This window comes from Ectopseudomonas oleovorans, from assembly GCF_029845265.1.
Lineage (GTDB): Bacteria > Pseudomonadota > Gammaproteobacteria > Pseudomonadales > Pseudomonadaceae > Aquipseudomonas > Aquipseudomonas oleovorans.
In genome coordinates this window covers 55,355-108,451 of the sequence record NZ_JAOCLK010000009.1, presented here as the reverse complement: position 1 = coordinate 108,451, position 53,097 = coordinate 55,355, and the positions used below count along the sequence as shown (strand labels likewise).

69 protein-coding genes and 1 riboswitch (2 of these 70 only partly in view) are annotated in these 53,097 nt (G+C 61.7%); of the genes, 59 read left to right on the top strand and 10 right to left on the bottom strand.

Translation table 11 applies throughout. From position 1 onward, the window contains the following. From rpoC to bfr, 35 genes are all read left to right on the top strand, one after another. A protein-coding gene (gene rpoC, locus N5J71_RS07065) for a DNA-directed RNA polymerase subunit beta' (protein WP_279916587.1) crosses the window boundary here: on the top strand, window positions 1-2,490 show its 3' portion. The gene continues 1,710 nt to the left of window position 1, outside the view; 2,490 of the gene's 4,200 nt are visible here — the last part of the coding sequence; its start codon lies beyond the left edge, outside the window; its stop codon occupies window positions 2,488-2,490. A 146-nt stretch (window positions 2,491-2,636) separates the two neighbouring features. Continuing rightward, on the top strand, window positions 2,637-3,008 hold the full coding sequence (rpsL, locus tag N5J71_RS07060) for a 30S ribosomal protein S12 (protein WP_004373429.1): 372 nt from the start codon (window positions 2,637-2,639) through the stop codon (window positions 3,006-3,008). A 104-nt stretch (window positions 3,009-3,112) separates the two neighbouring features. Then, window positions 3,113-3,583, top strand: coding sequence for a 30S ribosomal protein S7 (gene rpsG, locus N5J71_RS07055; RefSeq protein ID WP_003246741.1), 471 nt, complete (start codon window positions 3,113-3,115; stop codon window positions 3,581-3,583). Between the two features lie 30 nt (window positions 3,584-3,613). After that, window positions 3,614-5,761 (top strand): elongation factor G, encoded by a 2,148-nt coding sequence (fusA, locus tag N5J71_RS07050; RefSeq protein ID WP_279916586.1) that lies wholly within the window; start codon window positions 3,614-3,616, stop codon window positions 5,759-5,761. A 30-nt stretch (window positions 5,762-5,791) separates the two neighbouring features. Beyond that, on the top strand, window positions 5,792-6,985 hold the full coding sequence (gene tuf, locus N5J71_RS07045; protein ID WP_024309657.1) for an elongation factor Tu: 1,194 nt from the start codon (window positions 5,792-5,794) through the stop codon (window positions 6,983-6,985). 155 nt (window positions 6,986-7,140) lie between these two features. Beyond that, window positions 7,141-7,452: a 30S ribosomal protein S10 gene (gene rpsJ / locus N5J71_RS07040; RefSeq protein WP_003243886.1), complete on the top strand. Its 312-nt coding sequence runs from the start codon at window positions 7,141-7,143 to the stop codon at window positions 7,450-7,452. Window positions 7,453-7,535: 83 nt separating this feature from the next. Then, window positions 7,536-8,165, top strand: a complete 630-nt coding sequence (rplC, locus tag N5J71_RS07035) for a 50S ribosomal protein L3 (RefSeq protein WP_013717347.1) — start codon at window positions 7,536-7,538, stop codon at window positions 8,163-8,165. A 14-nt stretch (window positions 8,166-8,179) separates the two neighbouring features. Beyond that, a complete protein-coding gene (gene rplD, locus N5J71_RS07030; protein WP_003243889.1) occupies window positions 8,180-8,782 on the top strand; it encodes a 50S ribosomal protein L4 in 603 nt (200 codons plus the stop codon). Further along, window positions 8,779-9,078 carry a 50S ribosomal protein L23 gene (gene rplW, locus N5J71_RS07025; protein ID WP_003243891.1) on the top strand — a complete coding sequence of 100 codons (300 nt, stop codon included), beginning with the start codon at window positions 8,779-8,781 and terminating at the stop codon, window positions 9,076-9,078. The genes rplD and rplW overlap by 4 nt, the downstream gene beginning before the upstream one ends. A 14-nt stretch (window positions 9,079-9,092) precedes the next feature. Beyond that, window positions 9,093-9,917, top strand: a complete 825-nt coding sequence (rplB, locus tag N5J71_RS07020; protein ID WP_104730405.1) for a 50S ribosomal protein L2 — start codon at window positions 9,093-9,095, stop codon at window positions 9,915-9,917. Window positions 9,918-9,933: 16 nt separating this feature from the next. Continuing rightward, complete coding sequence (rpsS, locus tag N5J71_RS07015; RefSeq protein WP_003243896.1) at window positions 9,934-10,209, top strand: 30S ribosomal protein S19; 276 nt, start codon at window positions 9,934-9,936, stop codon at window positions 10,207-10,209. An 11-nt stretch (window positions 10,210-10,220) separates the two neighbouring features. After that, complete coding sequence (rplV, locus tag N5J71_RS07010) at window positions 10,221-10,553, top strand: 50S ribosomal protein L22 (RefSeq protein WP_003103908.1); 333 nt, start codon at window positions 10,221-10,223, stop codon at window positions 10,551-10,553. A 13-nt stretch (window positions 10,554-10,566) separates the two neighbouring features. Continuing rightward, entirely contained in the window at window positions 10,567-11,253 is a 687-nt protein-coding gene (rpsC, locus tag N5J71_RS07005) for a 30S ribosomal protein S3 (RefSeq protein ID WP_003243898.1), read from the top strand. Between the two features lie 12 nt (window positions 11,254-11,265). Further along, complete coding sequence (gene rplP, locus N5J71_RS07000) at window positions 11,266-11,679, top strand: 50S ribosomal protein L16 (protein WP_003243901.1); 414 nt, start codon at window positions 11,266-11,268, stop codon at window positions 11,677-11,679. Next, entirely contained in the window at window positions 11,679-11,870 is a 192-nt protein-coding gene (rpmC, locus tag N5J71_RS06995) for a 50S ribosomal protein L29 (protein ID WP_003243902.1), read from the top strand. The genes rplP and rpmC overlap by 1 nt, the downstream gene beginning before the upstream one ends. A gap of 2 nt (window positions 11,871-11,872) precedes the next feature. Beyond that, window positions 11,873-12,139, top strand: coding sequence for a 30S ribosomal protein S17 (gene rpsQ / locus N5J71_RS06990; protein ID WP_013717345.1), 267 nt, complete (start codon window positions 11,873-11,875; stop codon window positions 12,137-12,139). A gap of 23 nt (window positions 12,140-12,162) precedes the next feature. Then, entirely contained in the window at window positions 12,163-12,531 is a 369-nt protein-coding gene (gene rplN, locus N5J71_RS06985) for a 50S ribosomal protein L14 (protein ID WP_003243907.1), read from the top strand. A gap of 11 nt (window positions 12,532-12,542) precedes the next feature. Next, window positions 12,543-12,857, top strand: coding sequence for a 50S ribosomal protein L24 (gene rplX, locus N5J71_RS06980; protein WP_003243909.1), 315 nt, complete (start codon window positions 12,543-12,545; stop codon window positions 12,855-12,857). A gap of 19 nt (window positions 12,858-12,876) precedes the next feature. Then, the gene (gene rplE / locus N5J71_RS06975; RefSeq protein WP_003243911.1) at window positions 12,877-13,416 is read left to right on the top strand and encodes a 50S ribosomal protein L5; all 540 of its coding nucleotides are present in this window, start codon (window positions 12,877-12,879) and stop codon (window positions 13,414-13,416) included. Window positions 13,417-13,431: 15 nt separating this feature from the next. Further along, a complete protein-coding gene (rpsN, locus tag N5J71_RS06970) occupies window positions 13,432-13,737 on the top strand; it encodes a 30S ribosomal protein S14 (protein ID WP_003243912.1) in 306 nt (101 codons plus the stop codon). Between the two features lie 194 nt (window positions 13,738-13,931). Further along, window positions 13,932-14,324, top strand: a complete 393-nt coding sequence (gene rpsH, locus N5J71_RS06965) for a 30S ribosomal protein S8 (protein ID WP_003243915.1) — start codon at window positions 13,932-13,934, stop codon at window positions 14,322-14,324. Window positions 14,325-14,336: 12 nt separating this feature from the next. Beyond that, window positions 14,337-14,870 carry a 50S ribosomal protein L6 gene (rplF, locus tag N5J71_RS06960; RefSeq protein ID WP_003463285.1) on the top strand — a complete coding sequence of 178 codons (534 nt, stop codon included), beginning with the start codon at window positions 14,337-14,339 and terminating at the stop codon, window positions 14,868-14,870. Between the two features lie 11 nt (window positions 14,871-14,881). Next, window positions 14,882-15,232 (top strand): 50S ribosomal protein L18, encoded by a 351-nt coding sequence (gene rplR, locus N5J71_RS06955; RefSeq protein ID WP_013717343.1) that lies wholly within the window; start codon window positions 14,882-14,884, stop codon window positions 15,230-15,232. A gap of 3 nt (window positions 15,233-15,235) precedes the next feature. Continuing rightward, window positions 15,236-15,736 carry a 30S ribosomal protein S5 gene (rpsE, locus tag N5J71_RS06950; RefSeq protein WP_084342128.1) on the top strand — a complete coding sequence of 167 codons (501 nt, stop codon included), beginning with the start codon at window positions 15,236-15,238 and terminating at the stop codon, window positions 15,734-15,736. Window positions 15,737-15,738: 2 nt separating this feature from the next. After that, entirely contained in the window at window positions 15,739-15,918 is a 180-nt protein-coding gene (gene rpmD, locus N5J71_RS06945) for a 50S ribosomal protein L30 (RefSeq protein WP_003243922.1), read from the top strand. A 2-nt stretch (window positions 15,919-15,920) separates the two neighbouring features. Beyond that, the gene (rplO, locus tag N5J71_RS06940; RefSeq protein WP_084342129.1) at window positions 15,921-16,352 is read left to right on the top strand and encodes a 50S ribosomal protein L15; all 432 of its coding nucleotides are present in this window, start codon (window positions 15,921-15,923) and stop codon (window positions 16,350-16,352) included. Then, complete coding sequence (gene secY, locus N5J71_RS06935; RefSeq protein WP_017675609.1) at window positions 16,353-17,681, top strand: preprotein translocase subunit SecY; 1,329 nt, start codon at window positions 16,353-16,355, stop codon at window positions 17,679-17,681. It begins immediately after the preceding gene. Between the two features lie 28 nt (window positions 17,682-17,709). After that, entirely contained in the window at window positions 17,710-17,826 is a 117-nt protein-coding gene (rpmJ, locus tag N5J71_RS06930) for a 50S ribosomal protein L36 (RefSeq protein ID WP_104730401.1), read from the top strand. A 133-nt stretch (window positions 17,827-17,959) separates the two neighbouring features. Further along, window positions 17,960-18,316 carry a 30S ribosomal protein S13 gene (gene rpsM, locus N5J71_RS06925; protein WP_012019780.1) on the top strand — a complete coding sequence of 119 codons (357 nt, stop codon included), beginning with the start codon at window positions 17,960-17,962 and terminating at the stop codon, window positions 18,314-18,316. Window positions 18,317-18,346: 30 nt separating this feature from the next. After that, window positions 18,347-18,736, top strand: a complete 390-nt coding sequence (rpsK, locus tag N5J71_RS06920; protein WP_003243933.1) for a 30S ribosomal protein S11 — start codon at window positions 18,347-18,349, stop codon at window positions 18,734-18,736. A gap of 17 nt (window positions 18,737-18,753) precedes the next feature. Then, window positions 18,754-19,374, top strand: coding sequence for a 30S ribosomal protein S4 (gene rpsD, locus N5J71_RS06915; RefSeq protein ID WP_024309654.1), 621 nt, complete (start codon window positions 18,754-18,756; stop codon window positions 19,372-19,374). 22 nt (window positions 19,375-19,396) lie between these two features. Further along, window positions 19,397-20,398, top strand: a complete 1,002-nt coding sequence (locus N5J71_RS06910; protein WP_003463273.1) for a DNA-directed RNA polymerase subunit alpha — start codon at window positions 19,397-19,399, stop codon at window positions 20,396-20,398. Window positions 20,399-20,442: 44 nt separating this feature from the next. Further along, on the top strand, window positions 20,443-20,829 hold the full coding sequence (gene rplQ, locus N5J71_RS06905; RefSeq protein ID WP_003243945.1) for a 50S ribosomal protein L17: 387 nt from the start codon (window positions 20,443-20,445) through the stop codon (window positions 20,827-20,829). 289 nt (window positions 20,830-21,118) lie between these two features. Then, entirely contained in the window at window positions 21,119-23,242 is a 2,124-nt protein-coding gene (gene katG, locus N5J71_RS06900) for a catalase/peroxidase HPI (RefSeq protein ID WP_279916584.1), read from the top strand. 120 nt (window positions 23,243-23,362) lie between these two features. After that, complete coding sequence (gene bfr / locus N5J71_RS06895) at window positions 23,363-23,827, top strand: bacterioferritin (RefSeq protein WP_074858054.1); 465 nt, start codon at window positions 23,363-23,365, stop codon at window positions 23,825-23,827. 238 nt (window positions 23,828-24,065) lie between these two features. Here the strand turns inward: bfr and uvrA are convergent, their stop codons facing one another. Continuing rightward, on the bottom strand, window positions 24,066-26,900 hold the full coding sequence (uvrA, locus tag N5J71_RS06890; protein WP_279916583.1) for an excinuclease ABC subunit UvrA: 2,835 nt from the start codon (window positions 26,898-26,900) through the stop codon (window positions 24,066-24,068). A 134-nt stretch (window positions 26,901-27,034) separates the two neighbouring features. Here uvrA and N5J71_RS06885 point away from each other — a divergent pair, with 134 nt between their 5' ends. The 4 genes from N5J71_RS06885 to N5J71_RS06870 are packed head-to-tail and all read left to right on the top strand — an operon-like array spanning window position 27,035 to window position 30,747. Further along, the gene (locus N5J71_RS06885; RefSeq protein WP_084342414.1) at window positions 27,035-28,429 is read left to right on the top strand and encodes an MFS transporter; all 1,395 of its coding nucleotides are present in this window, start codon (window positions 27,035-27,037) and stop codon (window positions 28,427-28,429) included. A gap of 9 nt (window positions 28,430-28,438) precedes the next feature. Next, window positions 28,439-28,930: a single-stranded DNA-binding protein gene (locus tag N5J71_RS06880; protein ID WP_003463262.1), complete on the top strand. Its 492-nt coding sequence runs from the start codon at window positions 28,439-28,441 to the stop codon at window positions 28,928-28,930. Between the two features lie 19 nt (window positions 28,931-28,949). Beyond that, window positions 28,950-29,834, top strand: a complete 885-nt coding sequence (locus N5J71_RS06875; RefSeq protein ID WP_003463260.1) for a sugar nucleotide-binding protein — start codon at window positions 28,950-28,952, stop codon at window positions 29,832-29,834. Continuing rightward, window positions 29,827-30,747, top strand: a complete 921-nt coding sequence (locus N5J71_RS06870; RefSeq protein ID WP_039965173.1) for an NAD-dependent epimerase/dehydratase family protein — start codon at window positions 29,827-29,829, stop codon at window positions 30,745-30,747. Before N5J71_RS06875 ends, N5J71_RS06870 begins: the two co-directional genes overlap by 8 nt. A 240-nt stretch (window positions 30,748-30,987) precedes the next feature. On the opposite strand, the gene N5J71_RS06865 is transcribed toward N5J71_RS06870, so the two are convergent. After that, the gene (locus tag N5J71_RS06865; RefSeq protein WP_279870901.1) at window positions 30,988-31,686 is read right to left on the bottom strand and encodes an OmpW/AlkL family protein; all 699 of its coding nucleotides are present in this window, start codon (window positions 31,684-31,686) and stop codon (window positions 30,988-30,990) included. Window positions 31,687-31,878: 192 nt separating this feature from the next. Between N5J71_RS06865 and N5J71_RS06860 the strand changes: the two genes are divergently transcribed. The 6 genes from N5J71_RS06860 to N5J71_RS06835 are packed head-to-tail and all read left to right on the top strand — an operon-like array spanning window position 31,879 to window position 36,744. After that, window positions 31,879-32,652, top strand: coding sequence for a DUF3450 domain-containing protein (locus tag N5J71_RS06860; protein WP_003463253.1), 774 nt, complete (start codon window positions 31,879-31,881; stop codon window positions 32,650-32,652). Next, window positions 32,649-33,998 carry a MotA/TolQ/ExbB proton channel family protein gene (locus tag N5J71_RS06855; protein WP_257597797.1) on the top strand — a complete coding sequence of 450 codons (1,350 nt, stop codon included), beginning with the start codon at window positions 32,649-32,651 and terminating at the stop codon, window positions 33,996-33,998. The genes N5J71_RS06860 and N5J71_RS06855 overlap by 4 nt, the downstream gene beginning before the upstream one ends. Then, entirely contained in the window at window positions 33,991-34,539 is a 549-nt protein-coding gene (locus N5J71_RS06850; RefSeq protein WP_279916581.1) for a MotA/TolQ/ExbB proton channel family protein, read from the top strand. The genes N5J71_RS06855 and N5J71_RS06850 overlap by 8 nt, the downstream gene beginning before the upstream one ends. An 11-nt stretch (window positions 34,540-34,550) precedes the next feature. Further along, window positions 34,551-34,961 (top strand): ExbD/TolR family protein, encoded by a 411-nt coding sequence (locus N5J71_RS06845; protein WP_003463247.1) that lies wholly within the window; start codon window positions 34,551-34,553, stop codon window positions 34,959-34,961. Next, window positions 34,961-35,644, top strand: a complete 684-nt coding sequence (locus N5J71_RS06840; protein WP_017675596.1) for an energy transducer TonB — start codon at window positions 34,961-34,963, stop codon at window positions 35,642-35,644. Before N5J71_RS06845 ends, N5J71_RS06840 begins: the two co-directional genes overlap by 1 nt. A gap of 2 nt (window positions 35,645-35,646) precedes the next feature. Continuing rightward, the gene (locus tag N5J71_RS06835; protein ID WP_279916580.1) at window positions 35,647-36,744 is read left to right on the top strand and encodes a tetratricopeptide repeat protein; all 1,098 of its coding nucleotides are present in this window, start codon (window positions 35,647-35,649) and stop codon (window positions 36,742-36,744) included. Between the two features lie 182 nt (window positions 36,745-36,926). Here the strand turns inward: N5J71_RS06835 and N5J71_RS06830 are convergent, their stop codons facing one another. The 4 genes from N5J71_RS06830 to N5J71_RS06815 all read right to left on the bottom strand — a co-directional run bounded on the left by N5J71_RS06830 (window position 36,927) and on the right by N5J71_RS06815 (window position 40,144). Beyond that, a complete protein-coding gene (locus N5J71_RS06830) occupies window positions 36,927-37,448 on the bottom strand; it encodes a DUF3299 domain-containing protein (RefSeq protein ID WP_279916579.1) in 522 nt (173 codons plus the stop codon). A gap of 58 nt (window positions 37,449-37,506) precedes the next feature. Continuing rightward, window positions 37,507-38,772 carry an ABC transporter permease gene (locus N5J71_RS06825; protein WP_279916578.1) on the bottom strand — a complete coding sequence of 422 codons (1,266 nt, stop codon included), beginning with the start codon at window positions 38,770-38,772 and terminating at the stop codon, window positions 37,507-37,509. Window position 38,773: 1 nt separating this feature from the next. Further along, complete coding sequence (locus N5J71_RS06820) at window positions 38,774-39,481, bottom strand: ABC transporter ATP-binding protein (RefSeq protein WP_279916577.1); 708 nt, start codon at window positions 39,479-39,481, stop codon at window positions 38,774-38,776. Window positions 39,482-39,556: 75 nt separating this feature from the next. After that, entirely contained in the window at window positions 39,557-40,144 is a 588-nt protein-coding gene (locus tag N5J71_RS06815; protein ID WP_279916576.1) for a DUF2796 domain-containing protein, read from the bottom strand. Between the two features lie 113 nt (window positions 40,145-40,257). Here N5J71_RS06815 and N5J71_RS06810 point away from each other — a divergent pair, with 113 nt between their 5' ends. After that, window positions 40,258-40,599 (top strand): hypothetical protein, encoded by a 342-nt coding sequence (locus tag N5J71_RS06810; protein ID WP_279916574.1) that lies wholly within the window; start codon window positions 40,258-40,260, stop codon window positions 40,597-40,599. Window positions 40,600-40,841: 242 nt separating this feature from the next. Here N5J71_RS06810 and trxA read toward each other — a convergent pair whose 3' ends face one another. From trxA to N5J71_RS06795, 3 genes are read right to left on the bottom strand one after another with little or no spacing between them, the layout of a single operon-like run. Continuing rightward, entirely contained in the window at window positions 40,842-41,714 is an 873-nt protein-coding gene (gene trxA / locus N5J71_RS06805; RefSeq protein ID WP_279916573.1) for a thioredoxin, read from the bottom strand. A gap of 54 nt (window positions 41,715-41,768) precedes the next feature. Continuing rightward, complete coding sequence (locus N5J71_RS06800; RefSeq protein WP_279916572.1) at window positions 41,769-42,428, bottom strand: class I SAM-dependent methyltransferase; 660 nt, start codon at window positions 42,426-42,428, stop codon at window positions 41,769-41,771. Then, window positions 42,425-42,865: a hypothetical protein gene (locus N5J71_RS06795; protein WP_099526290.1), complete on the bottom strand. Its 441-nt coding sequence runs from the start codon at window positions 42,863-42,865 to the stop codon at window positions 42,425-42,427. The genes N5J71_RS06800 and N5J71_RS06795 overlap by 4 nt, the downstream gene beginning before the upstream one ends. Before the next feature lie 143 nt (window positions 42,866-43,008). Between N5J71_RS06795 and nrdR the strand changes: the two genes are divergently transcribed. The 13 genes from nrdR (at window position 43,009) to N5J71_RS06730 (ending at window position 52,884) form a co-directional block, all read left to right on the top strand. Next, entirely contained in the window at window positions 43,009-43,476 is a 468-nt protein-coding gene (gene nrdR / locus N5J71_RS06790; RefSeq protein ID WP_003243991.1) for a transcriptional regulator NrdR, read from the top strand. Next, window positions 43,473-44,588, top strand: coding sequence for a bifunctional diaminohydroxyphosphoribosylaminopyrimidine deaminase/5-amino-6-(5-phosphoribosylamino)uracil reductase RibD (gene ribD / locus N5J71_RS06785; protein ID WP_279916571.1), 1,116 nt, complete (start codon window positions 43,473-43,475; stop codon window positions 44,586-44,588). Before nrdR ends, ribD begins: the two co-directional genes overlap by 4 nt. Before the next feature lie 63 nt (window positions 44,589-44,651). Then, a riboswitch (FMN riboswitch) is annotated at window positions 44,652-44,806 on the top strand. A gap of 126 nt (window positions 44,807-44,932) precedes the next feature. Next, a complete protein-coding gene (locus N5J71_RS06780; RefSeq protein WP_116619991.1) occupies window positions 44,933-45,595 on the top strand; it encodes a riboflavin synthase in 663 nt (220 codons plus the stop codon). 12 nt (window positions 45,596-45,607) lie between these two features. Beyond that, on the top strand, window positions 45,608-46,687 hold the full coding sequence (gene ribBA, locus N5J71_RS06775; protein WP_279916569.1) for a bifunctional 3,4-dihydroxy-2-butanone-4-phosphate synthase/GTP cyclohydrolase II: 1,080 nt from the start codon (window positions 45,608-45,610) through the stop codon (window positions 46,685-46,687). A 315-nt stretch (window positions 46,688-47,002) separates the two neighbouring features. Continuing rightward, the gene (gene ribH, locus N5J71_RS06770) at window positions 47,003-47,479 is read left to right on the top strand and encodes a 6,7-dimethyl-8-ribityllumazine synthase (RefSeq protein WP_012019761.1); all 477 of its coding nucleotides are present in this window, start codon (window positions 47,003-47,005) and stop codon (window positions 47,477-47,479) included. Next, window positions 47,476-47,955 (top strand): transcription antitermination factor NusB, encoded by a 480-nt coding sequence (nusB, locus tag N5J71_RS06765; protein WP_108233720.1) that lies wholly within the window; start codon window positions 47,476-47,478, stop codon window positions 47,953-47,955. Before ribH ends, nusB begins: the two co-directional genes overlap by 4 nt. A 90-nt stretch (window positions 47,956-48,045) precedes the next feature. Further along, a complete protein-coding gene (thiL, locus tag N5J71_RS06760) occupies window positions 48,046-48,999 on the top strand; it encodes a thiamine-phosphate kinase (protein WP_279916568.1) in 954 nt (317 codons plus the stop codon). 15 nt (window positions 49,000-49,014) lie between these two features. Next, window positions 49,015-49,542, top strand: a complete 528-nt coding sequence (locus tag N5J71_RS06755) for a phosphatidylglycerophosphatase A family protein (protein ID WP_003463204.1) — start codon at window positions 49,015-49,017, stop codon at window positions 49,540-49,542. 14 nt (window positions 49,543-49,556) lie between these two features. Beyond that, a complete protein-coding gene (locus tag N5J71_RS06750) occupies window positions 49,557-50,285 on the top strand; it encodes a substrate-binding periplasmic protein (protein WP_279916567.1) in 729 nt (242 codons plus the stop codon). 18 nt (window positions 50,286-50,303) lie between these two features. Next, the gene (locus N5J71_RS06745) at window positions 50,304-50,948 is read left to right on the top strand and encodes a TIGR02281 family clan AA aspartic protease (RefSeq protein ID WP_003463199.1); all 645 of its coding nucleotides are present in this window, start codon (window positions 50,304-50,306) and stop codon (window positions 50,946-50,948) included. Window positions 50,949-51,059: 111 nt separating this feature from the next. Continuing rightward, entirely contained in the window at window positions 51,060-51,680 is a 621-nt protein-coding gene (ribA, locus tag N5J71_RS06740; RefSeq protein ID WP_090337661.1) for a GTP cyclohydrolase II, read from the top strand. After that, window positions 51,677-52,090, top strand: coding sequence for an MFS transporter (locus tag N5J71_RS06735; protein WP_090337664.1), 414 nt, complete (start codon window positions 51,677-51,679; stop codon window positions 52,088-52,090). The genes ribA and N5J71_RS06735 overlap by 4 nt, the downstream gene beginning before the upstream one ends. Then, a complete protein-coding gene (locus N5J71_RS06730; RefSeq protein ID WP_279916566.1) occupies window positions 52,090-52,884 on the top strand; it encodes a cobalamin-binding protein in 795 nt (264 codons plus the stop codon). The genes N5J71_RS06735 and N5J71_RS06730 overlap by 1 nt, the downstream gene beginning before the upstream one ends. 32 nt (window positions 52,885-52,916) lie before the next feature. Here N5J71_RS06730 and N5J71_RS06725 read toward each other — a convergent pair whose 3' ends face one another. After that, window positions 52,917-53,097 carry the final stretch of a TonB-dependent receptor domain-containing protein gene (locus tag N5J71_RS06725; RefSeq protein ID WP_279916565.1) on the bottom strand. Its footprint extends 1,667 nt past the window's final position, so only the last 181 of its 1,848 coding nucleotides appear in the window; its start codon lies beyond the right edge, outside the window — the gene reads right to left on this strand; it ends in the stop codon at window positions 52,917-52,919.

Below are 53,097 nucleotides of genomic sequence, written 5' to 3'. Positions count from 1 at the left end.
GACACCACCGTCGGCCGTGCGCTGCTGTTCCAGATCGTGCCGGCCGGCCTGTCCTACGACGTGGTCAACCAGCCGATGAAGAAGAAGGCGATCTCCAAGCTGATCAACCAGTGCTACCGCACCGTGGGTCTGAAGGACACCGTCATCTTCGCTGACCAGCTGATGTACACCGGTTTCGCCTACTCGACCATCTCCGGTGTGTCGATCGGCGTGAACGACTTCGTCATCCCGGAAGAAAAGGCGCGCATCATCGACGCCGCCACCGAGGAAGTGAAGGAAATCGAGTCGCAGTACGCCTCCGGCCTGGTGACCCAGGGCGAGAAGTACAACAAGGTGATCGACCTCTGGTCGAAGGCCAACGACGAAGTTTCCAAGGCGATGATGGCCAACCTCTCGAAAGAGCCGGTGGTCGATCGCGAAGGCAAGACCGTCGAGCAGGAGTCCTTCAACTCCATGTACATGATGGCGGACTCCGGTGCGCGTGGTAGCGCCGCCCAGATCCGTCAGCTGGCCGGTATGCGTGGTCTGATGGCCAAGCCGGACGGCTCGATCATCGAGACGCCGATCACCGCGAACTTCCGCGAAGGTCTGTCGGTTCTGCAGTACTTCATTTCCACCCACGGTGCTCGTAAGGGTTTGGCGGATACCGCACTGAAGACCGCGAACTCCGGTTACCTGACCCGTCGTCTGGTCGACGTGGCGCAGGATCTGGTGGTGACCGAGATCGATTGCGGCACCGAGCAGGGCCTGCTGATGACCCCGCACATCGAAGGCGGCGACGTGGTCGAGCCGCTGGGTGAGCGCGTACTGGGCCGTGTGATTGCCAAGGACGTGTTCAAGCCGGGCACCGAGGACGTCATCGTTCCGGCCGGCACCCTGATCGACGAGAAGTGGGTCGAGTTCATCGAGCTCAACAGCGTCGACGAAGTGGTCGTGCGTTCGCCGATCACCTGCGAAACCCGCTACGGCATCTGCGCCAAGTGCTACGGTCGCGACCTGGCTCGCGGTCACCAGGTCAACATCGGTGAAGCGGTCGGCGTTATCGCCGCGCAGTCCATCGGTGAGCCGGGTACCCAGCTGACCATGCGTACCTTCCACATCGGTGGTGCTGCAAGCCGTACCTCGGCTGCCGACAGCGTCCAGGTGAAGAACGGTGGTGCGATCCGTCTGCACAACCTGAAGTACGTCGAGCGTGTCGATGGCAACCTGGTAGCGGTTTCCCGTTCCGGTGAGCTGGCCGTGGCCGACGAATTCGGTCGCGAGCGCGAGCGCTACAAGCTGCCTTACGGTGCCGTGATTTCCGTGAAGGAAGGTGACAAGGTCGACGCTGGCGCCATCGTCGCCAAGTGGGACCCGCACACCCACCCGATCGTGACCGAAATGAAGGGTATCGTGACCTTCGTCGGCATGGAGGAGGGCATCACCATCAAGCGTCAGACCGACGAACTGACCGGTTTGACCAACATCGAGGTTCTTGATCCGAAGGATCGTCCGGCTGCTGGTAAGGACATTCGTCCGGCCATCAAGATGGTCGACGCCAACGGCAAGGAACTGCTGCTGCCGGGTACCGACGTTCCCGCCCAGTACTTCCTGCCTGCCAACGCCCTGGTCGGCGTGGCGGACGGTGCGCAGATCGCGGTCGGTGACGTTATCGCCCGTATCCCGCAGGAAACCTCGAAGACTCGCGACATCACCGGTGGTCTGCCGCGCGTTGCCGACCTGTTCGAAGCTCGTCGTCCGAAGGAAGCTTCGATCCTGGCGGAAATCAGCGGCACCATTTCGTTCGGTAGAGAGACCAAGGGCAAGCGCCGTCTGGTCATCACTCCGACCGATGGCAGCGATCCGTACGAGGAGCTGATTCCGAAGTGGCGTCACCTGAACGTCTTCGAAGGCGAACAAGTGAACCGCGGCGAAGTCATCTCCGACGGCCCGAGCGATCCGCACGACATCCTGCGTCTGCTGGGTGTCAGCGCGCTGGCCAAGTACATCGTCAACGAGATCCAGGACGTTTACCGTCTGCAGGGCGTGAAGATCAACGACAAGCACATCGAGACCATCCTGCGTCAGATGCTGCGTAAGGTTGAAGTTACCGAGTCCGGCGATTCGTCCTTCATCAAGGGCGACCAGATGGAACTCACCCAGGTTCTGGGCGAGAACGAGCGTCTGGCCGAGGAGGACAAGTTCGTCGCCAAGTACACCCGCGTACTGCTGGGTATCACCAAGGCGTCGCTGTCCACCGAGTCCTTCATCTCGGCAGCGTCGTTCCAGGAAACCACCCGCGTCCTCACCGAGGCGGCGGTCACTGGCAAGCGCGACTACCTGCGTGGTCTGAAAGAGAACGTGGTCGTGGGTCGTCTGATCCCGGCCGGTACCGGTCTGGCCTATCACAGCGAGCGCAAGCGCAAGCGTGATGCCGACAAGCCGGTACGTGTCAGCGCCAGTGAGGTGGAAGCCGCACTGACCGAAGCGCTGAACTCCAGCGGAAATTGAGTCGAAGCCTCGCTAGTTCGCTAGCGGGGCTTTGCCTTGACTGGGGGGCTGAGTCTCTTTAGACTCATGCACCCCTAAATTTGGCAGGGCGTTTGGCTCTGCCATCTTTATTTGTGAGCGTCGAAAGACAACAGTGGAGCTAGTAGATGGCAACTATCAACCAGCTGGTACGTCAGCCGCGTAAGCGTATCGTCGAGAAATCCGACGTGCCTGCGCTGCAGAACTGCCCGCAGCGCCGTGGCGTGTGCACCCGCGTGTACACCACCACGCCGAAGAAACCTAACTCGGCACTGCGTAAAGTGTGCCGTGTGCGTCTGACCAACGGCTACGAAGTGTCTTCGTACATCGGCGGTGAAGGCCACAACCTGCAAGAGCACAGCGTCGTGCTGATCCGTGGCGGTCGTGTAAAGGACCTTCCGGGTGTGCGCTACCACACCGTGCGTGGTTCGCTGGATACCTCCGGCGTTAAAGACCGTAAGCAGGGTCGTTCCAAGTACGGTACCAAGCGTCCGAAATAAGGCCGCTTGATCCTTTTTATTTAGTTGAGTCGATAAGAGTAAGGTCGGGCGCGGCGTTCGCCGTTGGTCCCGAGCTAACCTGAAGACCGTTTGAGGGCTTATCAATGCCAAGACGTCGTGTAGCAGCCAAGCGTGAGATCCTGGACGATCCGAAATACGGAAGCCAGATCCTCGCCAAATTCATGAACCACGTGATGGAAAGCGGCAAGAAGGCCGTGGCCGAGCGCATCGTTTACGGTGCTCTGGACACTGTCAAAGCACGCAAGAACAGCGATCCCCTGGAGATCTTCGAGAAAGCTCTCGACGCCATCGCTCCGCTGGTCGAAGTCAAGTCCCGCCGTGTAGGCGGTGCTACCTACCAGGTTCCGGTCGAAGTTCGTCCGTCCCGTCGTAACGCCCTGGCTATGCGCTGGCTGGTGGACTACGCGCGCAAGCGCGGCGAGAAGTCCATGGCTCTGCGTCTGGCTGGTGAGCTGCTGGATGCTGCTGAAGGCAAAGGCGCTGCTGTCAAGAAGCGTGAAGACGTGCACCGTATGGCCGAGGCCAACAAGGCTTTCTCGCACTACCGCTTCTAATTCCGGCTCCACTAACCTTGCGAGGGCTTTATGGCTCGTAATACAGCAATTAACCGCTACCGTAACATCGGTATCTGTGCCCACGTTGACGCGGGCAAGACCACCACTACCGAGCGGATCCTGTTCTACACAGGCCTGAGCCACAAGATGGGCGAGGTGCATGATGGCGCCGCGACCACCGACTGGATGGTTCAGGAGCAGGAGCGTGGTATCACCATTACTTCTGCTGCGATCACCACCTTCTGGGAAGGTTCTCGTCGTCAGTACGACAAGTACCGCGTAAACGTCATCGATACCCCCGGTCACGTTGACTTCACCATCGAAGTAGAGCGCTCCCTGCGCGTACTCGACGGCGCTGTCGTTGTGTTCTGCGGTACCTCGGGCGTTGAGCCGCAGTCCGAAACCGTATGGCGTCAGGCCAACAAGTACGGTGTTCCGCGTATCGTCTACGTGAACAAGATGGACCGTCAGGGTGCCAACTTCCTGCGCGTCGTCGGTCAGATCAAGAACCGTCTGGGTCACACCCCGGTTCCGATCCAGATCGCCATCGGTGCTGAAGAGAACTTCGAAGGTCAGGTCGATCTGATCAAGATGAAGGCCATCTACTGGAACGACGACGACAAGGGTACTACCTACCGTGAGGAAGAAATTCCTGCCGACCTGGTAGGCCTGGCCAACGAGTGGCGCTCGAACATGGTTGAGGCAGCTGCCGAAGCCAACGAAGAGCTGATGAACAAGTACCTTGAAGAAGGTGACCTGTCCGTCGAGGACATCAAGGCTGGTCTGCGCGCCCGTACTCTGGCGAGCGAGATCGTTCCGGCTGTCTGCGGTTCCTCCTTCAAGAACAAGGGTGTTCCCCTGGTTCTCGATGCCGTCATCGACTTCCTGCCTGCTCCGACCGAAATTCCGGCGATCAAGGGTATTCACCCTGATCTGGCTGACAAGCCGAAAGAGCAGATGGAAGAGTCCGACTACGACGAGCGTCATGCAGACGACAACGAGCCGTTCTCGGCTCTGGCGTTCAAGATCGCTACCGACCCGTTCGTGGGTACCCTGACCTTCGTTCGCGTTTACTCGGGCGTTCTGGAGTCTGGCCAGTCGGTCATCAACTCCGTGAAAGGCAAGAAAGAGCGCGTTGGTCGTATGGTGCAGATGCACGCCAACCAGCGTGACGAGATCAAAGAAGTACGCGCTGGCGACATCGCTGCTCTGATCGGCATGAAGGACGTCACCACTGGTGAAACTCTGTGCGATCCGGACAAGCCGATCATCCTCGAGCGTATGGACTTCCCGGAGCCTGTCATCTCGGTAGCTGTAGAGCCGAAGACCAAGGCCGACCAGGAGAAGATGGGTATCGCTCTGGGCAAGCTGGCCCAGGAAGACCCGTCGTTCCGCGTCAAGACCGACGAAGAGACTGGTCAGACCATCATCTCCGGTATGGGTGAGCTGCACCTGGACATCCTCGTTGACCGCATGAAGCGCGAGTTCAACGTCGAGGCCAACATCGGTAAGCCGCAGGTTTCCTACCGTGAAACCATCACCAAGGACAGCGTCGAGATCGAAGGCAAGTTCGTTCGTCAGTCCGGTGGTCGCGGTCAGTTCGGTCACTGCTGGATCCGCTTCTCGGCTCCGGACGTGGACGACAAGGGCAACATCACCGAAGGCCTGGTGTTCACCAACGAGGTTGTGGGTGGTGTGGTTCCGAAGGAATACATCCCGGCGATCCAGAAGGGTATCGAAGAGCAGATGAAGAACGGCGTCGTTGCCGGCTATCCGCTGATCGGCCTGAAGGCTACCGTGTTCGATGGTTCCTACCACGACGTCGACTCCAACGAGATGGCGTTCAAGATCGCTGCCTCCATGGCGACCAAGCAGCTGGCCCAGAAGGGCGGCGGCAAGGTACTCGAGCCGATCATGAAGGTGGAAGTGGTAACTCCTGAGGATTACATGGGCGACGTGATGGGTGACCTGAACCGTCGTCGTGGTCTGATCCAGGGTATGGAAGATTCGGTATCCGGTAAGGTTATCCGTGCCGAAGTTCCGCTGGGCGAGATGTTTGGTTACGCTACCGACGTTCGTTCCATGTCCCAGGGTCGCGCCAGCTACTCCATGGAATTCTCCAAGTACGCAGAAGCTCCGTCGAACATCGTCGAAGCTCTGGTTAAAAAACAAGGCTAATCCCGCCCTTTAAGTAAGAGGTTTACTGTCGTGGCTAAGGAAAAATTCGAACGTAACAAACCGCACGTCAACGTCGGCACCATCGGTCACGTTGACCACGGTAAAACCACTCTGACCGCTGCTCTGACCCGCGTCTGCTCCGAAGTATTCGGTTCGGCCAAGGTCGACTTCGACAAGATCGACAGCGCTCCGGAAGAAAAAGCTCGTGGTATCACCATCAACACCGCGCACGTAGAGTACGACTCCAACATTCGTCACTACGCGCACGTTGACTGCCCGGGCCACGCCGACTACGTGAAGAACATGATCACCGGTGCTGCCCAGATGGACGGCGCGATCCTGGTCTGCTCGGCTGCCGACGGCCCCATGCCGCAAACCCGTGAGCACATCCTGCTGTCCCGTCAGGTTGGCGTTCCGTACATCGTTGTCTTCCTGAACAAGGCTGACATGGTTGACGACGCCGAGCTGCTGGAGCTGGTCGAGATGGAAGTTCGCGACCTGCTGAGCACCTACGATTTCCCGGGTGACGACACTCCGATCATCATCGGCTCCGCGCTGATGGCGCTGAACGGCGAAGACACCAACGAGCTGGGCACTACTGCCGTCAAGAAGCTGGTTGAGACTCTGGACAGCTACATTCCTGAGCCGGTTCGTGCCATCGACCGTCCGTTCCTGATGCCGATCGAAGACGTGTTCTCGATCTCCGGTCGCGGTACTGTAGTTACCGGTCGTGTAGAGCGCGGTATCGTCAAGATCCAGGAAGAAATCGAAATCGTTGGTCTGCGTCCGACCACCAAGACCACCTGCACCGGCGTTGAGATGTTCCGCAAGCTGCTGGACGAAGGTCGTGCTGGTGAGAACTGCGGCGTGCTGCTGCGCGGCACCAAGCGTGATGAAGTCGAGCGTGGTCAGGTTCTGGCCAAGCCGGGCACCATCAAGCCGCACACCAAGTTCGAAGCTGAAGTGTACGTTCTGTCCAAGGAAGAAGGTGGTCGTCACACCCCGTTCTTCAAGGGCTACCGTCCGCAGTTCTACTTCCGTACCACTGACGTGACCGGTTCGTGCGAACTGCCGGAAGGCGTTGAGATGGTAATGCCGGGCGACAACATCAAGATGGTTGTCACCCTGATCAAGCCGATCGCCATGGAAGACGGCCTGCGCTTCGCGATCCGCGAAGGTGGCCGTACCGTCGGCGCCGGCGTGGTTGCCAAGATCATCGAGTAATCGACGATCCGCTTGAGAGAAAAGGGCCCTTCGGGGCCCTTTTCTTTTGAACTGGTTAAAAGTTGACACCCCCAGGGGGCATCCGTACAATTGCGCCTCCCTCGAGCGGGCGTAGTCCGTCTGTGGGGATTAGCAGCTTGGAATCTGAGGTCAAAATGCAAAACCAACAAATCCGTATTCGGTTGAAGGCTTTTGACCATCGCCTGATCGATCAATCTACCCAGGAAATCGTGGAAACCGCGAAACGTACTGGTGCTCAGGTGCGTGGTCCGATTCCTCTGCCTACTCGTAAGGAGCGGTACACCGTTCTGATCTCTCCGCACGTCAACAAAGACGCGCGCGATCAGTACGAAATCCGCACTCATAAGCGTGTTCTGGACATCGTCCAGCCGACGGATAAAACCGTTGACGCGCTGATGAAGCTCGACCTTGCGGCAGGCGTGGAAGTGCAGATCAGCCTCGGCTAAAACCTGGCGGTTTTAGTCGTGTAACGCTCTGAAATGGGCGGCCATAGCGGGTGAAAGCCCCGTACACTCATGAGGTTTACAACATGACTATTGGTGTAGTCGGTCGTAAGTGCGGCATGACCCGCATTTTCACCGAAGAAGGTGTCTCCATTCCGGTCACGGTCATCGAGATCGAGCCGAATCGCGTCACCCAGTTCAAAAACGAGGAGTCCGATGGCTACCGCGCAGTGCAGGTCACTGTCGGTGAGCGTCGCGCCTCGCGCGTCAGCAAGGCTCAGGCCGGTCACTTCGCCAAGGCGAACGTCGCGGCAGGTCGTACCGTTCTGGAATTCCGTCTTGAAGAAGGCGACTACCAGGCCGGCGATCTGATCAACGCTGAAATTTTCCAAGCTGGTCAACTGGTGGATGTCACCGGTCAGTCCAAAGGTAAAGGCTTCGCCGGTACCATCAAGCGTTGGAACTTCCGCGGCCAGGACAACACTCACGGTAACTCCGTTTCTCACCGTGTACCGGGTTCCATTGGTCAGTGCCAGACCCCGGGTCGTGTGTTCAAGGGCAAAAAGATGTCCGGTCATATGGGCGCTGAGCGCGTGACCGTACAGTCCCTGGAAGTCGTTCGCGTAGACGCCGAGCGTAACCTGCTGCTGGTCAAGGGTGCCGTTCCGGGCGCTACTGGCGGCGACGTTATCGTTCGTCCGGCTGTCAAGGCGTAAGGGGAGAATCTGAGATGCAATTGAATGTAAATGGCGCTCAGGCGATCGAAGTGTCCGATGCGACCTTCGGTGGCGAGTTCAACGAGACCCTGGTTCACCAAGCAGTCGTAGCCTACATGGCTGGCGGCCGTCAGGGCACCAAAGGCCAGAAATCCCGTTCCGACGTTTCCGGTGGCGGCAAGCGCCCGTGGCGTCAGAAGGGCACCGGTCGTGCTCGTGCTGGTACCACTCGTGGTCCGATCTGGCGTGGCGGTGGTGTGACCTTCGCAGCGTCCACCCGTAACCACGACCAAAAGCTGAACAAGAAGATGTACCGCGCTGCTCTGCGCTCCATCCTTGCTGAGCTGGTTCGTACCGACCGTCTGGTAGTGGTTGAAGACTTCGCTGTCGAAGCTCCGAAAACCAAGGCTCTGCTGAGCAAGCTGAACGGCCTGGGTCTGAACGATGTGCTGATCGTATCCGATGCGGTCGATCAGAACCTGTACCTGGCTGCCCGCAACCTGCCGCACGTCGACGTACGTGACGTCCAGGGTTCCGATCCGGTCAGCCTGATCGCGTACGAAAAAGTGCTGGTCACTGTTTCGGCCGTGAAGAAATTCGAGGAGCTGCTGGGATGAACCAGGAACGCGTATTCAAAGTGCTGCTTGGCCCGCACATCTCCGAGAAGGCCACGGTTCTGGCTGACAAGCAAGGTCAGTTCGTTTTCAAAGTCGCTACCGATGCGACCAAGCTGGAAATCAAGAAGGCCGTCGAAAGCCTGTTCAACGTGAAGGTTGAGCGCGTTACTACCCAGAACGTTCTGGGCAAGAGCAAGCGCACCGCTCGCGGTCTGGGCAAGCGTAACGACTGGAAGAAGGCGGTTATCTCCCTTCAGCCGGGCCAAGATCTCGATTTCACCAGCAGTGCTGAGTAAGGAAGGGGTGCATCATGGCAATCGTTAAATGCAAACCGACTTCCGCTGGCCGCCGTTTTGTGGTCAAGGTGGTCAATCAGGAGCTGCACAAAGGCGCTCCGTACGCTCCGCTGCTCGAGAAGAAGTCGAAGTCCGGTGGTCGTAACAACAACGGCCGTATCACCACCCGTCATATCGGTGGTGGTCACAAGCAGCATTACCGTCTGGTCGACTTCCGTCGCAACGACAAGGATGGCATCCCTGCCACCGTCGAGCGCGTGGAATACGATCCGAACCGTACTGCTCACATCGCTCTGCTGAAGTATGCCGACGGTGAGCGTCGCTACATCATCGCCCCGAAAGGCGTTGTAGCTGGCGATCAGCTGGTAGCCGGCAACATGGCGCCGATCAAGCCGGGCAACAGCCTGCAGCTGCGCAACATTCCGGTAGGTTCGACCGTTCACGGTATCGAGCTGAAGCCGGGTAAAGGTGCTCAGATCGCTCGTTCCGCTGGCGCTTCCGCTCAGCTGGTCGCTCGTGAAGGTGCCTATGTGACTCTGCGTCTGCGCTCCGGCGAAATGCGCAAAGTCCTGGCTGAGTGCCGTGCGACCCTGGGCGAAGTCTCGAACTCCGAGCACAGCCTGCGTTCGCTGGGTAAGGCTGGTGCCAAGCGCTGGCGTGGCGTTCGTCCGACCGTTCGTGGTGTTGCCATGAACCCGGTTGATCACCCGCACGGTGGTGGTGAAGGTCGTACCTCCGGTGGTCGTCATCCGGTGTCGCCGTGGGGCTTCCCGACCAAGGGCGCGAAGACCCGTGCTAACAAGCGCACCGACAACATGATCGTCCGTCGTCGCAAGTAAATAGAGGGATACGACAGTGCCACGTTCTCTGAAAAAAGGTCCTTTTATCGATCTTCACCTACTGAAGAAGGTCGAAGCGGCGGTGGAAAAGAACGATCGCAAGCCGGTTAAAACCTGGTCGCGTCGCTCCATGATCCTGCCGCAGATGGTCGGTCTGACCATCGCTGTGCATAACGGTCGCCAGCATGTCCCGGTCCTCGTGAACGAAGACATGGTCGGCCACAAACTGGGCGAATTTGCCGGCACCCGTACCTATCGTGGTCACGTTGCCGACAAGAAAGGCAAGCGTTAAGGGGTTTGGAAATGGAAGTAGCCGCTAAGTTGTCGGGCGCTCGCATCTCCGCCCAGAAAGCTCGCCTGGTCGCCGACCAGATCCGCGGGAAGAAGGTGGGCGAAGCGCTCAACCTGCTGGCTTTCAGCAGCAAGAAAGCCGCCGAGATCATGAAGAAAGTGCTGGAGTCGGCCGTTGCCAACGCCGAGCACAACGAAGGCGCAGACGTTGATGACCTGAAGGTCAGCACCGTTTTCGTCAACGAAGGGCGTTCGCTTAAGCGCATCATGCCGCGTGCCAAAGGCCGTGCTGATCGCATCGTCAAGCGGTCTTGCCATATCACTGTCAAGGTTGCGGACAAGTAACGGAGTCGATCAGATGGGTCAGAAAGTACATCCCGTTGGCATCCGCCTGGGAATCGTCAAGGATCACACTTCGGTCTGGTACGCAGATGGTCGCAATTACGCCGACTACCTGAACGCCGACCTGAAGGTTCGTGCATACCTGCAAGACAAACTAAAAAGCGCGTCCGTTAGCCGTATCGACATCGCTCGCCCGGCTCAAACCGCACGCATCACCATCCACACCGCTCGTCCCGGCATCGTGATCGGCAAGAAAGGTGAAGATGTTGAGAAGCTGCGTCAGGACCTGACCAAGCAAATGGGTGTGCCGGTGCACATCAACATCGAAGAGATCCGCAAGCCGGAACTCGACGGTATGCTGGTTGCGCAGAGCGTAGCTCAGCAGCTGGAGCGTCGCGTTATGTTCCGTCGCGCCATGAAGCGCGCTGTACAGAACGCCATGCGCATTGGTGCCAAGGGCATCAAGATCCAGGTGAGCGGTCGTCTTGGCGGCGCTGAAATTGCCCGTACCGAGTGGTATCGCGAAGGTCGTGTGCCCCTGCACACCCTGCGTGCCGATATCGATTACGCCACCTACGAAGCGCACACCACTTACGGTGTGATCGGCGTCAAGGTTTGGATCTTCAAGGGTGAGGTCATTGGTGGCCGCACTGAAGAGCTGAAGCCGCAAGCGCCCGCTCCTCGTAAAGCTGCTAAGAAATAAGGAGTACGCATCATGTTGCAACCAAAGCGTACGAAGTTCCGCAAGCAGATGACCGGCCACAACCGTGGTCTGGCTCAGCGCGGTAGCAAGGTCAGCTTCGGCGAGTTCGCGCTGAAGTCTGTCGCCCGCGGTCGTCTCACCGCTCGTCAGATCGAGTCCGCTCGTCGTGCTCTGACCCGTCACGTTAAGCGTGGCGGCAAGATCTGGATCCGCGTCTTCCCGGACAAGCCGGTTACCAAGAAGCCTCTCGAAGTGCGTATGGGTAAAGGTAAGGGTGGCGTTGAATACTGGGTAGCCCAGATCCAGCCAGGCAAGGTCCTGTACGAGATCGAAGGCGTATCCGAAGAGCTGGCGCGCGAGGCATTCGCCCTGGCTGCTGCAAAGCTGCCGCTCGCCACCACCTTTGTTAAGCGGACGGTGATGTGATGAAAGCGACCGAACTTCGTGAAAAAAGCGCACAACAGCTGAACGAGCAACTGCTCGAGCTGCTGCGCGACCAGTTCAATCTGCGTATGCAGAAGGCGACTGGCCAGCTGGGGCAGTCTCACCTGCTCTCGCAAGTGAAGCGCGACATCGCTCGCGTCAAGACTGTCCTCAGCCAGCAGGCAGGTAAGTGATCATGGCCGAAGTTGAAAAAACAGTCCGTACGCTGACCGGCCGTGTTGTCAGCGACAAGATGGACAAGACCATCACCGTTCTGATCGAGCGTCGCGTCAAGCACCCGATCTACGGTAAATACGTCAAGCGTTCGACCAAACTGCACGCTCACGACGAAAGCAATCAGTGCAAGATCGGCGACAAGGTTTCCATTCGCGAAACCCGTCCGCAGTCCAAGACCAAGTCCTGGGCTCTGGTTGAAGTCGTCGAACGCGCAGTTGACGTCTAAGGGCTAGGGGTCGGAGAAATTTTATGATTCAGACTCAATCCATGCTCGATGTGGCTGACAACAGTGGTGCACGTCGCGTTATGTGCATCAAGGTGCTGGGCGGCTCGCATCGTCGCTACGCCGGCATCGGCGACATCATCAAGGTCACCGTCAAGGAAGCAATTCCGCGCGGCAAAGTGAAGAAAGGTCAGGTCATGACCGCAGTGGTTGTTCGTACCCGTCACGGCGTTCGCCGTGCCGACGGTTCGATCATCCGCTTCGACGGCAACGCTGCTGTTCTGCTGAACAACAAGCAAGAGCCGATCGGTACCCGTATCTTCGGGCCAGTGACCCGTGAACTGCGTTCCGAGAAGTTCATGAAGATCGTCTCGCTCGCCCCTGAAGTGCTTTAAGGAGATCCGACATGCAAAAGATTCGTCGTGACGACGAGATCATCGTGATCGCCGGTAAAGACAAAGGTAAGCGCGGTAAGGTGCTCAAGGTTCTCGCTGACGACCGTTTGGTCGTCGGTGGCATTAACCTGGTGAAGCGTCATACCAAGCCGAACCCGATGTCGGGCGTTCAAGGCGGTATCGTCGAGAAAGAAGCGCCGCTGCACGCTTCCAACGTTGCCATCTTCAACTCTGAGACCAACAAGGCTGACCGCGTTGGCTTCAAGATCGAAGACGGCAAGAAAATTCGTGTCTTCAAGTCCACCCAGAAGCCGGTTGGCGCTTGAGAATCCGTAGGTAAATACCATGGCACGACTGAAAGAGATTTACCGGAAGGAAATCGCGCCCAAGCTGAAGGAAGAACTGAAGCTGGCCAACGTGATGGAAGTTCCGCGCATCACCAAGATCACCCTGAACATGGGCCTGGGCGAAGCGATCGGTGACAAGAAAGTCATCGAGAACGCCGTTGCCGACCTCGAGAAGATCACCGGTCAGAAAGTCGTCGTGACTCATGCCCGCAAGTCGATCGCAGGTTTCAAGGTTCGTGAAGGTTGGCCGATTGGCGTCAAGGTCACTCTGCGTCGCGAGCGTATGTACGAGTTCCTGGATCGTCTGCTGTCCATCTCCCTGCCGCGCGTGCGTGACTTCCGCGGCCTGAATGCCAAGTCCTTCGATGGTCGCGGCAACTACAGCATGGGCGTGAAAGAGCAGATCATCTTCCCGGAAATCGATTACGACAAAATCGATGCGCTGCGTGGTCTGGACATCACCCTGACTACCACTGCCCGTAACGATGATGAAGGCCGCGCTCTGCTGCGTGCTTTCAACTTCCCGTTCCGCAACTGATCGGAGTCCTGGACAATGGCCAAGACAAGCATGAAGAACCGCGAGCTGAAGCGTCAGCAAACGGTTGCCAAGTACGCCAAGAAGCGTGCCGAGCTGAAAGCGATCATCGCCAACCCGAACTCCACTCCGGAAGCTCGTTGGGAAGCCCAGGTCGCTCTGCAGAAGCAGCCGCGTGACGCCAGCGCCTCGCGCCTGCGTAACCGCTGCCGCATCACCGGCCGTCCGCACGGCGTTTACCGCAAGTTCGGTCTGTCGCGTAACAAGCTGCGCGAAGCCGCCATGCGCGGTGACGTACCGGGCCTGGTGAAAGCCAGCTGGTAATCAGCGGTAGCTGAAAGCGAAGCCGGCCTTGTGCCGGCTTTGCCTTTTATTGAACAAGCCCCTTTTGGGGCTTGCTTCATTTTTGATCGGTCTCTAGAATGTCCGGCTCTCCTGAGCCTGGTATTTCCATGCCGAGCTTTTGGATGATCCCACAGCCCTCGGGCTGTTCTTTTTGTATCAGGAGCGTCTAGCCCATGAGTATGCAGGACCCGTTAGCGGACATGCTAACTCGTATCCGTAATGCCCAGATGGCTGAAAAGTCCGTCGTAAGCATGCCTTCTTCCACTCTGAAGGTGGCTGTAGCCAAGGTTCTCAAAGACGAAGGTTACATTGCGGGTTATGAAGTCAATGGCGAAGCCAAGCCACAACTGTCCATCGAGCTGAAGTACTTCGAAGGCCGTCCGGTCATCGAGGAAGTCAAGCGCGTGAGCCGTCCCGGCCTTCGTCAGTACAAATCCGTCGATGACCTGCCGAAGGTTCGTGGCGGTCTCGGTGTTTCCATCGTCTCCACCAACAAAGGTGTGATGACGGATCGCGCTGCGCGCGCTGCCGGTGTCGGCGGCGAAGTGCTTTGCACCGTGTTCTAAGGGGGGATAAGCATGTCTCGCGTTGCTAAGAACCCCGTTGTGCTGCCTGCCGGTGTCGAGATCAAACTCGCCGGTCAACAGCTTTCGGTCAAGGGCGCCAAGGGCACCCTGGAACTGAACGTTCACTCGTCCGTAGAAGTTATCCAGGAAGGCAGCGAACTGCGTTTCGCCGCTCGTAATGGCGACCAGCAGAACCGCGCCATGGCCGGTACTACTCGCGCTCTGGTTAACAACATGGTTATCGGTGTCAGCCAAGGCTTCGAGCGTAAGCTGCAGCTGGTCGGCGTAGGCTACAAGGCCCAGGCCAAGGGCCAAGTGCTGAACCTTGCGCTGGGCTTCTCTCACCCGATCGACTACGAACTGCCAGCTGGCGTCGTGGCCGAAACCCCCAACCAGACCGAGATCCTGATCAAGGGTATCGACAAGCAACTGGTGGGTCAGGTGGCTGCGGAGATCCGTGACTTCCGTCGTCCTGAGCCTTACAAGGGCAAAGGCGTTCGTTACGCGGATGAAGTTGTCCGTCGTAAAGAAGCCAAGAAGAAGTAAGGGGCTGAGAAATGACCGACAAAAAACTTACTCGTCTGCGTCGCGCTCGCAAAGCACGCCTGAAAATGCACGAGCTCGAAGCCGTGCGTCTGTGCGTGTATCGCTCTTCGCAGCACATCTACGCCCAGGTCATCTCGGCCGACGGCAGCAAGGTTCTGGCCAGCGCCTCTACCTTGGACAAAGCACTGCGTGATGGCGCCACCGGCAACGTCGACGCGGCCAAGAAAGTTGGTGCGCTGGTTGCCGAGCGTGCGAAAGCCGCTGGTGTGACCCAGGTAGCATTCGACCGTTCTGGCTTCAAGTACCACGGCCGCGTCAAGGCGCTGGCTGATGCTGCTCGTGAAGGCGGGCTGGAGTTCTAAGTTATGGCAAATAACGACCAAAAACGCGACGAAGGCTACATCGAGAAGCTGGTTCAGGTTAACCGCGTTGCCAAGACCGTAAAGGGTGGCCGTATCTTCACCTTCACCGCGCTGACCGTGGTGGGTGATGGCAAGGGCCGCGTTGGTTTCGGCCGTGGCAAGTCCCGTGAAGTTCCGGCTGCCATTCAAAAGGCGATGGAAGCTGCGCGTCGCAACATGATCCAGGTGGATCTGAACGGCACCACTCTGCAGTACCCGATCAAGTCCGCTCATGGCGCCTCCAAGGTGTACATGCAGCCGGCTTCGGAAGGTACCGGTATCATCGCCGGCGGCGCCATGCGTGCCGTACTGGAAGTGGCTGGTGTACAGAACGTTCTGGCCAAGTGCTACGGCTCGACCAACCCGGTGAACGTGGTACATGCCACCTTCAAGGGTCTGAAGACCATGCAGTCTCCGGATTCCGTTGCAGCCAAGCGTGGCAAGAGCGTCGAGGAGATTCTCTAACCATGGCTAACACCGTCAAAGTGACTCTGATCAAGAGCACCAATGGCCGCCTGGCCAATCACAAAGCTTGCGTCAAGGGCCTGGGCCTGCGTCGCATCGGTCACACCGTAGAGGTTCTGGATACTCCGGAAAACCGCGGCATGATCAACAAGGCTTACTACCTGCTCAAGGTGGAGGGTTAATCATGCAACTGAACGATCTGCGTTCCGCGCCGGGTGCCCGTCGCGAGAAGCACCGTCCGGGCCGTGGCATCGGTAGCGGTCTGGGCAAGACCGGTGGCCGTGGCCACAAAGGTCAGACCTCCCGCTCCGGTGGTTCCATTGCTCCGGGCTTCGAGGGTGGTCAGCAGCCGCTGCACCGTCGTCTGCCGAAGTTCGGCTTCGTCTCCCTGAAGGCTATGGATCGCGCTGAAGTGCGTACCTCCGAGCTGAACAAGGTAGAGGGCGTTGTAACTCTGCAGGCTCTGAAGGATGCCAATCTGGTTGGCCAACACGTACAGCGCGTCAAAGTCATGCTGTCCGGTGAGGTTACCCGTGCGGTCACCCTGAAAGGTATCGCCGCCACCAAGGGTGCGCGTGCGGCTATCATCGCGGCTGGCGGTAAGTTCGAGGACTAAATGGCTAAGCAAGGTGCTCTCTCAGCGCTGGCAGGTGGCGGGTTGTCCGAACTCTGGGCTCGTCTGCGCTTCCTGTTCCTGGCGATCATCGTCTACCGGATAGGTGCGCACATCCCGGTTCCTGGCATCAACCCAGACCGACTGGCGGATCTGTTCCGGCAGAATGAGGGGACCATTCTTAGCTTGTTCAACATGTTTTCCGGCGGCGCGCTGGAGCGGATGAGCATCTTTGCACTGGGGATCATGCCGTACATCTCGGCATCGATCATCATGCAGCTGATGACCGCCGTCAGCCCGCAGCTGGAGCAGTTGAAGAAGGAAGGTGAAGCTGGCCGTCGCAAGATCAGCCAGTACACCCGCTACGGCACTCTCGTCCTGGCGTTCGTTCAGGCCATCGGCATGTCCGTTGGTCTGGCGAGCCAGGGCGTAGCGTTCTCGGGCGATTTCGGCTTCCACTTCGTGGCGATCACCACCTTCGTGGCGGGCGCGATGTTCATGATGTGGCTGGGCGAGCAAATCACCGAGCGCGGTGTTGGCAACGGTATCTCGATGCTGATTTTTGCAGGCATCGTGGCCGGTCTGCCGTCGGCAATCGGGCAGTCCTTCGAGTCTGCTCGTCAGGGCGATATCAACATCTTCGCTCTGATCGCCATCGGCCTGCTGGCAGTAGCGATCATCGGTTTCGTGGTGTTCATTGAGCGTGGTCAGCGTCGCATTGCGGTGCACTACGCCAAGCGTCAGCAGGGCCGTAAGGTTTTTGCTGCGCAGACCAGCCACCTGCCGTTGAAGGTGAACATGGCGGGCGTAATCCCGGCCATCTTCGCCAGCAGCCTTCTGCTGTTCCCGGCCTCGCTGGGTGCCTGGTTCGGTCAGTCCGAGGGTTTGGGCTGGCTGCAGGACATTTCGCAGGCTATCGCTCCTGGTCAGCCGTTGAACATTCTGCTGTTTAGTGCAGGGATCATTTTCTTCTGCTTCTTCTATACAGCGCTGATGTTCAACCCGAAAGACGTAGCGGAAAACCTGAAGAAGTCCGGTGCCTTTATTCCGGGCATCCGTCCGGGCGAGCAGTCGGCGCGCTATATCGATGGCGTTCTGACCCGCTTGACCATGTTCGGTGCTCTGTACATGACGGCCGTGTGCCTGCTGCCCCAGTTCCTGGTGGTGGCGGCCAACGTTCCGTTCTACCTTGGCGGGACCTCGTTGCTGATCGTGGTCGTGGTTGTAATGGACTTCATGTCCCAAGTGCAATCGCACCTCGTGTCTCACCAGTACGATTCCCTGATGAAGAAAGCCAACCTGAAGGGCTATGGCAGCGGCATGCTCCGCTGATCCACCCGTAAGGTTCGAGGAGTTGGTAATGAAAGTTCGTGCATCGGTGAAAAAGCTGTGCCGTAACTGCAAAGTTATCCGTCGCGAAGGTGTCGTGCGGGTGATCTGCAGCGCAGAGCCGCGTCACAAGCAGCGCCAAGGCTGAGTGTGAACCACGCGTGATAAGCCCGGCAGCTAGTGCGCTGCCGGGTTGATTATTTGTTTTTACAGCGTTAATATCTCGCGCCCTATTTCTTGGCTTCCGGGGCGTAGGTAGCTGTCAATTGGAGTTCCACTGAATGGCCCGTATTGCAGGCGTTAACATTCCGGATAACAAGCACACTGTTATCTCGCTGACCTACATCTACGGTGTTGGTCGCACCACTGCACAGAAAATCTGTGCCGCTACCGGTGTAAATCCGGCTGCGAAAATCAAGGATCTGACTGACGAGCAGATCGAACAGCTGCGTGGCGAAGTAGCCAAGGTGAATACCGAAGGCGACCTGCGTCGTGAAGTGAATATGAAGATCAAGCGCTTGATGGATCTGGGTTGCTACCGTGGCCTGCGTCATCGTAAAGGTCTGCCGGTTCGCGGTCAGCGCACCAAGACCAACGCTCGCACCCGTAAGGGCCCGCGTAAGCCGATCCGCAAGTAATCGCATTCGCGAATCGACAGGAATTTAGTCATGGCAAAACCTGCTGCTCGTACTCGTAAAAAAGTCAAAAAGACGGTGGTTGATGGCATCGCCCACATCCACGCGTCTTTCAACAACACTATCGTGACCATTACCGACCGTCAGGGCAACGCCCTGTCCTGGGCTACCTCTGGTGGTTCGGGTTTCCGCGGCTCGCGTAAGTCCACTCCGTTCGCTGCACAGATCGCCGCCGAGCGCGCTGGTCAGGCTGCGCTGGAATATGGCCTGAAGAACCTCGACGTCAACGTCAAGGGCCCAGGTCCGGGTCGCGAATCTGCCGTGCGTGCTCTGAACGCCTGCGGCTATAAAATCGCCAGCATCACCGACGTGACGCCTATCCCGCACAACGGGTGCCGTCCGCCGAAGAAGCGTCGCGTGTAAACAGGAGACAGTGAGAAATGGCTCGTTACATTGGTCCCAAGTGCAAACTGTCTCGCCGTGAAGGCACCGATCTCTTCCTGAAGAGTGGTGTTCGCGCGCTTGAATCTAAGTGCAACATCGAAGCAGCTCCCGGTATTCACGGTCAGCGTCGCGGTCGCCAGTCTGACTACGGCACCCAGTTGCGTGAAAAGCAAAAAGTCCGTCGTATCTACGGCGTTCTGGAGCGTCAGTTCAGCGGTTACTACAAGCAAGCTGCCAGCCAGAAGGGCGCCACCGGCGAAAACCTGCTGCAACTGCTGGAGTGCCGTCTGGATAACGTGGTTTACCGTATGGGCTTTGGTGCTACCCGTGCCGAATCCCGTCAGCTGGTTTCGCACAAAGCAATCAGCGTCAACGGTCAGACCGTAAACGTACCGTCCTACCAGGTTAAAGCTGGCGACGTCGTTGCTGTTCGCGAGAAATCGAAGAACCAGCTGCGCATCGCTCAGGCTCTTGAGCTCTGCGCCCAGCGCGGCCGTGTTGAGTGGGTAGAAGTTGACGCTGAGAAGAAGTCTGGTGTGTTCAAGAACGTACCGGCTCGTAGCGATCTGTCCGCTGACATCAACGAGAGCCTGATTGTCGAGCTCTACTCCAAGTAAGGGCTAGAAAATAGGTGCATCCATGCAGATTTCGGTAAATGAGTTCCTGACCCCCCGTCACATTGATGTGCAGGAGGTCAGTCCGACCCGCGCCAAGATCACCCTCGAGCCTCTCGAGCGTGGTTTCGGCCATACCCTGGGCAACGCGCTGCGTCGCATCCTGTTGTCCTCCATGCCTGGCTGTGCAGTAGTCGAGGCCGAGATCGACGGCGTACTCCACGAGTACTCCGCGATCGAAGGTGTGCAGGAAGATGTCATCGAGATCCTGCTCAACCTGAAAGGTCTGGCTATCAAGCTGCACGGCCGTGACGAAGTGACCCTGACTCTGGCTAAGAAGGGCCCGGGCGTAGTTACCGCTGCCGATATTCAGCTGGATCACGATGTCGAAATCGTCAATGGCGACCACGTAATCGCCAACCTGGCTTCCAATGGCGCGCTGAACATGAAGCTCACAGTGGCTCGTGGTCGCGGCTATGAGCCGGCTGACGCGCGTCAGAGCGACGAAGATGAAAGCCGCAGCATTGGTCGCTTGCAGCTGGATGCTTCGTTCAGCCCTGTGCGTCGGGTTGCTTACGTGGTGGAAAACGCCCGTGTCGAGCAGCGCACCAACCTGGACAAACTGGTTATTGACCTGGAAACCAACGGTACCCTGGACCCTGAAGAGGCCATCCGTCGTGCCGCGACCATCCTGCAGCAGCAGCTGGCCGCGTTCGTCGACCTCAAAGGTGACAGTGAGCCAGTGGTGGTCGAGCAGGAAGACGAGATCGATCCGATCCTGCTGCGTCCTGTCGATGACCTGGAACTGACCGTACGTTCGGCCAACTGCCTCAAGGCAGAGAACATCTACTACATCGGTGACCTGATTCAGCGCACCGAAGTAGAGCTGCTCAAAACCCCGAACCTGGGCAAGAAATCCCTGACCGAAATCAAGGATGTTCTGGCTTCTCGCGGTCTGTCCCTCGGTATGCGCCTCGACAACTGGCCGCCGGCAAGTCTGAAGAAAGACGATAAGGCCACTGCCTGATCGTCATCATCACCGAACGAACAAGTTTGGTAAGGAATTGAACCATGCGTCATCGTAAAAGTGGCCGTCACCTCAGCCGCACCAGCGCTCACCGCAAGGCCATGTTCCAGAACATGGCGGTTTCGCTGTTCGAGCACGAGCTGATCAAAACTACCCTGCCGAAAGCCAAGGAACTGCGTCGCGTTGCCGAGCCGCTGATCACCCTGGCCAAGGAAGACAGCGTTGCCAATCGTCGTCTGGCCTTCGACCGTACCCGTTCGAAAGCCATCGTTGGCAAACTGTTCAACGATCTGGGCAAGCGCTACGCCACCCGTAACGGCGGCTACCTGCGCATCCTCAAGTGCGGCTTCCGCGCTGGCGACAACGCTCCGATGGCTTATGTTGAACTGGTCGACCGTCCGGTCGGCGGTTCGGTAGAAGCTGCCGAGTAAGTCTCTGTTCCCTACGCCGAGCCGGCCTGCGTCAAGCAGCCAGTTCAGGCCAAGGCAACGACAAACGCCCCGACAGTGTTGGGGCGTTTGTTTTTGCGGCGGAAAAATCCTGGCTTTTCTCCTGTTGCGGTGGTGCTCGGTTTGGACGCGTCCGGGCGTCTATCGAAAGAAAATGACTATCTTGTCGTTGTGTTTCATATATTGGTTCTTTCGTAAGTGCAGGACTATTCTTCTTTCATTGTCGGGCCACAGCCGTTGGAACCGACACGATGAGGAGAAGGAGAGAAGCATGTCGAACACAGGTAAATGCCCGTATCATGTCGCAGGCCAGGGGACGACCAATCTGGATTGGTGGCCGAATCAGTTGCGTGTGGATCTGCTGAACCAGCATTCCGAGCGCTCCAACCCGCTGGGCGAGACATTCAACTACGCCGAAGAATTTAAGAAGATCGACTATTCCGCCCTCAAGGGTGACATCCGCAAGGTACTCACCGATTCGCAGGAGTGGTGGCCGGCCGACTGGGGCAGCTACGTCGGTCTGTTCATCCGCATGGCCTGGCATGGCGCCGGCACGTACCGTCTGGTTGATGGCCGGGGTGGTGCGGGTCGTGGTCAGCAGCGTTTTGCGCCGCTGGGCGCCTGGCCGGACAACGCCAACCTGGACAAGGCTCGTCGCCTGCTGTGGCCGGTGAAGCAGAAGTATGGACAGAAGATCAGCTGGGCCGACCTGTTCATGCTGGCCGGCAACGTTGCCCTGGAGTCTTCGGGTTTCCGTACCTTCGGCTTCGCTGCCGGGCGCGCGGACACCTGGGAGCCGGATAACGACGTCAACTGGGGCACGGAAAAGGAATGGCTCAAGCACCGTCGTAGCGAGGCGCTGAAAGACAGCCCGCTGGCGGCCACCGAAATGGGCCTGATCTACGTCAACCCGGAAGGCCCGGAAGCTAGTGGCGATCCGCTGTCGGCGGCGCCGTTCATCCGTGCCACCTTCGGCAACATGGCGATGGACGACGAGGAAATCGTCGCCTTGATCGCCGGTGGCCACACCCTGGGCAAGACGCACGGCGCGGTGCCGGGCGACAAGATCGGCCCCGACCCGGAAGCCGCTCCCATCGAGCAGCAGGGCCTGGGCTGGTTCAGCGGCTATGGCAGTGGCAAGGGTAAGGACGCCATCACCTCGGGGATCGAAGTCACCTGGACGCAAACGCCGACCCAGTGGAGCAACTACTTCTTCGAGAACCTGTTCCAGTACGAATGGGAGCAAGTCAGGTCGCCGGCCGGCGCGATCCAGTGGGTGGCCAAGGATGCCCCGGAGATCATCCCTGATCCTTTCGATCCGGCGGTCAAGCACAAGCCGACCATGCTCACCACCGACCTGACCCTGCGTTTCGATCCGGCCTTCGAGACAATCTCGCGGCGTTTCCTCAACGACCCGCAGGCGTTCAGCGAAGCCTTCGCCCGCGCCTGGTTCAAGCTGACCCACCGCGACATGGGGCCAAAGGCTCGCTACCTCGGCCCGGAAGTGCCGAAGGAAGACCTGATCTGGCAAGACCCGCTGCCGCCAGCCGGCCCGCTGCCGTCTGCTGCTGACATTGCCGATGCCAAAGCGAAGATCGCGGCGCTGGGCCTGAGCGTATCCGAACTGGTTTCCCTGGCTTGGGCCTCGGCGGCCACCTTCCGGGGTGGCGACAAGCGCGGCGGTGCCAACGGTGCGCGCCTGGCGCTGCAACCGCAGCGCGGCTGGGCGGTGAACAAGATCGCGGTTGCCGCGCTGGCCAAGATCGAGGGCATCCAGGCTTCGACTCGCCTGTCTCTGGCCGACCTGATCGTCCTGGCCGGTAATCTCGGCGTCGAGCAGGCCGCTAGTGCTGCCGGTACGTCGATCGAGGTGCCGTTCGCCGCTGGTCGCGTCGATGCCTCGCAGGAGCAGACCGACGTGCACAGCGTTGAATACCTGCGTGGCCCGGCCGATGGCTTCCGTAACTGGAAGGCCGATGGTATCGATATCGGCGACGAGGTGCTGCTGATCGACAAGGCTCAGCAGCTGACGTTGACCGCGCCGGAGATGACCGCGCTGCTCGGTGGCCTGCGTGTGCTGGGCGCCAACTGGGATGGCAGCCTGCGGGGTGTGTTCACCGACAAGGTGGGCGTGCTGAGCAATGACTTCTTCGTCAATGTGCTGAGCATGGACCTGGAGTGGAAACCCAGTGGCGAGGGCTTCGATGTGCTGGAGCGCAAGACCGGGGCGAAGAAGTACACGGCCAGCCGTGCCGACCTGGTGTTCGGTTCCAACTCGGTGCTGCGCGCCTATGCCGAGGTGTATGCCCAGGACGGCGGCCAGCAGAAGTTCATCAAGGACTTCGTCGCGGCCTGGACCAAGGTGATGAACCTGGATCGTTTCGATCTGGCCTGACGCTTCACTGAGCGGTAACGCAACGCCTCCCTCGCGGAGGCGTTGTGCTTTTGCTTGACCGAACCCCGCGTCAGGCGGAGCATTGCCACTTGTTCATGAATGCTACAAGGAATGCCCGGCATGAAAGGCCATACCGAAGTCGTCGACTATCTCAAGCATCTGCTCAAAGGTGAGCTGGCCGCTCGTGACCAGTATTTCATCCATTCGCGGCTGTATGAGGACTGGGGTTTCAGCAAGCTCTACGAGCGCATCAACCACGAGATGGAAGAGGAAACCCAGCACGCCGACGCGCTGCTCAAGCGCATCATCTTCCTCGAGGGTGTGCCGGATATGGTGCCCAACGCCTTCTCCTTCGGGCAGACCGTGCCTGAGGCGCTGAAGCTGGATCTGGCGCTGGAGTACGAAGTGCGCGCGGCCCTGAGCAAGGGTATCGAACTGTGCGAGAAGCATCAGGATTACCAGACTCGCGACATCCTCCTGGCACAGCTCAAGGATACCGAGGAAGACCACGCCTATTGGCTGGAGATTCAGTTGCAGCTAATCGACAAGCTGGGGCTGGAGAAGTACCTGCAAAGCCAGATGTAAGCTGACTTGTCAAAGTAAGAGCCCCGCATGTGCGGTAATGCTGTTCACTTAAGAAACGGTTGAGCTCGATCAGTCCCCTCGCCCCTCTGGGGAGAGGGTTAGGGAGAGGGGGAAACTGGCAGTTTTGCGGTGTTTTCTGCCCTCTCCCCCAGCCCCTCTCCCATAAATGGGAGAGGGGAGCCAAACGTGTGCAACCTTAAGTGAACAGCATTACCCGCATGTGCGGGGCTCTTTCGTTTCAGGCGCGGTCGCGTTCCAGCAGCGGCTTGAGGAAGTGCCCGGTATGCGAGGCCGGGTTGGCGGCCACCTCTTCCGGTGTGCCGGTGGCGATGATCATCCCACCCTTGGAGCCGCCCTCGGGGCCGAGATCGACCAGCCAGTCGGCGGTCTTGATCACGTCCAGGTTGTGCTCGATCACCACCACGGTGTTGCCGTGGTCGCGCAGACGGTGCAGCACGTCGAGCAGTTGCTGGATGTCGGCGAAGTGCAGGCCGGTGGTCGGCTCGTCGAGGATGTACAGGGTCTTGCCGGTGTCGCGCTTGCTCAGCTCGCGACTCAGCTTGACCCGCTGCGCCTCGCCGCCGGACAGGGTGGTCGCCGACTGCCCCAGCTTGATGTAGGACAGGCCCACGTCCATCAGCGTCTGCAGCTTGCGCGCGATGGCCGGCACGGCGTCGAAGAAGGCGCGGGCTTCCTCGATGGTCATGTCCAGCACCTCGGTGATGCTCTTGCCCTTGTACTTCACTTCCAGGGTTTCGCGGTTGTAGCGCTTGCCCTTGCACACGTCGCAGGGCACGTAGATGTCCGGCAGGAAGTGCATCTCTACCTTGATCACGCCGTCGCCCTGGCAGGCCTCGCAGCGCCCGCCCTTGACGTTGAAGCTGAAACGGCCCGGGCCATAACCGCGCGAGCGCGATTCCGGCACACCGGCGAACAGCTCGCGGATCGGTGTGAACAGGCCGGTGTAGGTCGCCGGGTTGGAACGCGGCGTCCGGCCAATCGGGCTCTGGTCGATGTCGACCACCTTGTCCAGGTGTTGCAGGCCGTCGAAGGAATCGTGCGGCGCAGCCTCAAGAGTGGTGGCACCGTTCAGCGCGGTGGCGGTCAGCGGGAACAGGGTGTTGTTGATCAGCGTCGACTTGCCCGAGCCGGACACGCCGGTGACGCAGGTGAGCAGGCCCACCGGAATTTCCAGGTCGACATTGCGCAGGTTGTTGCCGTGTGCGCCTTTGAGCTTGAGCAGTTTCTTCTTGTCGCGCGGCGTGCGCTGCGCCGGATAGCGGATCTTCTCGCGGCCGGACAGGTACTTGCCGGTCAGCGAGTCGGGGTGATTCATCACCTCGTCCGGCGTGCCTTCGGCGACAATGCGGCCGCCATGCACACCAGCACCCGGGCCGATATCGACGACGTAATCGGCCATGCGGATGGCGTCTTCGTCGTGCTCGACCACGATCACCGTATTGCCCAGGTTGCGCAGATGGTTGAGGGTACCGAGCAGGCGCTCGTTGTCGCGCTGGTGCAGGCCGATGGACGGCTCGTCGAGAATGTACATCACGCCCACCAGGCCGGCGCCGATCTGGCTGGCCAGGCGGATGCGCTGCGCTTCGCCGCCGGAGAGGGTGTCGGCGCTGCGATCCAGGGTCAGATAATCGAGGCCGACGTTGACCAGGAACTGCAGGCGCTCGCGGATTTCCTTGAGAATTTTCTCGGCGATCTCGCCGCGCCGTCCGGTCAGGTGCAGGTTGGCGACGTAATCGCAGGCGTCACCGACCGGCAGGCCGGTGACCGCCGGCAGGGTCTTCTCGCCAACCCAGACATGTCGCGCCTCGCGGCGCAGGCGCGTGCCACGGCAATCGGGGCAGGGCTGGGTGCTGAGGAACTTGGCCAGCTCCTCGCGCACGCTGGCCGACTCGGTCTCGCGGTAGCGGCGCTCGAGGTTGGGGATGATGCCCTCGAAGGGATGCGAGCGTTTGACGATGTCGCCACGGTCGTTGAGGTACTTGAAATCGACGCTCTGCGTACCGCTGCCGAACAGAATGACTTTCTGGTGTTCGGCGGCCAGGTCGTCGAAGGGCTCTTCGAGGCTGAAGCCATAGTGTGCGGCCAGCGAGCCGAGCATCTGGAAGTAGTAGACGTTGCGCCGGTCCCAGCCGCGTATGGCGCCTTCGGCCAGGGTCAGCTCGCCATTGACCAGGCGCTTGCCGTCGAAGAACTGCTTCACGCCCAGGCCGTCGCAGGTCGGGCAGGCGCCGGCCGGGTTGTTGAAGGAGAACAGCTTGGGTTCCAGCTCGCTGATCGAGTGGCCGCAGTGCGGGCAGGCGAAGCGCGCGGAGAAGATGATCTCTTCGCCCGGCTCATCATCCATGGGAGCAATCAGGGCGATGCCGTCGGCCAGGCCGAGGGCGGTCTCGAAAGACTCGGCCAGACGCTGCTGCAGATCCTCACGGACCTTGAAGCGGTCCACCACCACGTCGATGGAGTGCTTCTTCTGCTTGTCCAGCTTGGGCAGCTCGTCCAGCTCATGCAGCTTGCCGTTGACCCGTGCGCGGACGAAGCCCTGGGCGCGTAGCTCCTCGAACACCGACAGATGTTCGCCCTTACGCTCGCGGACCACCGGCGCCAGCAGCATCAGCTTGCGGCCTTCCGGCAGCGCCAGCACCTGGTCGACCATCTGGCTGACGGTTTGCGCCTCGAGCGGCACGTCATGGTCCGGGCAGCGCGGAATACCGGCGCGGGCATACAGCAGGCGCAGGTAATCGTAGATTTCGGTGATGGTGCCGACGGTCGAGCGCGGGTTGTGCGAGGTGGATTTCTGTTCGATGGAAATTGCCGGTGACAAGCCTTCGATGGTGTCGACATCGGGCTTTTCCATCATCGACAGGAACTGCCGGGCGTAAGCCGACAGCGACTCGACGTAACGGCGCTGGCCTTCGGCGTACAGCGTGTCGAAGGCCAGGGAAGATTTGCCGGAACCGGACAGACCGGTGATCACGATCAGCTTGTCACGCGGCAGGGTCAGGTCGATGTTTTTCAGGTTGTGGGTGCGGGCCCCACGAATCAGAATCTTGTCCACTTACAACGGCCTCGCTGGGCGGGCGGAAAACGGTCGAGTATAGGGCTTGCTGCTGCCCTGCGGCAAAGTGTGCGCCTGTGCCGAAACGACGGCGGCTGCTAGAATCGCCGCCTGATTTCCTCAGGGTTCATTCGATGCACGATCCGCACAGCGAGCGCATGAGTAGTAGCGAGACCCGCGCGGCCGGCGGCCTGGCTATGGTGTTCGCGTTTCGTATGCTGGGTATGTTCATGGTGCTGCCGGTGTTGGCCACCTACGGCATGGATCTGGCGGGCAGTACTCCCGCGCTGATCGGCCTGGCCATCGGTGCCTATGGTTTGACCCAGGCTGTGCTGCAAATACCCTTCGGCATGCTCAGTGACCGTATCGGCCGACGCCCGGTGATCTACGCTGGCTTGCTGATTTTTGCTGCAGGCAGCGTGCTGGCGGCCAATGCCGATTCGATCTGGGGCGTGATCGTCGGGCGTGTGCTGCAGGGGGCTGGAGCGATCTCTGCGGCGGTGATGGCGTTGTTGTCGGATCTGACTCGCGAGCAGCACCGCACCAAGGCCATGGCCATGATTGGCATGAGCATCGGTCTGTCGTTCGCCGTAGCCATGGTGGTCGGCCCGCTGCTGACTCGTGCGTTTGGCCTGTCCGGGCTGTTCTGGGCGACGGCGGCGATGGCGTTGCTTGGCATCCTGATCGTCGCCGGCATCGTGCCGAAAGACGCCGGCCCGCTGCAGCATCGCGAATCCGGCGTGGCGGCACAGGCGCTGTGGCCGACCCTCAAACATGGCGACCTGCTGCGTCTGGACTTCGCCATCCTGGCCCTGCATGCGGTGCTCATGGCCAGTTTCGTCGCCTTGCCGCTGGCGCTGGTGGAGCAGGGCGGGTTGGTCAAGGAAGAGCACTGGTGGGTTTATCTCACCGCGCTGTTGATCGGTTTCTTCGGCATGGTGCCGTTCATCATCTATGGCGAGAAAAAACGCCAGATGAAGCGCGTGCTGCTCGGTGCCGTCAGCGTGTTGCTGGCCTGCGAGCTCTTCTTCGCCTTCTTCGGCAGCAGCCTGCGGGCGCTGGTAGTGGGTATCGTGGTGTTCTTCACCGCCTTCAATCTGCTCGAAGCCTCGCTGCCGTCGCTGGTCAGCAAGGTGGCGCCGGCAGGCGGCAAGGGCACTGCGATGGGCGTCTATTCCACCAGCCAGTTCCTCGGCGCAGCCCTGGGCGGCATTCTCGGTGGCTGGCTGTACCAGCACGTAGGCCTGGGCGGTGTGTTCATCGGCTGCGCCGTGCTCTGTGCAATTTGGTTGGCTATTGCTGTTACTATGCGCGAACCGCCGTACGTGACCAGTTTGCGCCTACCGCTCGATGCCGCGGCACTGGCCGATGTCGGACTGGTCGAACGCCTCAAGGCAACGCCGGGAGTGGCGGACGCCGTGGTGGTGGTCGACGAAGCGGCCATCTATATCAAAGTCGATACCCAACAAGTGGATCGCACGACGCTGGAAAGCCTGATCATATCGGCACCGGCGGCGTGCCGAGTCTAGGAGAACGTTATGGCCCGTGGGGTTAACAAAGTCATTCTGGTCGGTACCTGCGGCCAGGACCCGGAAACACGCTACCTGCCCAGCGGCAACGCGGTCACCAACCTGAGCCTGGCGACCAGCGAGCAGTGGACCGACAAGCAGACCGGGCAGAAGGTCGAGAAGACCGAGTGGCACCGCGTCGCCCTGTTCGGCAAGGTCGCCGAGATCGCCGGCGAGTACCTGCGCAAGGGTTCGCAGGTGTACATCGAAGGCAAGCTGCAGACCCGCGAGTGGGAAAAGGACGGCATCAAGCGCTACACCACCGAGATCATCGTCGACATGCAGGGCACCATGCAGCTGCTGGGTGGTCGTCCGAGCGGTGATGAAGGCGGCGCTCCGCGTCAATCGCGTCCGGCTCCGCAGCGCGAGCCGCAACAGGCCCCGCGTCAGGAGCGTCCTGCTCCGCAGCAGGCCCAGCCAGCGCCTGACTACGACAGCTTCGATGACGACATCCCGTTCTAATCTGAGCGGGCTCTAGCCTATGCGAATGCGCCTGATGCTGCTGGGCGGTGGTAGTGCCCTGGGGCAAGCGCTGATCCGTCTTGGCGCCGAGGAAGATATCGGCTTCCTCGCACCACGCCCGCCGGAAAATGGCTGGGATGCGGCGAGCCTCACCGAGTTGCTCGACGAGACCCGCCCGGATGCACTGATTAACCTGGCTTACTACTTCGACTGGTTCCAGGCCGAGTCGGTGGCCGATTCGCGCCTGCAGACGCAGGAGCGCGCTGTGGAGCGTCTGGCTGAGCTGTGCCAGCACCATTCCATCGTCTTGCTGCAGCCGTCCAGCTATCGAGTCTTCGATGGTTCGCGTGTCACCGCATACAGCGAAAAGGAAGAGCCGCTGCCCCTCGGGCTGCGTGGCCAGACGCTGTGGCGTCTGGAACAGAGCGTGCGGGCGATCTGTCCGCGGCATGTGCTGCTGCGCTTCGGCTGGTTGCTCGATGACAGCCGTGAAGGACGCCTGGGGCGTTTTCTGGCGCGCGCCGAGCGTGACGAGGTGCTGTATCTCGCCGATGACCGGCGGGGTAATCCCACCCCGGTGGACGATGCGGCGCGGGTGATTCTGGCCGTGCTCAAGCAGCTCGATTGCGAGTCGCCCTTGTGGGGCACCTATCATTACGGTGGTCATGAGGCCAGTACGGCGCTGAGTCTGGGGCAGGCGGTATTGAGCGAGGCGCGTCACTATCGCAGCAATCTGGTCGAGGATGTCGCGCCGCAGGCGCATGCCGCACGTCCGGATGCGGCCGATGAGCCGCAGCATGCGGTATTGGCCTGCAAGAAAATTCTTCACACCTTCGGTATCAAGCCGCGCGCCTGGCGCTCCGGTCTGCCGAGCCTGCTGGATCGTTATTATCGTCATGGCTGAAATTCTCGTAACCGGCGGCGCCGGCTTCATTGGCTCGCATCTGGTCGATGCCTTGCTGGCCGCCGGCCACGGCGTGCGTGTGCTGGACAACCTGTCCATGGGCAAGCGCAGCAATCTGCCGCTGGATAATCCGCGTTTGTGCTTCATCGAGGGCGATGTCGCCGATGCCGAGGTGGTCGCCCGCGCGGTAGCGGGTTGTTCGGCCGTGGCGCATCTGGCCGCGGTGGCTTCGGTACAGGCCTCGGTAGACGACCCTGTCGCCACGCATCAGAGCAACTTTATCGGCACCCTGAATGTTTGCGAAGCGATGCGCCAACACGGTGTGCGGCGTGTGGTCTACGCCTCCAGCGCGGCGATCTATGGCAACAACGGCGAAGGCGTGGCGATCGACGAGACCACTGCCAAGGCGCCGTTGACGCCCTACGCGGCGGACAAGCTGGCCGGCGAACACTATTTGGATTTCTATCGCCGTCAGCATGCGCTGGAACCGGCGGTGTTCCGTTTCTTCAATGTCTTCGGGCCACGCCAGGATCCATCCTCGCCGTACTCGGGGGTGATCAGCATCTTCACCCAGCGGGCGCAGCAGAGGCTGCCGATCAGCGTCTTTGGCGATGGTGAGCAGACCCGTGACTTCTTCTATGTTGGCGACTTGATCGAGCTACTGCAGCAGGGCCTGCTTGGCGACTTCGTCGAAGTGCCTGTAAATGTCGGCTGGAACCAGGCGGTCAGTCTCAATCAGCTGCTGGCGGAGATCGGTACGCTGTGCGCCGGCCTGCCAGAGGTGACGTACCTGCCGGCGCGCTCTGGCGATATACGCCATTCGCGGGCCGATAATGCGCGTTTGCAGGCTCATTACCGTATGCCGCAGCAGACGCCGTTGCGCGAAGGCTTGCGCCAGCTGCTCGGGCTGTGAATCGAGCCCATGAAAAAGCCGGCATTCGCCTAATGCCTGTCAGTTAAGGCTGTACGCGTTTGGCTCCCCTCTCCCGTTTACGGGAGAGGGGCTGGGGGAGAGGGCCGAAATACCGCGAAACGGCCATTTACCCCTCTCCGAACATGGCTCGCCAGATGGGCGAGGGGCTCATCGTAGGCAGTCGTCGCTTAACTGATCAGCATTAGGCATACGCCGGCTTTTTCGTTTCTGCGTGGGCTATCAGAACTTGTAGCCCAGACCGACCATGTAGACCCATGGGTCGACTTTAACGTCCACTTTGGCACGCACACCACCTTCCAGTGTGTTGTGGTCGACATACACCTGAGTATCGATATCGATGTAGCGGATCTGGCCGTTGATCATGATGTTGTCTGTCAGCATGTAATCAGCGCCGATCTGAGCAGCCAGGCCCCAGCTGTTGGAGGCCTGCAGATTGCTGAAACCTGCAGCTTCGGCACGGCTGCTGGTGTCTCCATCCATGAACCAGGTGTAGTTGATGCCGGCGCCAATGTAGGGTTGGAAAGCCGATGCTTTGTCTAGCGGGTAGTACACCAGGCTCAGGGTTGGCGGCAGGTGCTTCAGAGTGCCCAGTTTGCCGTTTGCCGGGCCAAGGGCTGCGCCTTTGACATGCACGTCATGCGTGAAGGGGGTGGCGGCCAGAAGTTCGATACCCAAGTTATCGGTAAGCATGTAGGCGAAGTTCAGGCCCAATTGGGTGTCACTACCTACAGTGGCCTTGCCTCCCAGGTCGGTGCCAGCCAATGCGCCGCGATCAACCTTGACTCCAGAGCTGCTGTCATTGGGTTGAACGGTGACGGCGCCGGCACGGACGATGATATCGCCAGCCTGGTGAGCCTGGGCGATGGGGGAAGCGATGGCCAGGGCCAACAAAGAGGCAGTGAACAGTGACTTGTACATAGCGAGCTCCAGTTCGAGTCGGTTGTGTCTTTGGCTGGAATCAATGCTAAGCCAAGCAACAATTCACTTTTTGACCTGGCTCAATAGATTGACAGGCTCTGCTGCGGTGTTTTGTCCATTGCCTCAAATGCATCTCTAGATGATAATGTTTCTCTTTTTGAAGCAAGCCTGTCTGTCGAGGATCCTCTGCGCATGAATCGCTTCCCCCTCCGTTCCCTGGCTGTGGCCCTGATGTTGGCCAGCGGCTCGTTGGCTGCTGCGCCGCTGGATGCTGCGCTGGATGAAAGTCAGCGCCTGGCTGCCGAGGCAAAAGCCTCGCAGGGCCGTGTCGAGCAACTGGATGACGCCAGTCGTGAGATGCTCACTGAGTACCGCAATGCCCTGCAGCAGGCTGAGGCTTTGAAAGGTTATAACAGTCAGCTTCGTGATCTGGTCGAAGCCCAGCGTCAGGAGCTGGCCAGTTATCAGAAGCAGCTCGATGGCATCGAACGTACCCAGGAAGCAGTGAGCCCGCAAATGGTCAAGATGGTCGAAGTGCTGGGTGAGTTCATCGCTGCCGATCTGCCGTTCCTGCCTGAAGAGCGCGAGGATCGTCTGGCTCAGTTGCAGGATTTGCTGCCGCGCGCCGACGTCAGTCTGGCCGACAAATATCGCCGCATCCTCGAGGCCTACCAGATCGAGAGCGATTATGGCCGCACGCTCGAAGCCTGGCGCGGCGAGCTGAATCAGGCAGACGGTGGTTCGCGCAGCGTCGAGTTCCTGCGCCTGGGCCGCAGCATGCTTTATTACCAGACCCTCGATGCCCACGAGAGCGGCTGGTGGAACCCGCAGACCAAGGCCTGGGAAGTGCTCGACGGCAGCGCACGTCGTCCGTTGACCCAGGCCATCGCCATCGCCCGCCAGCAGCAGGCGCCTGCCGTGCTGTCCCTGCCGATCAAGACCCTGGCCGAGGAGGCCGCACAATGAGTCGTCGTGTTGTCGCCGTATTGGCGCTCAGCCTGTTGCCGGCACTGGCTGCCGTGGCCGAAACCCTCAACCCCGATCAACTGCTGCAGCGCATCCGCAGCGAGCGCGCTGCCGAAGTCAGCGCCATGCAGGAGCGCGAACAGGCGTTTCTCGCCAAACGTAGTGAGCAGGCGCAGTTGCTGGCTGCCGCACGTTCCGCGCTGAATACCCAGAAAGCCGAAAGCGAACGCCTCAAGGCCGAGTTCGACCGGCAGGAGGCCGAACTGGCCGAGCAGGAAAAACTGCTGGCGCAGCGTGTTGGTCACCTCGGTGAACTGTTCGGTGTGGTGCGCCAGAGTGCCGGTGATGTTGCCGGGCAATGGCAGGATAGCCTGCTCAACGCTCAGTATCCGGAGCGTCTGAAGCGCCTCAAGGCATTGGCTGAAAGCCGCTCGCTACCGTCCGCCGAAGACCTCGACGGCTATTGGATGCTGCTGCTCGAAGACCTGGCTGCCAGCGGCCGTATCGAGCGCCTGCAGTTGCCGGTGGTGAATGCCGATGGTTCGCGCCAGGAGCAGCAGGTGCTGCGTGTCGGCGCGTTCGCCGTATATGGCGAGGATGCCTTCCTGCGTTACGACGCCGATGCCGGGCAACTGCTGGCGCCGCCGCGTCAGCCGTCCGGCCTGGGGCAGGTCAAGGACTACCTGAGCAGCACCGATGCGCTCGCCACGCTGCCCATCGACCCGAGCCGTGGCAGCCTGCTGGCGCAGCTGCAGCAGCAGCCAACCCTGTGGGATCGTCTACAGCAGGGTGGCCTGGTTGGCTGGGTGATCGTCGTGCTGGGAACCTTTGGTCTGCTCCTGGCGCTGTGGCGGATGATTTATCTGAGCCGCGTCGGCCGTCTGGTCAAGGCGCAGATGCACGACCTCAGTGCGCCGCGTAATGACAACCCACTAGGCCGCGTGATTGGTGTACTGGGCGCCAAGCCGCAACTGGCCGACCTGGAAACGCTGGAGCTGAAACTCGACGAAGCGATCCTGCAGGAAACACCGCCGCTGGAGAAAGGCCAGGGCCTGCTCAAACTGCTGGCTGCCGTTGCACCGCTGCTCGGCCTGCTGGGCACCGTGACCGGCATGATCGTGACCTTCCAGGCCATCACTCAGAGCGGTGGCGGCGATTCGCGCCTGATGGCCGACGGTATCTCCCAGGCGCTGGTGACCACCGTCCTGGGTCTGGTGGTCGCCATTCCGCTGCTGTTCCTGCACAGCCTGCTGGCCAGCCGCAGCAAGGGCCTGATCCAGATTCTGGAGCAGCAGAGCGCCGGTCTGATCGCCCTGCACCTGTCGGGAGCACCGCGCCGTGACTGACCTGTTCGCCTTCTGGCTGCGTGCAGTCGACAGTGCTCATGCACTGCTCGACTTCATGAGCGCTGGCGGCTTGGTGATGTGGGCGCTGGCGGTGCTCTGCGTGGTGTTCTGGACCCTGGTGTTCGAGCGTTTCTGGTACATGCGCAGGATTTTCCCGCGCTGGGTGCAGGAGCGCCGCGAGGCCTGGCAGCAGGTGCTCGCCGATGACAACGGCAACTGGCAGCGCGCCGTTCGCCTGGCCTGGCTGGCGCAGGCGCGTCAGCAACTGGCGGCGCCGCTGCGCCTGGGCAAGACCCTGGTGGCGCTGTATCCGTTGCTGGGCCTGCTGGGTACCGTACTTGGCATGATCGCCGTGTTCGATGTGCTCGCCCTCAACGGTGCCGGTAACCCACGCGGCATGGCCGCAGGCGTGTGGCAGGCGACCCTGCCGACCATGGCCAGCATGGTTCTGGCCATTCCTGGATTGTTCAGCCTGGCGCGCCTCGAACGCGAAGCCAGCCAGGCCATCGAGCGGCTGGCCGACCAGCTGCGTCACGACTGAGATCGCCCAACATGAGAATGCGTCGTCACCACCAGCAGGACGAAGATACCGGCATCGACCTCACGCCGATGCTCGACGTGGTCTTCATCATGCTGATCTTCTTCATCGTCACCAGCTCCTTCATTCGTGAGTCTGGCGTCGAAGTGCAGCGCCCGCAGGCGGAAACCGCCAGCCCGCAGGACAAGGGCAATATCCTTATCGCCGTCACCGCCGACGGGCAGATCTGGATGGACAAACAGCCGGTAGACATCCGCAGCGTACGGGCGCATGTCGAGCGCATGCGCGTCGATCAGCCGGATGGCGCCGTGGTGGTGCAGGCCGATCAGGATGCGCGTACCGGCCTGGTCGTCCAGGTGATGGATCAGGCGCGTCTGGCCGGCGTGCAGGATGTTGCCCTGGCTGCCGGTAGCGGAGTCAACTGATGCGCCTGCCGCTGTCTTTTCTCGGCGCCTGCCTGATGGCCTTGGGGCTGTTCGCCCTGATGCTGTACATGGTCGCGCCACCGAGCGCCAAGGTGAACCAGGACCCGGTCAGCGTGGCCAACTTCGTGCGCATGGACGGTAACGCCAGCGAGACCGCCAGCCGCACCCGTCAGCAGGCACCGCAGCCGCCGCAACCGCAGACGCCGCAGCCCCCCACGCCGCCGACGCCGCAAACGGCCACGCCGAATGCCAACCTGCCGGCGCTGGATATCCAGCTGCCCAGCCTGGCCAGCGGCATTGCCGTCAACAGCGCGCCGGCACCGAGTCTGTCCGGCCTTGCGCCGGGTGCTCCAGCGCCGACGCCGCCGAGCGAGGCCGCCGAGTCCGGTGGGCAGATGGGCGGGATGGAAAGCGAAGTCATGCCGCTCAATGACGTGCGCCCGGAATACCCGCGTTATGCGCTGCAGCGTGGCATCGAAGGTTTCGTCAAACTGGCTTTCACCATCAATCGCTCCGGCAATGTGGAGAACATCCGCGTGCTGGAAGCCAACCCGCGTAACGTCTTCGAGCGCGAAGCGCGCCGTGCCGCCTCTCGCTGGCGCTTCGCGCCACGTACCGAAGGCGGCCTGGCGGTGGACCGCGAAGCGGTGAAGACCCTCTACTTCCGTCTGGAAAGGAGCTGACCATGTACCGTTGGTTGTTGCTCGTGATGCTCAGTGCCGCAGCCCTGCCCGCCATGGCCCAGCAGACCATCGACCCGGCCGTGTTCAAGGCTTTGAATGCGGCGCAAGGCGCGCAGCAGAAGGGCGATTACAGCGCCGCGCGGCGCGCGCTGGATGAGGTCCAGACCAAGAGCGGCAGTCTTGAGGAGGCTCTGGTCTGGCGCAGCAAGGCTTACGTGGCCTGGTCGGCCGGCAACAATGCTCAGGCCATCGACTGGCTGGACAAGGCTGTGCGTAGCGGCAAGCTTGACGATGAAATGCTGGCTGGCGAGCGCCTCAATCTGGCCAAGCTCAACCTGGGTGAGCGCCGCTACGCCAAGGTCGTCGAGTTGCTGGCGCCGAATCAGAGCAGTGCCTCCGAGGAGGTACTGCAGATGCTGGTGCAGGCCTATCAGGGCATGAACCAGCCGGCCAAGGCGCTGCCCCTGGCCGAGCGTTACGTGCAGGCCAATCCCAAGGCCGCCGATATCTGGCTGCAGTTTCTGGTGGGTGCCAATGCCGATCTGAAACGTTATGCCCAGGCCGAGCGCTGGCAGCGCCAGTTGCTGGCGCGCCAGCCGAACGATGCCAAGGGCTGGCGTCAGCTGGCTGCCCTGCAGCAGATGGCCGGCAGTAATGACAAGGCGCTGGCGACCCTGCGTGCGGCGCATAGCAAGGGCCTGCGTTTTAGCGAATCTGAGCTGGACAACCTGGTGCTGCTGGCTGGCGCTGCGGATCAGCCCTGGCAGGGCGCCAAGCTGCTGGCCGGGATGCTCGACAGTGGCCTGCTGGCCAACACCGCCGCACGTCAGGAGCGCCTGGGCCTGTTCTGGTGGCAGGCGCGTGATCGTGCGGCTGCGGTGCGCGTGCTGCGCCCACTGGCCGAGCGCAGCGGCAACGGCAAGCACTGGCTGTATGTCGCGCAGCTGGAGCTGGAGCAATCGCGCTGGCAGGCTGGCCTGGATGCGCTGGCGCGTGCCGAGCGTGGTGGCGCCGAGCGCGGCAAGGTGCGCTCCTGGCGGCAGTGGGCGGAAAGCGAGCTGCGTTTCGAGCGGGAGAACCGGGTCGCCAGCCGTAACTGACGATGGCGATGCCGGATATGAAAAAGCCAGACGCGATGTCTGGCTTTTTCTTGGGGGCGTATCGGTAGGCGCTTGTGTAGGAGACGCGCCTCGCGGCGAATAGGGCTAACAGCGCAGGTCTTTCTGGATGACCACGACCGCTTCGCCCCGAGGCGGGGCTCCTACAAGCACCCCGGCTGGGCTCAGCTGTCGGGCAATTCGTAAGCGTAGATCTTGTCCGCTTCCATCTGATAACCAACTTCGGCCAGCTCGCTGCTGACATGTTCGGTTTTCAGCGGGCCTTCCACCCAGAACGGTTGGTACAACGCGTCGAGCAATACGCCGAGCTCGCTGGTGACGTGGACGATCTGGTTCGAGGGCGGTGGTGGTACGTGAATGCAGGCGCCGAAGTAGGGCACCAGCAAAAACTCCACCACCCGGCCTTCGTCAGTCACATCCAGCGGCACGATATAACCGGGCAGCTTCACCTGCTGACCATTGAGCTCCTTGACCACTGGCGCGGCCGGCGATTGCTGCATGGCGGCCGGGCCAGATTCGGCCAGGGCGTCGGCCAATTGCGAGAGGTCGTGGATCGGCGCTGGGTTGATGACCTGCGGCGGAGCGTCCGATGGAATCAGCTCGGACCAGGTGAGTTCGCGCACATCAGCGGCGGCCAGCGGCAGTGCCAGGGTCAGCAGCAGAGTGGCGAACAGGGGGCGAGACATGAGGAACCTCGTAATAAGAGCGCCTGCGCAGTGTACGCCAGGCGCTCTCAACTTTCCCTCAGAGCCTGATCGACAGCCCATCGGCCAACGACTGCCGATAGGCCCGCCAGGCCGGCACGCTACCCATCGCCACGGCTGCGGCGAGAATGCAACCAAGTAGTTTCCATTCGTAACTCGACGGCGCATTGAGTGCCAGATACAGGCCGTAATTGGCCTGAACGAAACCCTGACTGCCGGCGATGCCCAGATAGAGCAGCGTGACACCGAACGCCACGCCGGCAAGCGCCAGAGTGAAGGCCTCCAGCACCAGCAGACTGGCGATATGCCAGGGGCGGGCGCCTACCGAGCGCAGAATGGCCATCTCCCGGCGGCGCTCGTTGAGGCTGGTGAGAATCGCCGTGAGCATACCGATCAGACCTGTCAGCACAACGAACAGCGAGACCACGAACAGCGCCTGTTCGGCGGTGCCCATCAGGCTCCACAGCTCCTGCAGGGCGACACCCGGCAGGATGGCCAGCAGCGGCTCGCCACGGAACTCGTTGATCTCCCTTTGCAGGCTGAAGGTGGCGATCTTGCTGTTGAGACCGAGCATGAACGCGGTGATCTGCTTCGGCTGCAGGTCCATGGCGCGTGCCTGATCCGCGCTGATCTGCGCCGCGCCGCGTGCCGGCATGCCGTTTTGCCAGTCGATGTGCAGCGCTTCCATTCCAGCCAGGGAAATGTGCAACGTGCGGTCGACCGGTGTGCCGGTGCGCTCGAGGATGCCGACCACGGTGAACGGCTTGTCGTCATGCTTGACCAGGCTGATGGTGGCGACGCCGTGTGCCAGAACGATGTTCTCGCCGAGGCCGTAGCCCAGCGCCTGTGCCACTTCCGCGCCGAGTACTACCTCGAACGGGTCGTCGGCAAACTCGCGGCCCTGGGCCAGCTTCAGCGCCTGGCTGCGGGCGTAACGATAGTGCTCGAAATAGGCGGTGCTGGTACCCATCACCCGGTAGCCGCGGTGCGAGTCGCCGAGGGAAATGGGGATGGCCCACTTCACCTGACGGTGGTTGGCGAAGTGCTCGAAGCTGTCCCAGCGGATGTTGTTGGTGGCGTTGCCGATACGAAATACCGAGTACAGCAGCAGGTTCACACTGCCCGAGCGGGCGCCGACGATCAGGTCGGTGCCGCTGATGGTGTTGGCGAAGCTGGCGCGCGCCTCGGTGCGCACGCGCTCGACGGCCAGCAGCAGGCACACCGACAGGGCGATGGCGAACACCGTGAGCAGGGCGGTGAAACGACGGTTGGCCAGGCTGGCCAGGGCGATGCGGATCAGGTGCATCTCAGACCTCGACGGACTTGGCGGCGCGATTGAGTTCGCCCAGCGACAGGCTGCGGTCGAACAGCGGGGCCAGACTCTGGTCGTGGCTGACGAACAGCAGGCTGGCGCCGGCGGCGCGGCATTCGGCGAACAATAGTTGCAGGAAAGCTTCGCGGGCGTCGAAGTCCAGTGCCGAGGTCGGTTCGTCGGCGATCACCAGTTCCGGCTGGCCGATCAGTGCGCGCGCGGCGGCGACCCGCTGTTGCTGGCCGATGGACAGTTCGTCGGCGCGGCGACCGAGCAGGTCGGCGCGCAGGCCGAGATGGTCGAGCAGCGCTGCTGCTGCGGCATCGATGCTGCCGTGGCGCTGGCGTGCGCGTTCGGCACGCAGGCGCGAGAAGCGGCAGGGCAGCTCTACGTTCTCGCGCACAGAAAGAAATGGCAGCAGGTTGAACTGCTGGAAGATGTAGCCAGTGTGGTCGACGCGAAAACGGTCGCGGGCACCGGCGGAGAGTTGGCCGAGGTCCTGGCCGAGCAGGCGGATATGGCCGCTTTGCGCACGTTGTACGCCGCCGAGCAGGCCGAGCAGGGTGGTTTTGCCGCTGCCACTGGGGCCTTTGAGAAAGAGAGTCTCACCGCGTGCCAGGGTGAAGACGGGGATATCCAGCAGCTGCGCCTGGCCGGGCCAGGCGAAGCCGAGATTGGCGAGTTCGATCAGAGGTTCGGTCATTGTCTGCTGAGTGTCGGGAGAAGGCATTTATTGCCGGAGCGAGGGGCGCTCACTCCGGCAATGAGACGTGGCAGGTCAGAAGCTCAAGCGTGGCTGGGACGGCGTCAGTTCCACGCCCTGCTGACCATTTGGGCCGATCAGTTGTACCTGAATCTTCTCGGTGGCGGGGAAGCGTTTGAACAGTTCGGCGAGATCCAACTGTTTCAATTCGTTGGCCTTGGCGCATTCGAAGCGATAGTGCGCATGGATGTCGCTGTGCTCGCCTTCATGATCGTGATCGTGATCGTGATCGTGATCGTGATCGTGGTCAGCGTCGCCGAACAGTGGGCTTTCCAGTTCGACCTGGGTGGCCTTGCAATCGCCGCTGTTGAGGGAGAACAGGCTGATGGGCTGCTCCAGTTCCCGCTTGGCGGCGGCGACCTTGGCCTTGTCGGCATCGCTCTTGGCGGCATGTTCGAAGCCCACCAGGTTCATTGCCGGGCTTTCGAGCTGCAACTCCAGCAGGTTGCCGTCCAGTGCTGCGTTGAGGCTGGCGACGCCGTGTTCGTGGGCACCCAGGCTGTCGTGGGAATGTTCGTGGTCGTGATCATGGCCGTGCTCATGAGCCTGGGCGGCGACCAGTGGCAGGAGGGCGAAGGGCAGGGCGAGCAGCAGGTGGCGCATGGGTATCTCCAGCGTAGGTTAGATTTAATTGTTACGTTATAACAACTTTTGTGGCGGACTGGCCAGCGCGTAGGGGGCGTGGGAGCATGCAGCTTCCTGACTGGAGGCTGAACATGATGCGAATACGTGGGCGCATTGGCGACTGGCCGGTGGACTTGACGCTGGAGCTGGATAACGAGGACTGGGCGCAACTGGCGCAGCATGTGGCTGTTACGCCGACACCCAGTCTAGTGGCAACGACTGCCACGGCCGATGCAGGCGACGCGCTGTGGCAGACCGCGCTGCAGCTGGTGCGCGATGCAGGACAGGTGGACGGGCCGAAGCTGATGGCGCAACTGGCCGCGCTGGCCGGGGGGGAGGTTGCAGGCAAGCGCTTGTTGGTGCGTCTGCGTCATTGCGAGCAGATCCGCATGGAAACCGGCGCGGATGCGCCGATCTATCACTGGCAGGAGTAGTTGCTCAGGCTGCCAGGGTGTCGTGGGGCGCCCTGCTGTGAGCAGCGAAACATGAGCGGTTTCATCGGAGGTGCGCACGGCCTAGGCGGCCCCGCGACACCCTACAAAGGCCATCCGTGTCAGGCCGGAGCCTTATCTGTGTCGCCGTAGGGTGCGCCGCGCGCACCGAACATCACCTGCTTGAGCCGGCGAGTAGCCGATGCGCAAGGCGCGCCCCACGGCGAGCGCGATCCAACGCTGGATCAGTAGATCGCCTGATACAGCTTGCGGCGGTAAGTGGTGACCAGCGGGTGATCGCCGCCGAGCAGGTCGAACACCTGCAGCAGGGTCTTGTGCGGTAGGCCTTCGCTGTAGCTGCGGTTACGCACGAACAGCTTGAGCAGGCCGTCCAGCGCCGCTTCGTATTGCTGGCGCGCCAGTTGCTGCACGGCCAGTTGATACAGCGCCTCGTCGTCCTCTGCGTTCTGCGCCAGGCGGCTTTTCAGCGTGGCGGCGTCTGGCAGGTCGGCGGCCTGACGCAGAAAGGTCAATTGCGCCTTGGCACCGGCCAGTGCCTGCTTGTGCTCGTCACTCTTGACGGCGTTGAGCACGGTTTCCGCTTCGCCCAACTCGCCGCGCTCGGCCAGGCAGCGCGCGTAGATGATCAGCGCGGCAGCATTTTCGTTGTCTTCGGTCAGCACCTGCTTGAGCAGTGTTTCGGTATCGGCAAAACGGCCTTCGGCGAACAGCGCCTGAGCGGCCTCCATCGGGTCGGCGGCGGCAGGAGCCGGTTCGGCGACGTGAGGCTTGAGCATCTCGCGGATCGCCGCTTCCGGCTGGGCGCCGGCGAAGCCATCCACCGGCTGGCCGTCCTTGAACAGGACCACGGTAGGCAGGCTGCGAATGCCGAAACGCATGACGATGTCCTGCTCGATATCGCAGTTGACCTTGGCCAGCAGCAGCTCACCGGCATATTCCTCGGTGATCTTCGCCAGCATTGGCATCAGCGCCTTGCACGGCGCGCACCACTCGGCCCAGAAGTCGACCAGCACAGGTTTGTGGAAGGAGTTCTCGATCACCAGTTGCTCGAAGTTGGCGGAGCCGGAGATGTCGAAGATGTAGGGGGAGTCGCTCATGGTCGGTCTCGAAAAACAGGGCAATGGTCTATTAATGCGGGCACTGCCGCGCGGTTACAAGGGGCGCACGGCGTGATACAGGCTGACCTCGCGGAATTCGGCGGGCTCGGCCAGGTCTGGCCAGGTGCAGCCGTCCAGCAGTGCCAGGCGTTGGTACAGCGGATGCTGGAAGTCCTTCACCCGTGAATCGGCCACCAGGGCCTGACGCCCGCGGCTGAGAAAGTGGTCGAGCAGCGGCAGGTTGGCGCGATCGTAGAGCACGTCGGCGACCAGGATCAGGTCGTAGCGATCCGCTTCGGCGAAGAAATCGTCCGAGTAGTTCAGCGTCACACCGTTGAGTGCGGCGTTGGCGCGGCTGGCGGCCAGCGCCAGTGGGTCGAGGTCGCAGGCCACCACTTCTGCCGCACCCGCCTTGGCCGCGGCAATGGCCGCTACGCCGGAACCAGCGCCGAAATCCAGTACGCGCTTGCCGCGTACCCATTCGGGGCGCTCGGCCAGCCAGCGTGCCAGCACCAGGCCGCTGGCCCAGCAGAAGCACCAGTAGGGCGGCTCTTCGAGGATGCGCCTGGTCTCCTCGGGGTTGAAAGCGCGCTCCATGTTGCTGGCATCGATCAGCCACAGGGCGATATCGGTACCGGGCAGTGTTTCGGCCACCAGGCGGGCATCGCCGAGCAATTCGCTGAGCGTATGCTGCAGCGGTGCGGGTGGTTTCATGGCGCCGGCACCAGATGCAGCGGGCCAAGGTCCTGGTCGTTCAGTTCAGCGATGGTGCGTGCCGGCAAGCGCTGCACCAGCCGTCCGGATTGACTGACGCGGCCGCGCAGTTCCAGGCGCAGGTCCTGAGGCGCCTGCTGCGTGTTCAGGGGCAGATGGAACGGCAGCGCTTCGCCGTCGCCACGCAGATGAACCTGGCCAAGCAAGGCACGCGGGCGACCGCGCATGTCTACGCCCAATAATGCGAGGTCGACATCGGCGCCTGCGGCGACGCCAAGCAATTCGCCGCGCAGGCCTGGGCCCTGGATCGGTGCAGCGATGGGTTCTGCCTGTGCAGGTGCTGGAGTGGGTGGCGGCGCGGTGCTCGTGGGCTCGCCGGCGCAGGCCGCAAGCAGGCCGCTCAGGGCAATGGGTAGAAGGGGCAGATATCGATTCATGGCAGGTTCTGCTTTTGACGGGGCATGGGCATAGCTTAATTTGTCTTGCCGCCGTAAGCAGGCGAACTCAAGGCTCCTTACATTTTTCAATGGCGTGCTATGCGCTACCATGGCGACTTTGCCGCCATTCGTCAGCCCTCACCATGCATTGTCCGTTCTGCGCTGCCAACGACACCAAGGTCATCGATTCCCGTCTGGTCGCCGAGGGCGACCAGGTCCGCCGCCGCCGCGAATGCGTGGCCTGCGGTGAGCGCTTCACCACCTTTGAAACCGCCGAGCTGGTGATGCCGCGCCTGATCAAGCAGGACGGCAGCCGCCAGCCTTTCGACGAAGAAAAGCTGCGCGCCGGCATGCAGCGCGCGCTGGAAAAACGCCCGGTGAGCGTCGAGCGCCTGGAGGAAGCCATCGCCCGCATCAAGCAGCAGTTGCGCGCTACTGGCGAGCGCGAGGTGAAGTCGCTGGTGCTGGGTGAGTTGGTGATGACCGAACTGAGCAAGCTCGACGAGGTGGCCTATATCCGCTTCGCCTCGGTCTACCGGCGTTTTCAGGACCTCAACGAATTCCGCGAGGAAATCGAACGCCTGGCCCGCGAGCCGTCGAAAAGCCGATGAGCGAACGCGACCAATTCTTCATGGCGCGCGCCCTGCGGCTGGCGCGCAAAGGCCTGTACTCCACCCATCCCAATCCACGAGTCGGCTGCGTCATCGTGCGTGATGGCGAGATCGTCGGCGAAGGCTGGCATGCCCGTGCCGGTGAGCCGCACGCCGAGGTGCACGCACTGCGCCAGGCCGGCGACAAGGCGCGTGGCGCCACGGCGTACGTGACACTGGAGCCCTGCAGCCATCATGGGCGCACGCCGCCTTGCGCCGATGCGCTGGTCGCCGCCGGGGTCAGCAGGGTCGTCGCGGCGATGCAGGACCCCAACCCGCAGGTGGCCGGCAGTGGCCTGCTGCGCCTGGCCCAAGCCGGTATCGAGGTCGCCAGTGGCGTACTGGAAAGTGAGGCGCGAGCGCTCAATGCCGGTTTCATCAAACGCATGGAGAGCGGGCTGCCGTTCGTGCGCGTCAAGTCGGCGATGAGCTTGGATGGCCGCACTGCCATGGCCAGCGGTGAGAGCCAGTGGATCACTGGCCCGGCGGCGCGCGCGGAGGTGCAGCGTTTACGCGCGCAGTCCAGCGTGGTGCTCAGTGGTGCCGACACCGTGCTGGCAGACGATGCCCGGCTGACGGTACGTCCCGATGAGCTGGGGTTGGGGGTCGAAGGCACTTTCATGGCCGCCTCGCGACCGCCGCTGCGGGTGTTGGTCGATGGTCGTCTACGCGTGCCGCTGAGCAAAGCCTTCTTCCAGGCCGGTCCGGCGCTGGTGGCTACCTGTGCGGCGGCCGCCGCGCGTGACCGCTATCTGGCCGATGGTCATGAACTGCTCGCCGTACCGGGCAGCAATGGTCACGTCGACTTGCGCAAGTTGCTGCTGGAACTGGCCGGCCGTGGCGTCAACGAAGTGCTGGTGGAAGCCGGGCCGCGTCTGGCCGGCGCTTTCGCCCGTTCCGGCTTGGTGGATGAGTACCGCATCTTCGTCGCGCCCAAGCTGCTCGGCTCCAGTGCGCGGCCGCTGTTCGAACTGCCGCTTAACCGCATGGCCGAAGCGCCGGAGTTGCAGATTCTCGATATTCGCGCCGTCGGCGACGACTGGCAGATCACCGCGGTACCCAAGGCCAGATAGCGCACGGGCCATGCGTCGCGGCGATAAATGTGATAAAACGCCACGCGGCCATTCATATGGCCGCAACGTTCTCAGGGCGGGGCGAAATTCCCCACCGGCGGTAATGGTTCGTAGAACCTAGCCCGCGAGCGCTCGCCACGGCACCTGCCAGGCGAGGTCCAGCAGACTCGGTGCGATTCCGGGGCCGACGGTATAGTCCGGATAAAGAGAGAGCGGGATTCCCTCCACGGGCGCCTCGTGCGTGTCCGCGAAATCCCTATCGATCGGCATTGCCCTGTTTTTGACCAAAACAGGAGTTCGTCCATGCTGTTCAGCAATACCTTCAACGTGAAACCGGAGGGCGTATGTTCACCGGCATAATCGAAGCCATCGGCAGTATCCGCGCCATGACGCCGAAAGGTGGCGACGTGCGCGTTTACGTGGCCACCGGAAAACTCGACCTGGGCGACGTCAAGCTCGGCGACAGTATCGCCGTCAACGGCATCTGCCTGACCGCCGTGGAACTGCCAGGCGACGGCTTCTGGGCCGACGTCAGCCGCGAGACGCTGGCGCGTACCGCCTTCGTCGATCTCAAGCCCGGCAGTGCCGTGAATCTGGAGAAGGCTCTGACGCCCACCAGTCGCCTCGGCGGCCATCTGGTCAGCGGTCACGTCGACGGCGTCGGCGAGATCGTCTCGCGTGCCGATAACGCCCGCGCCGTGCAGTTCAAGGTGCGCGCGCCGCGTGAGCTGGCCAAGTACATCGCGCATAAGGGTTCGATCACCGTCGATGGCACCAGCCTGACGGTCAACGCGGTCAATGGCGCCGAGTTCGAACTGACCATCGTGCCGCACACCCTGGCCGAGACCATCATGGTCGACTACCAGGCCGGGCGTAAGGTCAACCTCGAGGTCGACCTGCTGGCGCGTTACCTGGAGCGCCTGCTGCTCGGCGACAAGGCTGCAGAGCCCAAGGCCTCGGGCCTCACCGAAAGCTTTCTCGCCGAACACGGCTACCTGAAGAATTGAGGAGACGCCCCGATGGCGCTCAATACCGCTGAAGAACTGATCGAAGACATCCGCGCCGGCAAGATGGTCATTCTCATGGATGACGAAGACCGCGAGAACGAAGGCGACATCATCATCGCCTCCGAATGCGTCACCGCCGAGCACATCAACTTCATGGCCCGCTTCGCCCGTGGCCTGATCTGTATGCCCATGACCCGCGAGCGCTGCGAACTGCTCAAGCTGCCGCTGATGGCGCCGCGCAACGGTTCCGGTTTCGGCACCAAGTTCACCGTCTCCATCGAGGCGGCCGAAGGTGTGACCACCGGCATCTCCGCTGCCGACCGCGCACGCACCGTGCAGGCTGCAGTAGCGCGCAATGCGGTGGCCGAGGATATCGTCAGCCCTGGCCACATCTTCCCGCTGATGGCCCAGCCCGGCGGCGTGCTGGCCCGTGCCGGCCACACCGAAGCGGCCTGCGACCTGGCGCGTATGGGTGGTTTCGAGCCGAGCGGGGTGATCTGCGAGATCATGAACGACGACGGCACCATGGCCCGTCGTCCGGAACTGGAGGCCTTCGCTGAGCTGCACGGCCTGAAGATCGGCACCATCGCCGACCTGATCCACTACCGCCTGATCCACGAGCGTACTGTCGAGCGCATCAGCGAGCAGCCGCTGGACACCGAGTTGGGTCAGTTCAATCTGGTGACCTACCGTGACGGCGTCGAGGACACCGCACACATGGCGCTGACCCTGGGCACCATCTGCGCCGAAGAGCCGACCCTGGTGCGCGTGCACAACATGGACCCGCTGCGCGACCTGTTCCTGGTCAACCAGCCGGGGCGCTGGAGCCTGCGCGCTGCCATGGCCGAGGTGGCCAAGGCGGGTAGCGGCGTGGTGCTGCTGCTGGGCAACCCGCTGACCGGGCCGGAGCTGCTGGCGCTGATCAGCCGCCAGCAACCGGCCAACCCTGCGACTTACAGCACCGTGGGCGCCGGCTCGCAGATTCTGCGCGACCTCGGCGTACGCAAGATGCGCCTGATGAGCTCGCCGATGAAGTTCAACGCGATATCCGGCTTCGACCTCGAGGTTGTAGAATACCTGCCGGCTGACTAAAAGCGGCCCGAAGGGCCAAAGCTGATGACCCTCTCCCTCTGGGAGACGACTGCATGGATGCAGGAGGTAGGGCGACGCAGGATGCCAAAGCCGAGGGTGCCCGCAGGGCGGGAGAGGGTATTTCGGTGTATATCGCATGCCCTCTCCCCCGACCCCTCTCCCGCAAGCGGGAGAGGGGAGCTAAAGCACGTAGCCCGGATGAAATCCGGGAAGATCGGCACACTGGCCCCGGATTGCATCCGGGCTACGCTGACAAACGAATTTTATTTTCGGAGCGCTCAGTGCTCCGGCTCTTTAACCCATGTGAGACCCGTCATGACCCTGAAGACCATCGAAGGTACCTTCATCGCCCCGAAGGGCAAATACGCCCTGGTGGTAGGCCGTTTCAACAGTTTCGTCGTCGAGAGCCTGGTCAGCGGCGCTATCGACGCCCTGGTTCGCCACGGCGTGAGCGAGAGCGACATCACCATCATCCGTGCGCCGGGTGCTTTCGAGATTCCGCTGGTTACCCAGAAGGTTGCTCAGCGTGGCGAGTACGCGGCGATCATCGCCCTGGGCGCGGTCATCCGTGGCGGCACCCCGCACTTCGAATACGTGGCAGGCGAGTGCACCAAGGGCCTGGCCCAGGTCTCCATGGAATATGGCGTACCGGTCGCCTTCGGCGTGCTGACTGTCGACTCCATCGAGCAAGCCATCGAACGTTCCGGCACCAAGGCAGGTAACAAGGGTGCCGAAGCTGCGCTGTCTGCCCTGGAAATGGTCAGCCTGCTGGCGCAGTTGGAGGCCAAGTGAGCAACTCCGGTAACGGCCAGCCGGCCAAGAAGGGGCCCAGCGGCAAGATCCTCGCGCGCCGCGAAGCCCGTACCCTGGCCATGCAGGCGCTGTACTCCTGGCATATCGCCGGGCAGCCGCTGAACGAGATCGAAGCGCAGTTTCGCGTCGACAACGATTTCAGCAAGGTCGATGGCGCCTACTTCCACGAGATCCTGCACGGTGTGCCGCGGCAGAAGACCGAACTCGACGGCGCCTTCGCCCCGCTGCTCGATCGCCCACTGGAAGAGATCGATCCGGTCGAACTGGCCATTCTGCGGCTGTCCACCTACGAGCTGAAGAACCGCGTCGATGTACCCTACAAGGTGGTGATCAACGAAGGTATCGAGCTGGCCAAGGTGTTCGGTGCCACTGACGGGCACAAGTTCGTCAACGGCATCCTCGACAAGCTAGCGCCGACGCTGCGCGCTACTGAAGTAAGCGCCAACAAGCGCTGAGGCTCGCGGGGATGCTCGATTCACGATCCTGCGCTCCCGTGCCCTGCCTGTACTGTGCAGGGCCGGCCCACGGCAGATCGTTGCCGGCTCATGGGTGAGTTCGAGCTGATCCGTCGCTATTTCGCCGCTGCCCCCTATGCGCAGGGTGGTGACGGCGTGGTTCGCGGTATTGGTGATGACTGCGCGCTGTTGGCATTGCCGGCGGGCGAGCAGTTGGCGGTGTCCACCGATACGCTGGTTGCCGGGGTGCACTTTCCCGACGCCTGCGATGCCTTTCTTCTCGGCCAGCGCGCGCTGGCTGTCTCTGCCAGTGATCTGGCTGCCATGGGCGCCACGCCGCTGGCCTTTACTCTTGCGTTGACCCTGCCGAGTGCTACCGAGGCCTGGCTGGCCGAGTTCGCGCGCGGTCTGCAAGTGATGGCGCAGCACTGTTCGCTGGCACTGGTCGGTGGCGACACCACGCGTGGCCCGCTAAGCCTGACGCTGACCGTGCTCGGTCGTGTACCGGCCGGGCAGGCGCTGCTGCGCAGCGGCGCACAGGTCGGTGATCTGCTGTGCGTCGGTGGCGAGCTGGGGGATGCCGCCGGTGCCTTGCCGCTGGTATTGGCTCAGCGTGATGCAACGCCTGACGTCGCCGAGCCTTTGCTGGCTCGTTACTGGTCGCCGCAACCGCAACTGGCCCTGGGGCAGGCACTGCGCGGCCGAGCCACGGCAGCACTGGATATTTCCGACGGCCTGTTGGCCGACTGCGGGCATATCGCCAAGGCTTCACAGGTCGCCCTGCAGATCGAACTGGAGCAAGTGCCGCTGTCTGCAGCGCTGCGCGCCTTCGCCGGCGAGCAGCAGGCACGGCTCTGCGCGCTCGGTGGTGGCGACGACTACCGACTGGCCTTTACCCTACCGCCAGCCCTGCTCGCCGATCTGCAGGCCGATTGGCCCGAAATACGGGTGATTGGCCGTGTGCAGGCCGGTACTGGGGTAGAGTTGCTGGACGCCGCCGGCCAGCCCATCGAGCCGCCGCGTGGCGGTTACCAACATTTCTGACAGGACGGAGTACGCGTGACCGATCACCCCAACCAGGTTCCCGCCGAATACGTACCGCCCTCGGTGTGGCGCAATCCCTGGCACTTCATCGCCTTCGGCTTCGGCTCCGGCACTCTGCCCAAGGCGCCCGGCACCTGGGGCTCGCTGGTGGCGCTGCCGTTCGTGCCGCTGTGGCAGATGTTGCCGGACTGGGGCTACTGGCTGATGCTCGGGGTGACCATGCTGTTCGGCTTCTGGCTGTGCGGCAAGGTCGCCGATGACCTGCGCGTGCACGATCACGAAGGCATCGTCTGGGACGAAATGGTCGGCATGTGGATTACCCTGTGGCTGGTACCCGAGGGGTGGGTCTGGTTGCTGCTAGGCTTTCTCATGTTTCGCCTGTTCGACATCGTCAAACCTTGGCCGATTCGCTGGATCGACCGCCACGTACATGGTGGCGTCGGCATCATGCTCGATGATGTCATCGCCGGGGTCTTTGCCTGGTTGGCGATGCAGGGATTGGTCTGGGGCTGGGATCGTTATGCAGCGCTGTTGGGCTTTTAGAGAGGCAAGCAAAGATGGCTGCGAGGCTGTTGGCATTGCTGCTGGGCATGAGCGTAATCCTGACGGCGCATGCCGAACTGCAGCCGCCGGACGAGATTCAGGTGGCCAGCGAAGTCTGGGAAGGGCACACCAATGCCGACGGCCCGGGCATGGCCTGGGATATCCTGCGTGAGGTGTTCGAGCCGGTCGGGGTGCGCTTGCATGTGCAGAGCGTGCCTTACACCCGTGCGGTAGGTCTGGTTCAGCGTGGCAGTGCCGATGCCTGGGTGGGTTCCTACCGCGATGAAATAGATGAAGGTGTGCTGTATCCGCGCTGGCATTACGACGGCGAGCGCGTCAGTGCACTCGGTCTGCGCGGCAAGCCGGCCCCCACGCTGGAGTCGCTCGGTGAGCTGCATCTGGCCTGGAAGCGCGGTTACGAATACCAGCGCTATCTGCCGAATGTGCGGCATTACCGGGAAGTTCGGCAGCATAGCGATATTCTTGGCATGCTTGATCAGGGGCATGCCGATTTCCATATCGACTCCCATTCGGAACTCGAGCTGCTGCTGGCGAATGTTGCGCGACGCGGCCGCTATCAGTTGGTCGAGCTGACCTGGTTGCCGCTTTACATCGGTTTTGCCGATAACGTCAGAGGGCGCGCCCTGGCCGAGCTGTTCGATCAGCGCATGGCGCTGCTGGTCAAGGCCGAGACGTTACGGCCAATCTTCGCGCGCTGGCAGCAGCCTTATCCCTTCGATTGAGCCGGGAGGCCGTCCTACATGCAGTTTCGTCACTGTCTCGCCGTGTTGGCGCTGTTGGGGTCGAGTGTTGTCTGCGCTGCTTCTCAGGTTCAGGTGGTTGGGCTGTTCCCCGGTGCCGCAGTGGTCAATGTCGATGGCCAGCGCAAGCTGGTGCGGGTCGGCCAGACCGGTCCGGGTGGGGTAGAGGTGGTCAGCGTCGACAAGCAGGGGGCGGTGCTGCGTGTCGAGGGTGTCGAGCGCGCCTATCCACTGAGTCGTGAATACAGTGCCGGTTTCGCCGAGCCGGTAAGGAAGCGTCTGAGCATCGCCAAGGGGCCAGGTGGTCACTACTGGATCACCGGTTCGGTCAACGGCCAAAGCGTGCCATTCCTAGTGGATACTGGTGCCACGTCGGTTGCTCTCAACGAAGCCCAGGCGCGCCGCCTAGGCATCGACTTTCGCGTCAGTGGGCAACCGCTCACGGTCAGCACGGCCAGTGGCACGGCGCGGGGCTGGCGGGTCCGCCTGGATCGGGTCAAGGTCGGCGATATCGAGGTGCTTGGTGTCGAGGCCGTGGTGTTGGAGGGTGGCGCGCCCGCCGAAGCATTGCTCGGCATGAGCTTCATGGGGCGGGTGGGCTGGCGCGAAGAACAAGGCATGCTGGTGCTCGAATCCAAGCTTTGAGGTTGCCATTGACCGTTTCGATACTGATGATCGGCAATTCTGACTGACCCGCCAGCGGGGGCTGCTGATACAATGCCGGCCCTGTTTCGTACTCATTGCCAGGAGCATCCGGTGTCCGTCGTGTTCGTCGCCGCCTCCCAACTGCCCACGCCCTTCGGTGTGTTCACCATGCACGGTTTTCTCGATGAGGCTACCGGCAAGGAACATGTCGCCCTGACTTTCGGCAACGTCGCCGACGGTGCACCGGTGCTGGGGCGTCTGCACTCCGAATGCCTGACCGGCGACGCGCTGTTCAGCCTGCGTTGCGACTGTGGTGCCCAACTGCAGGCTGCGCTGCAGGCCATCGCCAACGAAGGTCGCGGCGTGCTGCTGTATCTGCGTCAGGAGGGCCGGGGCATTGGTCTGCTGAACAAGATCCGCGCCTATGAGCTGCAGGACGGTGGCGCCGATACCGTGGAAGCCAACGAGCGCCTGGGTTTCGGTGCTGACCAGCGTGACTACGCCATCTGCCTGCCGATGCTCGAGCATCTGGGCATCGACAGCCTCAAGCTGATGACCAATAACCCGCGCAAGGTCAAGGCGCTGGGCGACATGGGCATCGCCGTGGATCACCGTGTGCCGTTGCAGATTGCACACAACCCCTACAACAAGCGCTACCTCGCCACCAAGGCCGGCAAACTCGGTCATATGCTGGGCAACCAGCATCAGGGTGAGACCGAGGAGCGCCTGTGACCCGAGGCCAGGTAAAGCGGCGTCTTGCGCTGGCCTGGTGGCGTCAACTGGGCGTGGCGCTGGCGCCCTTGTTCATGTTCAACCTGCTGTTCGGCGGTGGCGGGCACACGGTCATGAGCATGCCGATGTTCATTGCCGGCCTGGCCTCGATGTTCGTCAGCCTGCCGCTGTTCTCTGCCTACAAGCACGCCCTTATCGCCACCCAGAAAGCCCTCGATAGTGACGAGGAACCCGCCGCCTGGCTGGAGTTGGATCGTGTGCGTCTGCGCGCCCTGCTTGGGGCTGCGCTGCCTGCGTGGATCGCCGCGTTGGCAGTCCTTGCTGGCCTCGAGGCGATCCCGTTGGTACTGCTGGCGCTGTCGTCCATCGTGCTACACAGCCTCTACCGCATACCTCGCCAGTTGGGTTGATGCGCACGCTGCTGCTCGCGCTTTGCCTGCTGGCGTTGCCGCTGTCAGCTGCCGAGCGTGTGATCAGCCTGGCACCCTCGCTCAGTGAAATCATGCTCGACCTGGATGCTGCTGACCTGCTGGTCGGCGTGCTCGAAGGCGATGAGCGTCCCGCCGCGCTGGCGCACCTGCCCACTGTTGGTCGTTATGGTCAGCTGGAATTCGAGCGACTGCTGCAACTGGAACCGGATCTGATCCTTATCGCACCCGGTAGCGTGCCGCCGGCGCAACAAGCGCAGTTGCAGCGTTTCGGTATCGACCTGCTGATCGTCGAGCCGCAGCGCCTTGACCAACTCGGCGAGGCCTTCGTGCGTATTGGTGAGCGAGTGGGCCGGGCGGAGCAGGGTGAGCGGCTGGCTGACGAGTTTCGGGCTCAGTTGCAGGCGCTGCGCCAGCACTACCGGCGTGAGCAGCCCCTGACGGTGTTCTATCAGATCTGGTACCAGCCGCTTTACACCATCGGTGGCGAACAACTGATCGGCGATGCCCTGCAGGTGTGTGGCGCGCGCAATCTGTTCGAGGACCTGCCGCAGCCGGCGCCGCAGATCAGCGTCGAGGCGGTACTGGCGCGTGATCCCGATGTGATTCTCGGCGGCAGCAATGCCGAGCTGAGCGCCTGGCAGGCCTGGCCGCAGTTGCATGCGGTGCGCCGGGGGCAGGTATGGGCAGTGCCGGACAAGGGCCTGGAAAGGCCCAGTCGGCAGATGCTGGGCGCCATCGAGCAGTTATGTGAGCGGATGGCGGTTGCGCGGTAGCCCCTTCAGGCGGTGCGCCGTGCGCACCAAGGTCAGAGTTGCGGCGTCCAGGTGACGGCGAACAGCGCGGTACGCCCGGCGCTGTTGTAGCCGAAACGGCCATTGGGTGTGCTGTAGGTCGCTTCTGCGTAATCCTTGTCCAGCAGATTATCCAGCTTCAGGCTCAGCCCCAGTTCCTCATTGGCCTGCCAGGCGGCGCGGAGGCTGAGCAGG

Bases quoted from the DNA above. Each gene is read 5' to 3' on its own strand.
- rpsL (WP_004373429.1), top strand. From the start codon at position 2,637: ATGGCAACTATCAACCAGCTGGTACGTCAGCCGCGTAAGCGTATCGTC.
- rpsG (WP_003246741.1), top strand. From the start codon at position 3,113: ATGCCAAGACGTCGTGTAGCAGCCAAGCGTGAGATCCTGGACGATCCG.
- fusA (WP_279916586.1), top strand. From the start codon at position 3,614: ATGGCTCGTAATACAGCAATTAACCGCTACCGTAACATCGGTATCTGT.
- rpsJ (WP_003243886.1), top strand. From the start codon at position 7,141: ATGCAAAACCAACAAATCCGTATTCGGTTGAAGGCTTTTGACCATCGC.
- rplC (WP_013717347.1), top strand. From the start codon at position 7,536: ATGACTATTGGTGTAGTCGGTCGTAAGTGCGGCATGACCCGCATTTTC.
- rplD (WP_003243889.1), top strand. From the start codon at position 8,180: ATGCAATTGAATGTAAATGGCGCTCAGGCGATCGAAGTGTCCGATGCG.
- rplW (WP_003243891.1), top strand. From the start codon at position 8,779: ATGAACCAGGAACGCGTATTCAAAGTGCTGCTTGGCCCGCACATCTCC.
- rplB (WP_104730405.1), top strand. From the start codon at position 9,093: ATGGCAATCGTTAAATGCAAACCGACTTCCGCTGGCCGCCGTTTTGTG.
- rplV (WP_003103908.1), top strand. From the start codon at position 10,221: ATGGAAGTAGCCGCTAAGTTGTCGGGCGCTCGCATCTCCGCCCAGAAA.
- rpsC (WP_003243898.1), top strand. From the start codon at position 10,567: ATGGGTCAGAAAGTACATCCCGTTGGCATCCGCCTGGGAATCGTCAAG.
- rplP (WP_003243901.1), top strand. From the start codon at position 11,266: ATGTTGCAACCAAAGCGTACGAAGTTCCGCAAGCAGATGACCGGCCAC.
- rpmC (WP_003243902.1), top strand. From the start codon at position 11,679: ATGAAAGCGACCGAACTTCGTGAAAAAAGCGCACAACAGCTGAACGAG.
- rpsQ (WP_013717345.1), top strand. From the start codon at position 11,873: ATGGCCGAAGTTGAAAAAACAGTCCGTACGCTGACCGGCCGTGTTGTC.
- rplN (WP_003243907.1), top strand. From the start codon at position 12,163: ATGATTCAGACTCAATCCATGCTCGATGTGGCTGACAACAGTGGTGCA.
- rplX (WP_003243909.1), top strand. From the start codon at position 12,543: ATGCAAAAGATTCGTCGTGACGACGAGATCATCGTGATCGCCGGTAAA.
- rplE (WP_003243911.1), top strand. From the start codon at position 12,877: ATGGCACGACTGAAAGAGATTTACCGGAAGGAAATCGCGCCCAAGCTG.
- rpsN (WP_003243912.1), top strand. From the start codon at position 13,432: ATGGCCAAGACAAGCATGAAGAACCGCGAGCTGAAGCGTCAGCAAACG.
- rpsH (WP_003243915.1), top strand. From the start codon at position 13,932: ATGAGTATGCAGGACCCGTTAGCGGACATGCTAACTCGTATCCGTAAT.
- rplF (WP_003463285.1), top strand. From the start codon at position 14,337: ATGTCTCGCGTTGCTAAGAACCCCGTTGTGCTGCCTGCCGGTGTCGAG.
- rplR (WP_013717343.1), top strand. From the start codon at position 14,882: ATGACCGACAAAAAACTTACTCGTCTGCGTCGCGCTCGCAAAGCACGC.
- rpsE (WP_084342128.1), top strand. From the start codon at position 15,236: ATGGCAAATAACGACCAAAAACGCGACGAAGGCTACATCGAGAAGCTG.
- rpmD (WP_003243922.1), top strand. From the start codon at position 15,739: ATGGCTAACACCGTCAAAGTGACTCTGATCAAGAGCACCAATGGCCGC.
- rplO (WP_084342129.1), top strand. From the start codon at position 15,921: ATGCAACTGAACGATCTGCGTTCCGCGCCGGGTGCCCGTCGCGAGAAG.
- secY (WP_017675609.1), top strand. From the start codon at position 16,353: ATGGCTAAGCAAGGTGCTCTCTCAGCGCTGGCAGGTGGCGGGTTGTCC.
- rpmJ (WP_104730401.1), top strand. From the start codon at position 17,710: ATGAAAGTTCGTGCATCGGTGAAAAAGCTGTGCCGTAACTGCAAAGTT.
- rpsM (WP_012019780.1), top strand. From the start codon at position 17,960: ATGGCCCGTATTGCAGGCGTTAACATTCCGGATAACAAGCACACTGTT.
- rpsK (WP_003243933.1), top strand. From the start codon at position 18,347: ATGGCAAAACCTGCTGCTCGTACTCGTAAAAAAGTCAAAAAGACGGTG.
- rpsD (WP_024309654.1), top strand. From the start codon at position 18,754: ATGGCTCGTTACATTGGTCCCAAGTGCAAACTGTCTCGCCGTGAAGGC.
- N5J71_RS06910 (WP_003463273.1), top strand. From the start codon at position 19,397: ATGCAGATTTCGGTAAATGAGTTCCTGACCCCCCGTCACATTGATGTG.
- rplQ (WP_003243945.1), top strand. From the start codon at position 20,443: ATGCGTCATCGTAAAAGTGGCCGTCACCTCAGCCGCACCAGCGCTCAC.
- katG (WP_279916584.1), top strand. From the start codon at position 21,119: ATGTCGAACACAGGTAAATGCCCGTATCATGTCGCAGGCCAGGGGACG.
- bfr (WP_074858054.1), top strand. From the start codon at position 23,363: ATGAAAGGCCATACCGAAGTCGTCGACTATCTCAAGCATCTGCTCAAA.
- N5J71_RS06885 (WP_084342414.1), top strand. From the start codon at position 27,035: ATGCACGATCCGCACAGCGAGCGCATGAGTAGTAGCGAGACCCGCGCG.
- N5J71_RS06880 (WP_003463262.1), top strand. From the start codon at position 28,439: ATGGCCCGTGGGGTTAACAAAGTCATTCTGGTCGGTACCTGCGGCCAG.
- N5J71_RS06875 (WP_003463260.1), top strand. From the start codon at position 28,950: ATGCGAATGCGCCTGATGCTGCTGGGCGGTGGTAGTGCCCTGGGGCAA.
- N5J71_RS06870 (WP_039965173.1), top strand. From the start codon at position 29,827: ATGGCTGAAATTCTCGTAACCGGCGGCGCCGGCTTCATTGGCTCGCAT.
- N5J71_RS06865 (WP_279870901.1), bottom strand. From the start codon at position 31,686: ATGTACAAGTCACTGTTCACTGCCTCTTTGTTGGCCCTGGCCATCGCT.
- N5J71_RS06860 (WP_003463253.1), top strand. From the start codon at position 31,879: ATGAATCGCTTCCCCCTCCGTTCCCTGGCTGTGGCCCTGATGTTGGCC.
- N5J71_RS06855 (WP_257597797.1), top strand. From the start codon at position 32,649: ATGAGTCGTCGTGTTGTCGCCGTATTGGCGCTCAGCCTGTTGCCGGCA.
- N5J71_RS06845 (WP_003463247.1), top strand. From the start codon at position 34,551: ATGAGAATGCGTCGTCACCACCAGCAGGACGAAGATACCGGCATCGAC.
- N5J71_RS06840 (WP_017675596.1), top strand. From the start codon at position 34,961: ATGCGCCTGCCGCTGTCTTTTCTCGGCGCCTGCCTGATGGCCTTGGGG.
- N5J71_RS06835 (WP_279916580.1), top strand. From the start codon at position 35,647: ATGTACCGTTGGTTGTTGCTCGTGATGCTCAGTGCCGCAGCCCTGCCC.
- N5J71_RS06830 (WP_279916579.1), bottom strand. From the start codon at position 37,448: ATGTCTCGCCCCCTGTTCGCCACTCTGCTGCTGACCCTGGCACTGCCG.
- N5J71_RS06825 (WP_279916578.1), bottom strand. From the start codon at position 38,772: ATGCACCTGATCCGCATCGCCCTGGCCAGCCTGGCCAACCGTCGTTTC.
- N5J71_RS06820 (WP_279916577.1), bottom strand. From the start codon at position 39,481: ATGACCGAACCTCTGATCGAACTCGCCAATCTCGGCTTCGCCTGGCCC.
- N5J71_RS06815 (WP_279916576.1), bottom strand. From the start codon at position 40,144: ATGCGCCACCTGCTGCTCGCCCTGCCCTTCGCCCTCCTGCCACTGGTC.
- N5J71_RS06810 (WP_279916574.1), top strand. From the start codon at position 40,258: ATGATGCGAATACGTGGGCGCATTGGCGACTGGCCGGTGGACTTGACG.
- trxA (WP_279916573.1), bottom strand. From the start codon at position 41,714: ATGAGCGACTCCCCCTACATCTTCGACATCTCCGGCTCCGCCAACTTC.
- N5J71_RS06800 (WP_279916572.1), bottom strand. From the start codon at position 42,428: ATGAAACCACCCGCACCGCTGCAGCATACGCTCAGCGAATTGCTCGGC.
- N5J71_RS06795 (WP_099526290.1), bottom strand. From the start codon at position 42,865: ATGAATCGATATCTGCCCCTTCTACCCATTGCCCTGAGCGGCCTGCTT.
- nrdR (WP_003243991.1), top strand. From the start codon at position 43,009: ATGCATTGTCCGTTCTGCGCTGCCAACGACACCAAGGTCATCGATTCC.
- ribD (WP_279916571.1), top strand. From the start codon at position 43,473: ATGAGCGAACGCGACCAATTCTTCATGGCGCGCGCCCTGCGGCTGGCG.
- N5J71_RS06780 (WP_116619991.1), top strand. From the start codon at position 44,933: ATGTTCACCGGCATAATCGAAGCCATCGGCAGTATCCGCGCCATGACG.
- ribBA (WP_279916569.1), top strand. From the start codon at position 45,608: ATGGCGCTCAATACCGCTGAAGAACTGATCGAAGACATCCGCGCCGGC.
- ribH (WP_012019761.1), top strand. From the start codon at position 47,003: ATGACCCTGAAGACCATCGAAGGTACCTTCATCGCCCCGAAGGGCAAA.
- thiL (WP_279916568.1), top strand. From the start codon at position 48,046: ATGGGTGAGTTCGAGCTGATCCGTCGCTATTTCGCCGCTGCCCCCTAT.
- N5J71_RS06750 (WP_279916567.1), top strand. From the start codon at position 49,557: ATGGCTGCGAGGCTGTTGGCATTGCTGCTGGGCATGAGCGTAATCCTG.
- N5J71_RS06745 (WP_003463199.1), top strand. From the start codon at position 50,304: ATGCAGTTTCGTCACTGTCTCGCCGTGTTGGCGCTGTTGGGGTCGAGT.
- N5J71_RS06730 (WP_279916566.1), top strand. From the start codon at position 52,090: ATGCGCACGCTGCTGCTCGCGCTTTGCCTGCTGGCGTTGCCGCTGTCA.